Annotated in this window: 44 protein-coding genes (2 of these 44 running past the window's edge); 15 read left to right on the plus strand and 29 right to left on the minus strand. The window is 48.8% G+C overall.

Annotated elements, in window-relative coordinates; genetic code table 11:
- The 4 genes from M0415_RS11640 to M0415_RS11655 form a co-directional block, all read right to left on the minus strand.
- Positions 1-275, minus strand: partial view of an SMI1/KNR4 family protein gene (locus M0415_RS11640; protein ID WP_249553488.1) — the 5' portion only. The gene continues 118 nt to the left of window position 1, outside the view; the window shows 275 of its 393 coding nt (coding positions 1-275); it begins with the start codon at positions 273-275; its stop codon lies beyond the left edge, outside the window.
- 34 nt (positions 276-309) lie between these two features.
- Complete coding sequence (locus M0415_RS11645; RefSeq protein ID WP_249553486.1) at positions 310-1359, minus strand: DUF4238 domain-containing protein; 1050 nt, start codon at positions 1357-1359, stop codon at positions 310-312.
- A gap of 475 nt (positions 1360-1834) precedes the next feature.
- Entirely contained in the window at positions 1835-2461 is a 627-nt protein-coding gene (locus M0415_RS11650; protein WP_109286869.1) for a flavin reductase family protein, read from the minus strand.
- Positions 2462-2610: 149 nt separating this feature from the next.
- Positions 2611-7557, minus strand: a complete 4947-nt coding sequence (locus tag M0415_RS11655; protein ID WP_249553484.1) for a S8 family serine peptidase — start codon at positions 7555-7557, stop codon at positions 2611-2613.
- 260 nt (positions 7558-7817) lie between these two features.
- Between M0415_RS11655 and M0415_RS11660 the strand changes: the two genes are divergently transcribed.
- Positions 7818-10211, plus strand: a complete 2394-nt coding sequence (locus tag M0415_RS11660; protein WP_249553482.1) for a fatty acid cis/trans isomerase — start codon at positions 7818-7820, stop codon at positions 10209-10211.
- A 40-nt stretch (positions 10212-10251) separates the two neighbouring features.
- On the opposite strand, the gene M0415_RS11665 is transcribed toward M0415_RS11660, so the two are convergent.
- The 12 genes from M0415_RS11665 to M0415_RS11720 all read right to left on the minus strand — a co-directional run bounded on the left by M0415_RS11665 (position 10252) and on the right by M0415_RS11720 (position 23922).
- On the minus strand, positions 10252-12384 hold the full coding sequence (locus M0415_RS11665) for a M13 family metallopeptidase (protein WP_249553480.1): 2133 nt from the start codon (positions 12382-12384) through the stop codon (positions 10252-10254).
- A gap of 227 nt (positions 12385-12611) precedes the next feature.
- Positions 12612-13895 (minus strand): winged helix-turn-helix domain-containing protein, encoded by a 1284-nt coding sequence (locus tag M0415_RS11670; RefSeq protein WP_249553478.1) that lies wholly within the window; start codon positions 13893-13895, stop codon positions 12612-12614.
- Between the two features lie 214 nt (positions 13896-14109).
- Complete coding sequence (locus M0415_RS11675) at positions 14110-14997, minus strand: ABC transporter permease (RefSeq protein WP_249553476.1); 888 nt, start codon at positions 14995-14997, stop codon at positions 14110-14112.
- Complete coding sequence (locus M0415_RS11680) at positions 14994-16040, minus strand: ABC transporter ATP-binding protein (RefSeq protein WP_249553474.1); 1047 nt, start codon at positions 16038-16040, stop codon at positions 14994-14996. Before M0415_RS11680 ends, M0415_RS11675 begins: the two co-directional genes overlap by 4 nt.
- Positions 16021-17310 (minus strand): nitrous oxide reductase family maturation protein NosD, encoded by a 1290-nt coding sequence (nosD, locus tag M0415_RS11685; RefSeq protein ID WP_249553472.1) that lies wholly within the window; start codon positions 17308-17310, stop codon positions 16021-16023. Before nosD ends, M0415_RS11680 begins: the two co-directional genes overlap by 20 nt.
- A gap of 9 nt (positions 17311-17319) precedes the next feature.
- Positions 17320-17811: a nitrous oxide reductase accessory protein NosL gene (locus tag M0415_RS11690; RefSeq protein WP_249553470.1), complete on the minus strand. Its 492-nt coding sequence runs from the start codon at positions 17809-17811 to the stop codon at positions 17320-17322.
- Between the two features lie 122 nt (positions 17812-17933).
- Positions 17934-18881: an NrfD/PsrC family molybdoenzyme membrane anchor subunit gene (nrfD, locus tag M0415_RS11695; protein WP_011621295.1), complete on the minus strand. Its 948-nt coding sequence runs from the start codon at positions 18879-18881 to the stop codon at positions 17934-17936.
- 2 nt (positions 18882-18883) lie between these two features.
- Entirely contained in the window at positions 18884-19591 is a 708-nt protein-coding gene (locus M0415_RS11700; RefSeq protein WP_249553468.1) for a 4Fe-4S dicluster domain-containing protein, read from the minus strand.
- Positions 19592-19677: 86 nt separating this feature from the next.
- Positions 19678-20352, minus strand: coding sequence for a tetratricopeptide repeat protein (locus tag M0415_RS11705; RefSeq protein WP_249553466.1), 675 nt, complete (start codon positions 20350-20352; stop codon positions 19678-19680).
- Between the two features lie 64 nt (positions 20353-20416).
- On the minus strand, positions 20417-21196 hold the full coding sequence (locus M0415_RS11710) for an FKBP-type peptidyl-prolyl cis-trans isomerase (protein WP_249553464.1): 780 nt from the start codon (positions 21194-21196) through the stop codon (positions 20417-20419).
- A 94-nt stretch (positions 21197-21290) separates the two neighbouring features.
- Positions 21291-21731 carry a rhodanese-like domain-containing protein gene (locus M0415_RS11715; protein ID WP_249556569.1) on the minus strand — a complete coding sequence of 147 codons (441 nt, stop codon included), beginning with the start codon at positions 21729-21731 and terminating at the stop codon, positions 21291-21293.
- 61 nt (positions 21732-21792) lie between these two features.
- The gene (locus M0415_RS11720) at positions 21793-23922 is read right to left on the minus strand and encodes a multiheme c-type cytochrome (RefSeq protein WP_220054558.1); all 2130 of its coding nucleotides are present in this window, start codon (positions 23920-23922) and stop codon (positions 21793-21795) included.
- Between the two features lie 515 nt (positions 23923-24437).
- Here M0415_RS11720 and M0415_RS11725 point away from each other — a divergent pair.
- The 4 genes from M0415_RS11725 (at position 24438) to M0415_RS11740 (ending at position 28367) form a co-directional block, all read left to right on the plus strand.
- Positions 24438-26477, plus strand: a complete 2040-nt coding sequence (locus M0415_RS11725; protein ID WP_249553463.1) for a heme lyase CcmF/NrfE family subunit — start codon at positions 24438-24440, stop codon at positions 26475-26477.
- Entirely contained in the window at positions 26474-26893 is a 420-nt protein-coding gene (locus M0415_RS11730) for a cytochrome c-type biogenesis protein (RefSeq protein ID WP_249553462.1), read from the plus strand. Before M0415_RS11725 ends, M0415_RS11730 begins: the two co-directional genes overlap by 4 nt.
- Positions 26894-26948: 55 nt before the next feature.
- Positions 26949-27533 (plus strand): TlpA family protein disulfide reductase, encoded by a 585-nt coding sequence (locus M0415_RS11735; RefSeq protein ID WP_249553460.1) that lies wholly within the window; start codon positions 26949-26951, stop codon positions 27531-27533.
- Positions 27534-27788: 255 nt separating this feature from the next.
- A complete protein-coding gene (locus tag M0415_RS11740) occupies positions 27789-28367 on the plus strand; it encodes a nucleoside triphosphate pyrophosphohydrolase family protein (protein ID WP_086902998.1) in 579 nt (192 codons plus the stop codon).
- Positions 28368-28425: 58 nt separating this feature from the next.
- Here M0415_RS11740 and M0415_RS11745 read toward each other — a convergent pair whose 3' ends face one another.
- Positions 28426-28653, minus strand: a complete 228-nt coding sequence (locus M0415_RS11745) for a helix-turn-helix domain-containing protein (protein ID WP_039978987.1) — start codon at positions 28651-28653, stop codon at positions 28426-28428.
- 2 nt (positions 28654-28655) lie between these two features.
- Positions 28656-29174 (minus strand): DUF2975 domain-containing protein, encoded by a 519-nt coding sequence (locus tag M0415_RS11750; protein WP_011715691.1) that lies wholly within the window; start codon positions 29172-29174, stop codon positions 28656-28658.
- A 157-nt stretch (positions 29175-29331) separates the two neighbouring features.
- On the opposite strand from M0415_RS11750, the gene M0415_RS11755 reads away from it, so the two are divergent.
- Complete coding sequence (locus M0415_RS11755; RefSeq protein WP_249553458.1) at positions 29332-31392, plus strand: S9 family peptidase; 2061 nt, start codon at positions 29332-29334, stop codon at positions 31390-31392.
- A gap of 45 nt (positions 31393-31437) precedes the next feature.
- On the opposite strand, the gene M0415_RS11760 is transcribed toward M0415_RS11755, so the two are convergent.
- Both M0415_RS11760 and M0415_RS11765 read right to left on the minus strand, forming a co-directional pair.
- On the minus strand, positions 31438-33009 hold the full coding sequence (locus M0415_RS11760; RefSeq protein ID WP_249553456.1) for a response regulator: 1572 nt from the start codon (positions 33007-33009) through the stop codon (positions 31438-31440).
- On the minus strand, positions 33000-38060 hold the full coding sequence (locus tag M0415_RS11765) for a response regulator (protein WP_249553455.1): 5061 nt from the start codon (positions 38058-38060) through the stop codon (positions 33000-33002). Before M0415_RS11765 ends, M0415_RS11760 begins: the two co-directional genes overlap by 10 nt.
- A 556-nt stretch (positions 38061-38616) precedes the next feature.
- On the opposite strand from M0415_RS11765, the gene M0415_RS11770 reads away from it, so the two are divergent.
- Complete coding sequence (locus M0415_RS11770; protein WP_249553453.1) at positions 38617-39669, plus strand: HD-GYP domain-containing protein; 1053 nt, start codon at positions 38617-38619, stop codon at positions 39667-39669.
- A gap of 66 nt (positions 39670-39735) precedes the next feature.
- Positions 39736-40026 carry a helix-hairpin-helix domain-containing protein gene (locus tag M0415_RS11775; protein ID WP_249553451.1) on the plus strand — a complete coding sequence of 97 codons (291 nt, stop codon included), beginning with the start codon at positions 39736-39738 and terminating at the stop codon, positions 40024-40026.
- Here the strand turns inward: M0415_RS11775 and M0415_RS11780 are convergent.
- From M0415_RS11780 to M0415_RS11795, 4 genes are all read right to left on the minus strand, one after another.
- A complete protein-coding gene (locus M0415_RS11780; protein ID WP_249553449.1) occupies positions 40023-41129 on the minus strand; it encodes an AI-2E family transporter in 1107 nt (368 codons plus the stop codon). The genes M0415_RS11775 and M0415_RS11780 overlap by 4 nt on opposite strands.
- A 214-nt stretch (positions 41130-41343) precedes the next feature.
- Complete coding sequence (locus M0415_RS11785; protein WP_249553447.1) at positions 41344-42264, minus strand: TlpA family protein disulfide reductase; 921 nt, start codon at positions 42262-42264, stop codon at positions 41344-41346.
- Between the two features lie 242 nt (positions 42265-42506).
- Positions 42507-43661: a hypothetical protein gene (locus M0415_RS11790; RefSeq protein ID WP_249553445.1), complete on the minus strand. Its 1155-nt coding sequence runs from the start codon at positions 43659-43661 to the stop codon at positions 42507-42509.
- Positions 43662-43807: 146 nt separating this feature from the next.
- Positions 43808-44869, minus strand: coding sequence for an NAD(P)H-dependent flavin oxidoreductase (locus M0415_RS11795; RefSeq protein WP_249553443.1), 1062 nt, complete (start codon positions 44867-44869; stop codon positions 43808-43810).
- 374 nt (positions 44870-45243) lie between these two features.
- On the opposite strand from M0415_RS11795, the gene M0415_RS11800 reads away from it, so the two are divergent.
- Together M0415_RS11800 and M0415_RS11805 are read left to right on the plus strand one after the other, a co-directional pair.
- Positions 45244-45660: a DUF2541 family protein gene (locus M0415_RS11800; protein WP_249553441.1), complete on the plus strand. Its 417-nt coding sequence runs from the start codon at positions 45244-45246 to the stop codon at positions 45658-45660.
- A 57-nt stretch (positions 45661-45717) separates the two neighbouring features.
- Positions 45718-46158, plus strand: coding sequence for a DUF4156 domain-containing protein (locus M0415_RS11805; RefSeq protein ID WP_249553439.1), 441 nt, complete (start codon positions 45718-45720; stop codon positions 46156-46158).
- Positions 46159-46244: 86 nt separating this feature from the next.
- On the opposite strand, the gene ubiA is transcribed toward M0415_RS11805, so the two are convergent.
- Both ubiA and uvrD read right to left on the minus strand, forming a co-directional pair.
- Positions 46245-47105 carry a 4-hydroxybenzoate octaprenyltransferase gene (gene ubiA, locus M0415_RS11810; protein ID WP_249553437.1) on the minus strand — a complete coding sequence of 287 codons (861 nt, stop codon included), beginning with the start codon at positions 47103-47105 and terminating at the stop codon, positions 46245-46247.
- 125 nt (positions 47106-47230) lie between these two features.
- The gene (gene uvrD / locus M0415_RS11815) at positions 47231-49399 is read right to left on the minus strand and encodes a DNA helicase II (RefSeq protein ID WP_011715677.1); all 2169 of its coding nucleotides are present in this window, start codon (positions 49397-49399) and stop codon (positions 47231-47233) included.
- A 171-nt stretch (positions 49400-49570) separates the two neighbouring features.
- Here uvrD and M0415_RS11820 point away from each other — a divergent pair, with 171 nt between their 5' ends.
- From M0415_RS11820 to M0415_RS11840, 5 genes are all read left to right on the plus strand, one after another.
- Positions 49571-50491, plus strand: a complete 921-nt coding sequence (locus tag M0415_RS11820; RefSeq protein ID WP_249553435.1) for a response regulator — start codon at positions 49571-49573, stop codon at positions 50489-50491.
- 242 nt (positions 50492-50733) lie between these two features.
- On the plus strand, positions 50734-52704 hold the full coding sequence (locus M0415_RS11825) for a hypothetical protein (RefSeq protein ID WP_249553433.1): 1971 nt from the start codon (positions 50734-50736) through the stop codon (positions 52702-52704).
- A 640-nt stretch (positions 52705-53344) separates the two neighbouring features.
- Positions 53345-53680, plus strand: a complete 336-nt coding sequence (locus tag M0415_RS11830) for a hypothetical protein (protein ID WP_249553431.1) — start codon at positions 53345-53347, stop codon at positions 53678-53680.
- A 477-nt stretch (positions 53681-54157) separates the two neighbouring features.
- A complete protein-coding gene (locus M0415_RS11835; protein WP_249553429.1) occupies positions 54158-54745 on the plus strand; it encodes a hypothetical protein in 588 nt (195 codons plus the stop codon).
- A 655-nt stretch (positions 54746-55400) separates the two neighbouring features.
- On the plus strand, positions 55401-55739 hold the full coding sequence (locus M0415_RS11840; RefSeq protein ID WP_249553428.1) for a DUF2314 domain-containing protein: 339 nt from the start codon (positions 55401-55403) through the stop codon (positions 55737-55739).
- 290 nt (positions 55740-56029) lie between these two features.
- Here M0415_RS11840 and M0415_RS11845 read toward each other — a convergent pair whose 3' ends face one another.
- The 3 genes in view from M0415_RS11845 to M0415_RS11855 are tightly spaced (at most 47 nt apart) and all read right to left on the minus strand, a layout consistent with a single transcriptional unit that may run on beyond the window.
- Positions 56030-56437 carry an NUDIX hydrolase gene (locus M0415_RS11845; protein WP_249553426.1) on the minus strand — a complete coding sequence of 136 codons (408 nt, stop codon included), beginning with the start codon at positions 56435-56437 and terminating at the stop codon, positions 56030-56032.
- A gap of 30 nt (positions 56438-56467) precedes the next feature.
- A complete protein-coding gene (gene ypfJ / locus M0415_RS11850; RefSeq protein WP_011715671.1) occupies positions 56468-57346 on the minus strand; it encodes a KPN_02809 family neutral zinc metallopeptidase in 879 nt (292 codons plus the stop codon).
- A gap of 47 nt (positions 57347-57393) precedes the next feature.
- A protein-coding gene (locus M0415_RS11855; protein WP_011621267.1) for an NfeD family protein crosses the window boundary here: on the minus strand, positions 57394-57671 show its 3' portion. The gene runs 148 nt beyond the window's last position; the window shows 278 of its 426 coding nt (coding positions 149-426); its start codon lies beyond the right edge, outside the window; its stop codon occupies positions 57394-57396.

A 57671-nucleotide genomic window follows, 5' to 3' on the forward strand; every position in this document is an offset into this window, starting at 1 on the left:
TCGCCTAACCCATTGCCCGCAATCGCGACGGCATTATCGGGGAAATGGCCAAACCCTTTGCACGACTCAGTTTCATAAAGGATATGATTGCAAGTGCGGGAAACTCGTTTTCTATCGGAAGTATCTTTAATCGGATACAACTCCCAATCATCTTCTACAGTAACGGCTTCGCCACCATTATCTAATTTCATCGCTTCACGGTACTCACGAGGCAGTGTCGCCCCCAATTCTTGTTCTGTTAGCGCTAACTGTTCTTCCGATAAATCAAAAGGCACCAGTCTCTCCTTAGAGCTAAAATTTTCAATTGAATCAAAATAGTGAGACTTCGCTAATTACTTCATCCACAAGCTCTTTAATCTGTTCTTGAGACAAGATATATGCAAGTTCTCCAATACGACTCTGAAGAATACTATTCTCAGTTTTATTCGTCATGCTGATAAAGTATTCTAGTGAACATTGTGCAATTACCGTTGGAAGAAACGATATATCTGGAAATGTATCATTGATACTCCCAACTAAAACACGGTTAGAAGAAAGTGGAAGATAAACAGCTTGTATCTGATCATTCTTATCAGTGAACGGCTTAAACGGTCTATCACCTTCCATTTGAAAAACGAGCATAGTGTCGCCCAATGGAACTTCAATATCTTGAGTATTTACAACTCTATATACTAAACGCTCATAAATATCTATTTTTATTGATGGAGCTATCATCTGTTGTAGTGCCTTGATATGACCAGATTTAGCAGATGATTTTATTACCTCAGAAATAGCCAATCTAAATTCGTCAGTAATAAGCGGAAAAGACCTAAAAACATCAGGTAACAACTTCTCTAGATTATTTTGAATAGTGTTAAAAATATCTTCCTGAGCATAAGCAGAAACATTTCGTTTTTTCAATTCATCAGTAATTGCATTATGAAGAATTTTGGGGTCATGAAATATCTTACTTTGGACATACCTCTCAAAAGCTTGCTTGTCCTCAATAAATCTAAGCAACTCATCAACAAGAAGATTAACAGAATGACAAAAGCTTTGACGTAAATAGCGAGTTCTTACTTCTAAATGTGCAATTAACTCAGCGATTTCTTTATTATTAAGCACTAAAAAACTTGTTGCCTCACGTAGTTCCTTAACTACAGCACTATAATGCTCTTCCGCAAGAGTAATATCATTATCTAATTTTTCGTCTCCGTTTAGAGAATAAAATAGCCCTTCTATACCAATATTTATTGTATTAGAGTTAAAGATTTTCAAATCCTTACGATATACCCACGTAAACGTCTCATTACCGTTTTTATGACTAGCAAACCCAGATTGGAGAAATCTAGGGACAAAGTGATGTCGCTTACCAGACATATATCTCCTGGAAAAATAAGTGAACTATTCCAAAACAATAACATAATCTACTTTAAGCCGATCCTCAATAAACAGTAAAACTAGGATTGATATCACTCTTTCGAGATTAATAGTTAGCTTCGAAATACCAGAAGTTCACCTCCCCTGCGAAGTTGCTGAAGGGCGTTGAAGAAAATCGCGTAACGCAGACAGGAAGTCTGCGTAGCTTTCGGGGGGAAGGGACGCTCCATCGGAAGCGTTAGCGATTTTCGAATAAGCACGAAGCCACTAATCAATGCATGTAACTTCGCTAGGGGCGTCATGGAGCATCCAAGGAGGATAGGACGAGCAGTCCTCCTTGGTCGGGTGTGGGGTGAAGCCCCACGACTTTGACTTTGATTTAAAAGCTAGAAGCTAGAAATTACACCCAAACCTACAATTAACACTCTAAGCTCAAACGCAGTTTGCTTCTCAAGCCTAGCGGCGTTTAAGCGCCCTACACTTGTGGTCTATGTAAATCAAACCTTTGCTCTTCCGAGATCCCATAGTAGGCGGATGGGCCGCCGGCGCGCAGCACGGGTTCGGCGAGGGCGGTTTGATACACTCCTTCACTATTGAGTAAATGCTTGGCGATATGCACGGCAACGACCTCACCTAAGACGAGCCAAGTATCAATCTTGTCCCCATTAGCGGCAGTTAATTGAATACATTGAGAAAGCTTACATTCAAAGTTTACTGGGCTTTCGGCCACCAGCTCGGCTTGGACGATAGTGCCCGCCTTTGGGGTGAGTCCGGCAAAGGCGAACTCGTCCTCCCCGCGGGGCAACATGGCGGAAGTTTGATTCATTTTCTCGGCAAGGCTGCGGGTGGTGAGGTTCCAGACAAATTCACCGGTGTCGACGATATTGGCGACACTGTCCTTCCAGCCCGTGCTGGCAAAGCCGATGATAGGTGGTTTGTAGTTGAAACAATTGAAAAAACTATAGGGCGCGAGATTGCGTTGCCCCTGTGCACTGCGCGAGGAGATCCAGCCTATGGGTCTGGGGGCGACAATCGCATTTAAGGGGTCGTGCGATAATCCATGTCCCTTGCTCGGCTCGTAAAAATAGCGTTCTGTAGTCATCTTCTTCCCTTGTCGATTTGTGCCTAATAAAGCTTAGCATTCACGCATGTCATTCATCTTAACCCGTGAACAGATCGAATAACAGGAAGATATTAACCCAATAAAAAGAGGGACATGCGTCCCTCTTTTTGACTGGAGAATTAAGCTAATTAAGCACGAGTGGCTTTTTTAGCGCGGCGAATGAATGCCATAGAAAGCAAGCTGAGTAAGCTCCATCCTAAGGCACCACCGGAGCTAGATTCTGGCTCTGGGGTTTCAGGAGTCACAGGGGTGACTGGCGTAGGTTCAACACCATCAGACTCTACCGTCAGCATAAAGCTAGTGCTGGCGGCATCAGAGCTGATTTCGTTATCACGCACAGTCACTGTGACTAAGGTGTCACCGTGGAAGTTCGCTTCTGGGATCAGGGTAAACTGACTACCCTTGATCTCGGCACTAATGTGCTCACCCGTGACTTCAACCGTGTTCGGAACCTTGTTCGCATCCACATAGGATACACTCAGTCCTTCGAGACGGGTGTTTTCGGCCACGACTTGGTTAGCGATTGGCGCTAACTTGATATTGCCATTCACAGCAATGCTGTGGACCAACGTGGTTGGCGTTGCACCTTCAAGATCGTAGTTCAGTTCAAGATCCAAGGTTTTTCCTGTTGCTTCTGGTTGAACAGCCACTTTAAAGCTGACTTCCATACGGCTCTGCTCAGGACCCACATAGTCATAACAGACCACCAGATCGTTTTGCAGTTTTTCGTCCAAGTTATCGAAACCTAAGACTTCGTAGAGGTTGCCATTTTTTGGACCGACGGTTTTTGACCATGGAGAGTCAAACCCTTCCACAAATACCGCACCTTTTGCCACATTTGCACCTAAGTTGCTATAGGCGTAAATGATTTCATATTGACCCGGACGATCATCGATACCGCTGCGTAAAATGGTTTCAAAGTCAAACTCTTCACCCGTTTTACTGTCGGTCACATTGTCGAACTCGAGGAACAGTAGATCGCCCAGATCTGGACGATCTTCAGCATACTGAGTCGCAATGGTTAAACCCCATGGCTCAGAAGGATCACGACGATACTTGCTGGTGAAAGTGCCACGCCAGAATGGTGCCAAGGCTTCGTTCAAGAATCCTGGGCCACGGTGTTGCGACATGTACCAGTAACCCGTGTTGAACTGCAACGCCCCCACGGTATGCATACGCATGTAGCCCGCGTTAGGTTGGTTGTAGACTTCAAACTTGGCGTTTTGCTTGTAGAACAGCCAATTGATAGGCACATCGAATGCGTTGTTAAAGTCACCGACAAACCAGTCTGCGTTAGGCTGGATGCGGAACTCGCCCCACAGGTCGATATAACCGCCTTTCGAATATTCATCGATCAGCGGTGTATGACACATCTTATCGGTTAAGCTGGTGCTGACCTTGTACTCACGTCCAACGTTACGTGTCGACAACTGTAAACCACTCAGGGTTAGGTTGTGCTCATCGGCAACGATCGCTTTAGTCACATCATCGTTATTGGTTTTGATCGTTCCCGCTGCGAGACGCATACCTTCCGGTAGCTTCATCTCGAACTTGTAGTTACGATCCTGTGTCTCTAGGTTAGGCGCAATGTTGAGCTTAACATCGATGACATCCATGCTACGGGCTTTGTCTTGGCTCACGGACCAAGTTACCGCATCGTCGGCACGACGAATATCCAGCGCGGTAAAGCCTAATGTACCTTCGGCACCTGGCATATTGCCAAGGTCGAAACCACCGTAGTAAACATCGCCAGCTTTGGTTTCAGGAATGTTCCAGTTAAGGCCAATCTCATAGTTACCATTACCGTCGTGGGATGCCGGGCCGGACATGTTCAAGTAGCCCTTGTCATCGTTTTCCATCACTAGGGCATAACCAGTTTCAACAGCGACATCACCTTGACCCGCGCCATAGGCCATAGCGGTTGCCACCCAGTAAGTACCTGGGGTTGGGCTCTCAAAGCTACAGTAGTTATGTTCAGACTGGCTAGTTGAGATACACATTAACTCATCAATATATTCAGCGCGAATCGCAGAACTCGTTGGGTTATCGCCTTCTGGTACGAAGGTATTGCTGCCGTTCTTATCCAAACCCACCATGATAAAGGGGTGCAACTGGGTATAGCGTGGGTTTAGGTTTTCCAGCGTCGAGACAAGCTCTGCCTTTTGAACTTCCACCACGAAACGTTTAGTACCTTCAGGCACCACCACAGGGCGAATATCCCAACCCTTGTCTATGTTCGCTTTGCTTAAGATCGCGCTCACTGCGGTTAATTTGTTTGAGCTGATCTCTGGCTTCACCGGGCCATAGAAACGTGGGGTCAGTTGGCTGTAGGAGTCAGTGTTCACTACCAAAGACTCTGTACCTTGATCGCGAGTGATTTCAAAACGGTGCGCAACAGGTAACTGATCGGCCACGCTCGCCACCACCACTGGCATGTGTACATCTGGTGAGCTGCCATTGATTTCTTTTAGCAACACTTGGCCATTGAAGAAAGCATTTTTATTGAGTACTTCGCTCCAAGGCGCCGAAGGATCTGCTGGCTCCACCTTATGTTCGATAAGACTTGGCGTTTTCGCAGTGATAATAATGCTTTGCGATTCACCCGCCTTCAGGCTGAAGGACGCTGGCGATACAGATACCTCAAAACCTTCTTCCTTGCCGACACCTTCAACTGTCCAAGTGCCATCACGGGTCGCCTTAACGGTACGCATCCAGCTACAGGTTTTCTCGCATTCCATTTCCACCATAGAAGGCAAGTTCAACCAGTTCACCACACCGCCATTGGTCGGATCGGCATTACGGTAGTTGTCGATGGTTTCATCCATCACCAAGCCAGTATCCGCGGCACGCGCCACATTGATTGCGCCCGCACCCGCCATAAAGTTGTAGTAAGGTTCAACCAGCTCATAACCAGTATTCAATACCACGGGACCTGCAGTCAGCATGAGTGCCGATTGGATTTCGGCAGGCGTCCAGTCAGGGTGTAACTGAGTCAACAGCGTCATCGCACCAGTAACGTGCGGCGCGGCCATTGAGGTACCGCTCATAAAGGTCCAGTCGGACGCCGTTGGATTATTGGTGAAAGGCTGATCGTCGGCGTTCGCTGCATAGATATCCACACCTGGCGCCGTTAAATCAGGCACTAAGGTGTTATTAGTCCGACTTGGGCCTAGTGAGCTAAAGGTCGCTAGGTTATTACCCGCTGCAGCATCAAAGCTGTAATCGTTGGTAAAGTCGGTAATAGTCGCCCGTGCTGTACCCGGATTTTTCAGTACCCAGTTACGGATCTTAAGGCGATCGGCATACTTCACTTGGATACCCGGGATCACGTACATATCCGCTTCGAGGTTATCCACCGAAGAGCTCATATTTTGCAGGATCACGCCACCAGCGCCGCCCGCTGCCACGTTTTTCGCTTTTTCGATACGGGCAATATCACCACGCTCACAGACAACGATTTGATCCGATGTAAAGGTGCCCGCAGGGAAAGGCACGTTACAACTTGCCGCGGTATAGCTGTCTTTGGTGTTTGGATCGGCATATTTCTCTGCCAGCACCACTTCACCGGTAATCGCGCCAGAGAAGCTGGTGCCTTGAATCGCCGTAGTCGGTTTACCCGTGCCTTCAAAAGCGGTAATGCTCTTAATACCCGCCTTGAGTTTACGGTCATGGGTGGTTGCGCCGACTGTAGTTACCCAAGGTGATGAATGGTCAGCCGTCCAATAGGCACCGCTGTTACCCGCAGCAGCGGCAACGGAAATCCCCGCTTCACGGGCTGATAGGAAGGCCAGCTCCATTGGGTCACCCCAAGGCATGTTTTCAGCGCCACCGATAGAGAAGTTAATCGCATCCACACCGTCGGCAATCGCATCTTCAAATGCCGATAAAATGGCCGACTCAGGGCAACCTGCATAGGGGTCGCCACTGCTACCCGGCCAACAAACTTGGTAAGCAATGATATGTGCACGGGGGGCGACGCCACTGGTTTGTGGGAAGGTAAAAGGTACATCCACACCATCGCTGACCTTATCGCCAGTAAAACCTTGCAGAGGCGTATCTTTTAGGGTGTTACCCGCAACGGTACTGGCCGTGTGGGAACCATGGCCCGCATAGTCTTCCGCGTTCGCAGGACGAATACGTTTTGTCGCACCACTTGAAGTTTGGAATTCAGGCGCCGCATACACATCGGTGATTTCAGGGTAAGAATGCAGACCCACTAACTTGTTGTTACACAGTTCAGGGAAAGCGCCACAATCGCCAATCGCCTGACCTTTGTATGGGTTTAAGCGTGCATATTCTTCATCGTCGGCAAAGGCGACATGGTCGGTGTTGATACCCGTATCGATAATACCGACGACCATGCCCTCACCCTTCACCGGCAAACCGCCTTGCGTCGCGGTACCTTGCCACATTTGGTCGGCACCAATGAACTCAGGGCCACGGTCGGTGCGCAGTTCAAAAATACGGTTAGGGGAAATACGCTTCACGCCAGATTGGTGCGACATACGAATCGCATCTTCCTGCGTCATCTCAACGACTAAGGCGTTGCTGGCGATAGTGAATTGTTTGTTGATTTTCAGGTTCAGGCCCGCTTGACGCACATGCGAGACAAACTTGTCTTGCTTGCCTAACAAGTAACTCTTGTAGGACTGTGCCGTCGCCGTGTTCACGCTGACGCGACCCTTAGCAATCACGGAACGGTTAACTGGTGCCTTAGTGGCTGCAAAGCCAGGGATGTCGCCTTCATAGGTTGCTAAAGGCTCAGCCTCTAACTGAACGATATAAGTTTGTATCCCTTGCGAATTAGCTTCGGGCTGAAAAATCTCTTCGGGAGTACGGGCCTTCTTAACACGGTTGACTTGTCCCGGAGTACCGACATAAATATCACCACTGAGCTCAGCCTTGCGCTCATTAGTGACTTTTAGTACATCTTCGGCGGTGAAAGTAGGAGTATAAAAACTGCTACCTGCGACCTTCTCCATCCCTGGGTCGGCCAATGCAAACGTACAAGCACCACTCACATAGAGCGCAGTCAGGCTCGCGATAGCGGTACGTTTGAACTGCTGATTGTTCATAGCATTTCCTTCAGAATTATATAGTTATATTTTTATGCACTGGCGTGCACCACTAGATATAACAAAATCCCATCAAAAAATGCGTACCATTATGTAACACTACAAAAACACAAATTAAACATTTGAATGCGTGTTAGCTACAGCGATAAATTTCGAAAAATCATAAAAATACGCCGTAAATTCAACTTGTTCAGACTATTCTGCTAGAGTGTTGCAGATTAGGCATGGATAAAGCTCATCAGTCGGGCAAAGGAGTGGATATGAATCCGATAAATGCAGTCTGGAAACGTTGGCTATTGGCCCTAGTGTTAGCGGTCACGGGTTGTGCCAGCGTCGCCCAAGTGGATTTTGATAGTCTTTACGGTAAAAGCTCGCCGCAGACGCGGGCCGATTATCAGCCAATCCAGAGTGAACTCACAGCACAAACAAAGACTTATCATTCGGCTGTTGAACCTATCATCAACGGTCGCTGCGTGGTTTGCCATGCCTGTTACGATGCGCCCTGCCAACTTAAAATGACTTCCAGTGAGGGGATTGAACGGGGCGCGAACAAGGAAAAAGTCTATCAGGGCACCCGCTTGATGGCGGCAACACCAAATCGGTTATTTGTCGATGCCCACACGCCTGAAGCTTGGCGCGAACGCGGTTTTTATCCCGTGCTCAATGAGCGCGCCCAGACCCCACAGGCCAATACTCAGGCCTCAGTGCTGGCGCGGATGCTAACGCTAAAACAGGCCCATCCCCTACCGGACACTAAACTGCTCGATAAAAGTTTCGACTTTAGCCTCGATCGGGTTCAGCAATGCGCCAGCATTGAGGAAATGGACAAATACGAGCAATACCAACCGCTTGCGGGCATGCCCTACGGCTTGCCTGCGCTCAATCAGCAGGAACATAAGGTATTGATGCAATGGCTCGAACAGGGTGCAGTGTTGCCGACGCCACCAGCCCTCAGCGCCGAGTTTAATCAAGAAATCGCCCGCTGGGAGCAGTTCTTAAATGCCGACAACCTCAAGGCGCAACTGAGCGCCCGTTATATTTACGAGCACTTATTTGCCTTTCACCTGTATTTTGAGTCGTTAACCGCGGCCGATGCTCCCGCGGCTTACTTCGAGTTAGTGCGCTCACGCACGCCGCCGGGCAAACCGATTGATCTGATTGCCAGTCGTCGCCCCTTCGACGATCCGCAAGTGTCGCGGGTGTATTACCGCTTTAAACCCTATCACGCCACGATCGTCGATAAGACCCATATTCCCTACGCCTTGAATAACACTGTGCTGCAAAACTGGCAGCAGTGGTTTATCGATGCTAAATACCAAGTCAGCTCGCTGCCCAGCTATAAACCGAGCGTCGCGGCCAATCCCTTCGAGGCCTTTATTCAGCTGCCCGCAGGCTCGCGCTATCGCTTTATGCTTACCCGCGCTCAAGACACCATTATGGGCTTTATCAAGGGACCAGTTTGCCGTGGTCAGGTCGCCCTCAATGTGATCAACGATCGGTTTTGGGTCTACTTTGTCACCCCAGAATATATGGACGATAGCGACTTTACCGATTTCTATCAGGGTCAAATCGAGAACCTACGCATGCCCGCCGAGGAAGAAAGCACCGCACTTGCCGTGACCTGGGTGAAATACGCCGCCAAACAGGGCGAGTATATGCGGGCGCGAAATCAGTTTTTAAATCATAAGTTTAAAAATGGTCGCCACCTCACTATCGACGGTTTATGGGACGGAGAAGGCAACAATGATAATGCCAGCCTGACGGTATTTAGGCATTTCGATAATGCCACTGTGGTCAAAGGGTTAGTGGGAGAATCTCCTAAGACGGCTTGGGTGATCGACTATGCCCTGCTGGAGCGCATTCACTATCTCTTGGTTGCGGGTTTCGATGTGTATGGTAACTATGGGCACCAGCTACTCACCCGCCTGTATATGGATTTTTTACGCATGGAGGGCGAGTCTAACTTCTTGACCTTGTTGCCCCAAGAGGAGCGCCGTAAGCAGTTTAAGGATTGGTATCAGGATGCAGGCACCCAGCTGACCGCCTTTATCGCGGGGGATATTAATACCTTTAATCAACCCACGGGGGTGCTCTACTACACGGGCGATCTTAAGGCCGAACTCTACCAAAAGTTGGCCGCTAAGGTCGGCGAGGTTCAGCCCCAACGCTATCAAATCGCACTTAGTCAGTTGCAACCCAATAGCAAGGCCTTGTTGCAGGCACTAGGCAGAATCAAAGGTACGCAAGCGACTCTTTTGCCCGAGCTGACGATGATTATGATTGAGCCGCAAGCCCCAGGCAAAGCGGAAATCTTTACCTTAGTGCGTAACAGTGCCCATCGGAATATTTCGAGCCTATTCAATGAGGAAAGCAATCGCGAGCCCGCCAAGGATGATGTCACGCTAGTACGCGGGCTTTTGGGCAGTTATCCCGAAGCCTTCTGGCATATCAAGGAGCAGGACTTAGCCAAAGTCGTGGCTAAGGTCGAAGGCATGCAAACCGAGAAAGACTACGAGGCGTTATTGGATTTGGCGGCGGTGCGCCGTACCGATCCGCGTTTCTGGGCCTTTAGTGACAAACTCAACCAAGCCTTTTTCGACAGTCATCCGATTGAAAGCGGTTGGCTAGACTACAATCGACTGCAAAATCGCTAACAAAAAAGGAACCCTAGGGTTCCCTTTTTATCGACTTAACTTACCAGATCTTCACGCGATCCTCTGGGGATAAGTACAGCTTGTCGCCGGGCTTCACATCGAAGGCAGTGTACCAAGCGTCTAAGTTACGCACGGTCAGCGCGCGGTACATGCCAGGAGCATGGCCATCGGTCGCCACGCGGGCACGTAGAGCTTCATCACGCATCTTGGTCGCCCAAGTTTGGGCGAAGCCGATAAAGAAGCGTTGGTCGCCACTTAAGCCATCGATAACCGGTGCAGGTTTACCGTTAAGCGAGGCATGGTAGGCATCGAGCGCGGCCGCTAAGCCCGCCACGTCGGCAATGTTTTCACCTAAGGTCAGCTTGCCGTTTACATGCAGATCCGGGAATGGCGCGTAGGTATCAAACTGTTTCGCCAATGCCTCACCCTGCTTAGCAAACTGAGCAAAGTCCGCTGGCGTCCACCAGTTACGCATAGCGCCAGTCGAGTCGAACGCCGCACCATTGTTATCGAAGCTATGGCTGATCTCATGACCAATCACAGCGCCAATCGCGCCATAGTTATAGGCAGCATCGGCCTTAGCATCGAAGAATGGTGGCTGCAAAATCCCCGCAGGGAAGTTAAGCGCGTTTTGCACTGGCAGGTTAACCGCGTTAACCACTTGCGGCGTCATCCACCACTCGCCCTTATCCATAGGTTTACCGATTTTGGCGAGTTGATGGGCGTATTCCACCCTTTCACCATTGATAGCATTGGCATAGGCATTGGTTGGTGATACGGCATAGGCATCGTAATTACGCCATTTATCGGGATAACCCACGCCAACGGCAATGGTCGCAACCTTAGCTAGGGCTTCCTGCTTGGTTGAAGGGTCCATCCACTCGAGTTTTTCGACACGCTTACCAAAGGCACTGACGATGTTATCCACCATAGTGCTAACTTCGGCCTTGGCCGAGGCCGGGAAATAATGCTCGGCGTAGGCGCGGCCTACGGCATCACCTAGGTATTCATCCAAGGCACTCAAGGCACGTTTATCACGGCTACGCTGCTCAGGGGTGCCCGACAGCTTAGTGCCGTTAAAGGCGAAAGAAGCGTTATCGATAGCCGATGGCAATACATCGGCGTGGCTGTTGATATGGTGGAACACCAACCAGTCTTTCCACGCATCCAACGGCTCAGAGGCCACCAGCGCCGAGAGGTTAGTAATGGCACTGGCGTGGTAGGCGGCAAATCTGTCTTGCTTGCCAAGCTGGGCGGCATCTAAAAAGGCAGTCCAGTCGATACCAGGGGCTTTAGCGTCGAAGTCGGCACGGCTCCACACACCCGATGCCTTAGTGAAATCTTCACTGTCTTCACGGCTGGCGTGGGCGCTAGCGATTTTATGTTCGAGGGCGAAAATGCGATCGGCACGGGCCGCAGCATCGCTGATGCCCGCATCGGTCAGCAGGGTCTCGATATAGGCACGGTAAGCGGTGCGGATCTCGACCATTTTAGGGTCGTCCGACAGATAATATTCGCGCTCGGGTAAACCTAAGCCGCCTTGCAGAATATAAGGCAGCACTTCACCCGGCGTCGCCAGACCTTGAGTCACGAAAATGCCGAAGAGGTTTTCGGTGAAAAAGTCGGTGGCATTGAGAGGGTCCACATCGGCACGTAGGTTAGCACCGAGCGCCGCCGATAGGGCGTGTTTGTCCGCAATGGCTTGATAACTGGCCAAATCGGCTTCCATTGGCTTCATGCCCGCCGCATCGATTGCCGCAGTGTTAGTGTAAGCCTTGTAGAAATCGGCAATGCGCGCATCATCGCTACCAGCGATGTGTTCGGCCTTGACTAAGTCGGCGATTAAGCTGGTTTTATGCTTTTCAGTCTCTTGGAAAGCCACTAAAAAAGCGCCTGTGCTTGAACGATCGGCGGGGATCTCTGTGGTTTTCATCCACTCGCCATTGGCGTAGGTATAAAAGTCATCGCCGGGTTTAACCTTAGGCGACATTGCAGCGAGGTTAATGCCGATTGGCGTGGCGGGTTGGCTGGCAGCAGGTGCTGCGCTGGTTTGTACTTTTGCTGCATTGTCGCTGGCGACAGCGGCGGTTTCCTTGGTGTTATCACCACAGGCAGTTAACCCTGTCAGAACTGTCGTCGACAGTAATATGACGGGGATCAGGCGGTCCGACATATGAGACTCCTTCCGTTGTTATTCTTGTATTTTTGGTATTTTGGCTATTTGAATGCTTTCCAGCATGGCGAGGCAGTGTAACTGGCGATATGGTGGGATGTAAAAGAAACTCACGCTTTATGATAGAAAGTTAATGCAAAGTCTTTAATACACTCTATCCCTTGGCAAACAGATGCTTCTAGCAAAAAGCCAAACAGCCGATGACTATCGTGTTTGAATAACACAGGTTAGAGTTTGACTTGAGTGTACTGAGTCCAGGCCAGCAGTTGCCCCATCTGTGGGACTATCCACACCGCCGTGCCCTGATTTTGATAAACCCGATAGTAAAACAGATCTTCATCGCGAATATCGTGCTTACGAATAGCGCGGTAAAACTGCATCGCCGAATGGCTCACTTCATCGGGTTTGGTCAGCTCCTTTTGTGATACTTTGACATGGAAAACATCCACATTCAGATCATCAATTTGCGTCTGGTACTGCTCGAATTCGCCACGGATAGTGTACTTAATCGGAGTGGTTAAACAGTCCTGATCGGTAATGCAGGAGGTGGAGTAAAACTTGCCTCGATTTTCCCCTTCGTACACCAGCGACATGCTCAGATCCGTGCGCACCAGCAGCTCACCCGCTACTGGGAAATAGATATCCGCGTGGTAGTTATGCTCCAGCAGCTCCCCCGCGCCCTTATCATCAATCGGCAGCACGATGCGGTTGTAGCGAATACGCTCCTCCATTTTTTTACTGAGCGGAATAAACTCAGCCATATCAAGGCCCGCCGGAGTGGCATGTATGGAGGTGATATTGATGATGCCCTTGCCGTTACAATCCTTGGCATCGAGCGAGGGGCAGATGGCCATCGAATAGTTTTTACCATCAGTTGCCGCAAAGGCGCTGAAATAAGGTAAGCCACTGATATGGTTACCCTCTGGTGCTAAATGTTTTTGCCACCATGAGGGATGTAAATGTTCCTCATCGTCGATATACAGCACCTGCGCCGTCCCTAAGGTACCACCAATATTGAGGCTGATATATTTATCAGCATTCCATTTAGCGACCCGTTTCACCACGGCATGATGATCGCTCCAGTACCACACAGAGATAAGGATTAACCCCAACATGACGATGCCCGCCACCTTAGTCCAGGCAGAGACGCCAACAATCGCATCGCGGATCGCATCGGCATCGTTAATCGCCAACATCTTCACATGGGACTGTTCGGACACATGCAACTGATAACCGCGGCGCGCCACTGTTTTAAGCTGCACTTCGGTATAGGGTTCTAATTTTTTACGTAATGTACTGATGCACTGAGTTAATGAAGTGGGCGCGACCACACGTTCTGGCCAGCCGACGTGCAGCAATTCTTCCTTGGTAAAAATCGCGTTCGGGGAAGATAACAGCAATAGGAGTACGGCGGTTTCTGAAAAAGTCAGGCCGATATGGGTTCCATGAACAAGGTCAACAAGCTCCTTGGCCTGCTCATCTAACGTTAGATATGAAGTGATTTTATGCATGTTAAGCGCCCAACACTAAGCCAACACAATAGACTATGATTGCGCTAACAACGGGCAAACACAGTGAAACTCAGCTTCACCCGAGAGCAACCGTGATTCCTGGCTACCAAATCAAGATGGTTTATTTTACTTATTAACAACATAAAATACTGTGACTCTATACTCAGTTTACCCATTGTTTATAAAGCATAAATTTAAACTAATGCAGAAAAACCTAAACCTCTTGCCGTGTAAAAATCCAGCTAGCCAGCAACCCTAACAGTCCTATCCAAGTTGCCAGCATGGCGTACATCAGCACAGGCCCCATTCCGGTTTGGGCAATCAACGCGAGACTGCTCTTCGCCGACAAGGTATCTGCGGGATTGGCTAGCAGATTTAAAGCGCGGAAAAGATCGGTAGGATTGATTAAAATCAATAGGTTAAATAGCTGACGATTGAACACTTCCGCCAGACTTACCAGCGCCGTGAGCAGCACTAAGTCATAAACCAAGACCAGCACAAACCACAGCAGCAGTAATACGCCTAGGGCTTTGGCCTTTTCCCGCACACATAAACTCACGCAATAGCCCAAAAGTACAAACACCAACGACAGCAAAATGCCACTGCTAATCAAATGGATAAACCCTATGGCTAAGGCGTGTCTGGCGTGTTCTTCAACAAAGGCCAGCAGTAACAGCGCCGTCGTCCCAAACCCCATTAAACAGGCGGAAATCATCACATAGGCATGGCCGAGTAACTTGCCGCACACCAAGTGCCAACGGGCCAAGGGATAAGTGAGTAGTAGCAATAGCGTGCCCGACTCGCGCTCGCCGACAAAGCTGTCGTAGCTGAGTAAAATCGCGCCCAAAGGCAAGATAAACACCGCCAGCGTCACTAAGCCCGAGAAGATTTGTGCATTATCGAGCAGTACCACAGTGCCCGACACCGCGCTGCCCATAAAACTCACGCACAGGGATAAAATTAACAAGATCCCCGCCATCAAGCCCAACCAACGGTTGCGTAAATTGTCCTTAAACTCTTTCACGGCAATGGCTTGAATCAGTGTCAGCGCCCGTGGAGGACAATATTGGGCACAGCCTTGCTTGATGCTTATCTGACTCATGCCACTAACTCCCTTTGGTCTTGCTCTTCTCCAACAGCCGAGCGCACGGATGACGTATTAGGGCGATTCAGCCCTGCCATAAAGTGATGGAAAATATCCTGCAAACTCGCTGGCACAATGGAAAACTCATGGATTTTAAGAATATGTAATTGTTCGATAACCTTGGCCTTAAGCGCATCTGGCACACTAAAGCACACTCTGTTTGCGCTTGAGTGATTCCGCATTGAGGCAAATAGCGGCAGAGCCATTAGCTGCTGATATTGCAGCGGCGAAACGCGATGTAACTCAAGCAGACTTGGCAGCGAACTCACTATTCTAAGGCGAGTTAAATCGCCCGAGGCGAGCAGCCGACCTTGACCTAAGACCAGCGCACTATCCATTTGATCTTGCACTAATCCTAACTCATGGGTACTGATGATGATGGCGCAGCCCTGCGCCTTCAGTTGCGCCATTTTCTGATATAAAAATGCCGATGCGAGGGGGTCTAACCCCACTGTCGGTTCATCCAGCAACAGCACTTTTGGGTCGGCCAATACCGCCTGAGCTAATCCCAAACGTTGGCGCATGCCCTTAGAAAAGGTGCTTAGGCGTTTATCCTTGGCCGCCATCAGGCCGAATTCTTCCAGCAGAATGGATATTCGCTTGGGATCAACACCCTTGAGTTTGGCAAAATAGCTTAAGATCTCCTGCGCCGTCATATTGTCATAAAAGCTCACATTTTCAGGCAAATAGCCTAATGACAGATTGACATTGGGTCGCTTGGTATGCAGAGGTTGCCCCTGGACAAATAGCTCGCCATGGCTTGGAGAGATAAGCCCTAAGATCATTTTAATCAGGGTCGATTTACCCGCGCCATTGTGGCCGAGTAGCGCTAAAGTTTGTCCAGCATGTAATTCAAAATGAAGATCCGTGAGTGCTTCGAACTTCGCATAACGCTTGCAAAGCCCGATGGCCTTTACCGCCACTTGCCCTTGGGATGAACCCTCGTTTGTCATCAAGGTTAGCGCCTGTTTATGCCTTGCATCATTGCTGAAATGGCTCATTGCCCATCTCCTCGGTTTTCCATTCCATTAAGGGAAAGCTGTCACTCACACCGCTTACGCCAGTTGGCTGAAACTGCCGCTCTACCCAACGCAGCAGCAAGACCACAGGGCTTTCCATCAGCAGTTTCGCTTCGGGATAGAGCCAAAAGAGTTTGTCTAAGCTGTCGTTGGGCCGATGGGCGATATCCCCGACGCCATCGGCATTAGTGTCCCAGCCCTGATATTCGGACCAAAAATTACCCTGCCCCTGATAACTCCACTCGAGTTGCGCCTCGCCAACGTATTTGACTTGGGTTTGATTGGCTAAAATACGATTGTGCCAAAGGCGGTTTGCTTCGCCGCCCATGGCCATGCTGATCCCGGTATCGCTATGGCTAAACTCGTTCGCCTCGATGCGATTATTCTGCGCGGCGTAGATAAAAATGCCCTTGCCCTCGTTGCCCAGCTCCAGCGAACCTTGGGGGTTGACCACCTCTGTCGCGACATTTGCCTGAATATGGGCATCGTTAGTAATATTGAGCAGAATGCCAAAGTCCCGCGCTTGGCTGACCTTGTTGTGGTGTAGAAAGATGTGCTGCGAGTTCATCAAGGCATAACCGCCATCGACGCTAATTGCTTGATTGTTTGAGGCTTCATCGCCTCGGGTGTACATATAATGGATGCCGTATTGCAGCTTAGCGAATTGATTATGGTGGATTTGGCTGTCCGTCACCGACTCGAGATACACGCCATCGCGGACAAAAATAAAATGGTTAGCTTGCACTTGGGGCGCGCTCACATGTTTGAGGAATACACCATCGCCCCGATCCAACACATAAATGGCGCCATTACCGCTGATGCTGTTTTCCATAATGCGGGGCGCACTCAGCTGCTCGCCATAGATACCAAAGCCATCCCCCACCAGTCGATTGCCCTTAATAAGCACTTCGTCAGCACCCGGTTGCAGCAGAATACCGGCATCGTGGTAATAGAGATCCCGCCCCCAGTGACGGATATTCAGCCCTTCAACAATCACCTTGGGCGCCGCAATGGTTAAGGCACTGCCTTGACGCAGGGCATCTAAGGTTGCGCCCGCTTCGCCCTTAAGATGAATTGCGCGGCTGACCGTAAAATTGCCTTCGTAAACGGCGGTGGCGAGCACTACAGTGTCGCCATCCTGCACCCGCGTGAGGGCTTGGGTCAAAGCAGCAGTATCTGTGACCCTAAACTCCTGCGCTAACCCAACAAGGGATAAACTACAGAGCCAACCGAGCAGCAAGCAGCGCCACATACCAATCGCCTACTTATCGCCAGCCAATAATTCGAGGGTGATCTCTTCGAAGCGGAGCACGCGGCCACCGTATTCTTGAGCAAAGGCCTCGGCGGCGGCTTTAGTGCTAAAAGGTGCTACAGCAGGCCCCATCACGGCTTTTTTACTGGTGCCATAGACATAAAACGCGCTGGCGGCATCAATAAAGGCGCCATCGTCTGGTTGTTCCCAGTCGGTCGATGCGGCGTCATGCACCATCATGTAATCAATTTGTCTTTTGTTTTCAGGCTGTAGAGCAAAGTTAAACATATCGCGACTGGAGCAAAACTTAGGCACCATCTTCTCGGCCTTCAAATGCACTTGCCCCTTAGGCCCAGGGTATTTAGTGATCACCATGCCGCAGAGGTGGCAACGGTCATGCTCGTGGATCATCTCAGCTTTATGTTGATGATCAGTGGCTTCGCTCTTGTTGCAACCCAATAACAAAGGAGCGAGTAGTAGCAAACTTAAATACTTTTTCATCCTGTTATTCCTTCTAAAAAATATCAACACCTCGCCAAGGCACCTTGCAGGGACAGACCTCTTGCGACGAGGGTTGATACGAAAATGGTTTATCGCTTCAGGCCTTTGGCCTTAGCTTTGGGTTAAATCGCGTAGTTTTGCCCCGCCAACAGGATGAAGAGTCGCAGGCACATCATGCCCACGACTGCACACATGCCCGACATATAAAACGCTTTGGCCGAATGGCTAAAATGCTTACCCGTGGCGAAGTTAAGGAGCAGCGGTGCACCAAAACCGATACCGACCACACCAATCCAGAATACGCTTGCCCAGATCCCTTCTTGGAAGGCGGCAAAGGCAAACTGACCTCCGGCATTGCCAGTTAACAGCGCGGTAGCGATCATAAAAATAAACAGGGCTTCGGCGAACATAATCGGCCACTCGGCGCCGTGTAGGATCTTCATCTCGCCGCTGTGCAAAGGTTCTTTAAACAACCACACCGCCAGCATTTTGGCCGAGGCCCCGCCCGCTGAAAGCCCTGAGGCAATAAACAGCGCAGGCAATACCGAGGTGTTGATCAGTGGGAAGCGGATCAAGGCGGAGATTAAGAAGCCGGTGTAAGCGCAAACGGATAACGCCAGTAATAACACCAGTGCTTCCATCGGGCGTCTAAAGCCCTTCAACTTAGTGATGATGGGGCCGAGGAACTGCAATTGGGGAATAGCCATCAGCTCTTTTTCGAGGGCGAATAGCGCGACCACTGCCACTAACGGGATATACACCGACAGGGCAATCACACCAATCGACATCACAGAATTTAAGTTATAGAACACCAAAATTCGCCAGAAGAATAAGGGGTTAGTCAAGTCGAGCACCAGGCACAACATCCCTAAACTGATAGTGACAAACGACAGCAGAGTCGCCGCTTTTAAAAAGGCGGTATTTTCAACCTGACCTAAGTAAAACCGCAGCGCCAGCGCAATGGTTAACGCCCCGCCGGAGATGCCGGCGAAGAACAAATACACCGCAATCGGCCAAGGCCAAGCGACGCCTTGGGAGAGGCCTAGGGTAAATTCCATACTGGTATCCATATTTACACTCCCAGTTTGACGATTGGTATGTAACGTAAGCTCGGCTCAGTGCCAAACTGCGGCTTAATGCGCACTGAGTCTTTTACCGCTAAGAGTTTGCTTACGTAGGATTGAGGATCGTTGGCATCACCGAAGACCAGCGCATCGTATTTACAGCTCTGCACACAGGCGGGTAATTCGCCCTTGGCTAACTTGCTGTTCAAACAGAAATCGCAGTTATCGGCCACATCCGTATCGCTGTTGATGTAGCGAGCGTTGTAAGGACAAGCCCCAATGCAGTATTTACAGCCGGCGCATTTGCTCGCATCCATAGTCACAATGCCCGTTTTCGCGTCGCGGTGCGCCGCACCCGTAGGGCAAACAGTGACACAGGGGGCGTTCTTGCATTGCTGGCAGGAAACCCGCACAAACTTACGTTCACAGTCACAGCTCATCTTGCCGCAATGTGGACAAGGCTGACCTTCGACACGGCCACTCTGCTGCTCGAGCAATACCCGTGACTTGCCTTCAGGTAAATGGTTGGCTTGATTACAGGCGGTTTTACAGTCGCCACAGCCGACACACTTGTTTTGGTCAAAGACCATGACGTAATGGGGCTTATGGGCGCCGTCGGACTCTTCTTTGACCGAACACCCGGCTAAAGGCGTTAACATCAAAGAGCACATGCCAGCGCTTTTAAGGAACCTCCGTCTCTCTATATTTTCACTCACAACATCCTCCATCTATCGGTTTTATACCGACGTTTTTAGTTATATCGTTATCGTTCCAACATGCCTGAAAATGGCTAGCGACTTGATTAATATCCACTTTCATTCAATTTGCTTTCAGCCTTGCCGATGGCGTTTAACAGGGCCTCACGATTAATCTCTGCCCTTGGCTGCGCCAGTAATGCTTGCCAATGGTCTATCGCCTCTTGGTAGCGCCCATGGAGATAGGCGTCGTTGGCCTGTAGCATCCGCGTCTGCGGCTCAAAGGGCGCAAGCGCCAAGATCTGTGCCATCAGTGCTTGGGTCTCTGCGGTCATTTGCCGACCATCGCGGTAATAGAGGGCATTGGCCTTAGCGCCGAGCACCTCTGCATCCTCCCCCACTAACGCAAGCTGTTTGTCTAGGGTCTGCACCGCATCGGCATACAAGCCTCCCGCGCTGTAAGCCTCGGCAAGCGCCTGTAATGCCAACGGGTTTTGCGGTTGTTCATCCACGAGGCGCAGAGCTTTGGTGATGTCGGCAGCCACTAAATAGTCAATGTTTTCATTGAGCTTGCCTGTATCCCAATCCTGATAACGCCCCGTTTGGCTATAGATGGCGAGCGTGAGCAATAACAGAAGCGCACTGCACAGCATAGGCACGCCATGGGAGACTTGAGACTCTCCCGCCAGCGTTTGCCGTTGGTTTAAACGTGCGTGTTGCCAGAAAATCCAAGCCACAAACCCGCTTAATAGCAGTGCTATGCTGAATCCTAAACTTGCCATGCCTTACCTCGACGCTCGCCTATCCAAGTTCATCACTAAACGAACCTAAGCCAATGTTTAGCCCTTAGTGGGCTGGCATCATGCCCATCATGCGGGCTTCTTTTTTCTCGCTGGGCTTTTCGATATTTTTCAACTCGATTTCAAAAATTAAGGTTGATTGCGGTGGAATTTCACCCACAAATTCATTGCCATAGGCTAAGTTTGCTGGAATAACAAAACGGTATTTCGAGCCCATAGGCATGAGTTTTAAGCCCTCTTCCCAACCAGGGATCACGCTCATCAGGGCAAAACGTGTGGGTTCTTTACGGCCAATGGTGTTTTCAAACTCAGTGCCATCGATAAGCTTGCCGACATACTCGACGGTGACCACATCTTCAGGGTTGGGTTTATTGCCCGAGCCTTGGGTTAATACTTCATATTGCAGGCCTGATTCGGTGACGGTTACGCCTGATTTCTTCTTATTTTCAGCAAGATATGCTTCGCCAGCCTTAGTGTTTTCTGCGGCGAGCTTCTCGGCGTTCGCCTTTCTCACTTGATTTAGCTCTTCGGCGCGTTGGTTTAGATAGGTCAGCACTTCTTCATCGGTTAATTGCTGCTGCTTTTTCAGCGCATCGACAAAGCCCTGCACCACTAAGTCCACATTCACCTCTGCGCCGAGTTCCACTTGGTTATAAATCTGGCCAGAAATGTAGTTACCCACAGAGGCGCCAATGCTGTAAGACGCTTTATCCGCATCGTTTTTAAGACTTGGAGCAGCAAAACTCGCCATAGAGACAAACAATGCAGCGCAGGTCGCCACTGTGAGGGTTTTTGGGATAAAAGAAGTTGGCATAGATATTTTCATTTTATGTTCTCTACAATTTAGCCCTTGGGCTTTAGTGCTTTAGCCGAAAACGTATGGGATAACCCATAACCGATTAATAATATTCATTTGATTACTATGGTTTTTCTGTTGTTCTACCCGACATGCGCCAGCCGAAGATGCCATCGGCCATATGTCGCACACCTGTGTAACCTAGCTTCATGGTTTCCCGTGCGGCCATGTTGCTGGCGGTGCAAAGACGGTTAGCGCAATAGAACACCATCACAGCATCTTTATTCTTTGGCAGTAGCTCTCGCCAATTTTGCACATTGAAAAAAACCGCTCCGGGGATAAAACCTTCCGCCCAAATTTCCAGCGTGTTTACATCGAAAAAATACACCCCTGGTTGACCGACTAAGGTTTCGGCTTCCCGCATGGAAATCGGATTCAACTGAATTTCGTTATAGGGCGCCTCGGAGATCTCTGAGCCCCCACCAGCCGCGACGGGTAAACTCATGCCACCTAAGCCCAGAGCCAGTAAGCCGCCTATCAGGCTGTGTCGAATCACTTTATTCATCATTTGGCCTCGTATAGCCCCCGACACTCGCGTGCCGGGGACAAGTTAGACTCGAGTCGAACTACATTTTCTGTGCGCTCAGGCCGTTGCCATCGATAATGGCTTGGGCTTGAGTGACATAGGTCAAGGCAGCGTCGAGACGTTTCAGTGAGTAACGTGGACCATGGACGCCCCATGAACCGTCAGCCTTGATTAGGCGAACAACGTCTTGGGCTTTGTCGGTCAACATCAGCACTTGAGTCTTGTCTTCTACCGACAGCTTGGTGACTTCTAACAGCTTGTCGATACGGGCAAGGGCTTGTTCTACTTGAGCAAAAGTATCCTTAACGGGTTTTTGCCACTTTTGAACTTCGCCGTAGATTTCCATCTGATCTTCGAAGTGCAGACCAACTTCTAACTCGGATTGGAACTGGCTATGACAACCTTTGTTATCCACCACATCGTGGTCTGAGGCCGATGTACGGGCACAGGTCCACATCAGGTCGAGGTAGTTGTAGCCGTTCTCGTCTTTCGCCACAGTCCAGCCCTTAGTGGTTGCATCACGAGACTTGCCTTCAGGTGGGTTGAGGGTCTTACGCAGTGGATCGACATCAATCTTCCACATGTGTGACTTACGCACGTTGTCGAAGCCCGCCATATCTGGGAATTGGATCGCAGTGAAGTTTTCACAACTTCCCATGTTTGGCATATGACAGCTTTGACAGGTTTGGTTGCTGTGGGTGTTAGTGTTCTTGGCGATCTCGGCTTGAGCCGTGTGACAGTCAGTACACTGTTTGATGATTTTTGGCTTAGTGATACCTGAGGTCCAATCGCCATCGGTCACTTCATGCGGATCGTGACAGGTTGAACAACGCATACCTTTGTCATAGTGCGCAGAGGCAAACATTTGCGAACCTTCAGTACCACAGGATGGGCAAGAAGACTTCATCTTCACGTTGAAGGCATATTCCAGCTTCTCTTTACCCTGTGGCGTGTCGGCTAACTCTTCAACAAAGTTAAAGCGTTGGTGACAACGTTCACAGTTAGATGGCATGCCACCACCGATACCACCGTCTAAGTGACCGCCGGCGCCGTGACACTCTTCACAGGTAATCCCTTTGGCGATAGTGTGCTTTTGCAGCTCTTTCGGGTTACCTAAAGCCGCGAAGAATTCATCCTTGGTTTGGAAATCAAACTTAAAGGTGTGGCACATTTCACAATAGGAGCTAGCCGGTTGGAACAGGAATTCCTTCTCGTACTTAGCGCCGTATGAACTCATGCCCCATTGGTGTGAACCGCTGGTTCCGAAGTCTTCCATTTTGACGGGGAAGCTTGGGATAGCTTTGTTGATTTTGGCTGCCATTTCAGGGGTTAACCACTCAGCCCAACCACGGGAGAACTGGTTACCACCGGCGACCATAGTCCCTGTGCCGTCCTTCAACAGACCGTCTTTAACGTGGTAAGTACCACGCACTAAGTAAGCGTCGATAAAGCCATACTTGGTACGTGGTGTACCGACAGTCGCGTAGATAGCATCTGGCGTAATACCCGATGGCAGAATCGAGGTATCCTTAGTGCCATACATGGTTTTTTTCAGGTCGTTATCGACCTCAGGATGCTCGCCAGGAAAGCGAATGGTTTTAGAGTGGCGTGAACGTCTCCACTTCTCGTATTGCGGGCCATGACACTCACCGCATTTTTCTGGGCCGACAAACTTGTTAGGGAAATCGAGGATAGATTTGGCCCCTAAACGGTATTGCAGCGCCTTTGGACGTTGACCATCGTTGTAGGAACTGTAACGCACCGCTGTGCCATCCGTCGGGTTCACTTCTTTACTGTGTTTGCTGTAAGCAACACTGTCACCACCGTGTAAATATTCTTCACCACGGTCACTGACTTTATAAGTGCCCTTTAATCGACCTTCAGCGTCATATTTAAAAACTGGGTGATTTTCAAATAGAAAATCAAACAATTCTTGCTCTTGAACAATATAATCCTGCAAAGTTTTCACACCGCGGGATTTTTCCATTAAATTTTCATTTAAATTGGGGTTAGCCAAAATATCTTGAGTATAGTGGGATTGCTGCTTATTCCCCACGCCAGGCACCACTTTACCCTCCGACTTAGCATCGGAGGCGACTGTGGTAACGCTTACGGCAGAACCTAAACAAAATAGCACGCTTAATGCTACTTTGGATTTCCATCGCTTCATCATTCACTCCTAATTTATCATTAGTTTTATATTTTCCACTGAACCTAACTGTTCACTGAACGACATAAACAATTGACCAGTGGCGGCATGATGAAGCAGCTAAACGCCTAAAAACCTGCGCTAGTGCACATTAAATTTTGATTCAAAAATCAATAGAAATAAAAAGACACAAATAAAATAAAACCAATAATTTAGATAAAAATAAGTGAAAATATTTTAGAAATAAACCGTGGCTTTTTAGATCTAAAAAGAGCTAAAAAATGGTTTTATTTTTCAAAAATAGCCAAAGGGAAAAGTGACGATTTTAATGCCGAGACAGATCACATTCCTGCCCGAAAAACTCCGCTACCCTGCCAGTCAATCCTAGGTAGGTGAAATGCGCGATTTGTTCAAAGACACTCAAAAAACAATACAAATGCAGACGAGACAATCTAAATAGGCTTTAAGTGAATTAAAAATAATCTCACACCAATACACGCCATAAATAAATTAACCATGCAACACAGGAATGAGTAATGATAAATATGACTCCAGAAATAGGACATATATTGCTAATCATCAGCACTGTGTTGGCATTACTCTCCGCCATTATTCATTTTGTTAGCATTCATCAGTCACAACTTTATTTAATCGAGTTCGGCAATAAATTATTTAACGCCATGTTTATAAGCTTATTGAGCGCACTCTTATGCCTTATTTACAGCTTTATTAGCGATGACTTTTCGGTTGCCTATGTGGCGAACCATTCCAATAGCCAACTCGCCCTCGGCTATAAAATTGCCGCAGTGTGGGGCAGCCATGAAGGCTCGATGCTGTTTTGGGTTTTCGCCATCGCGTTATGGGGTGCCATTATCAATTGCCGCCAAGCAGGTAAACTCATCGGCTTAGATAGCGCCGATATGCAGACAGATAAAACCTATTTTGCGCGGCTATTGGCGATTCTCGCGCTCGTTATCCTCGGCTTTAATCTGTTTTTACTCTTTACCTCCAATCCCTTTGCCCGATTACTGCCCAATATTCCGATTGAGGGACGTGACCTCAATCCGATATTGCAAGACATTGGCTTAATACTGCACCCGCCCATGCTGTTTTTAGGTTATGTCGGGCTAACGGTTTGCTTTGCCGCGGCGCTAGCATCCCTGCTGGGAGGCGCATTAGTGCATCGTCACCTCGAATACTTGCGGCCTTGGGTATTGCTGGCGTGGATTTTCCTCACCGGGGGTAATGCCTTTGGCTCCTGGTGGGCCTATAACGAACTGGGCTGGGGCGGTTGGTGGTTTTGGGATCCCGTTGAAAACGCTTCTTTTATTCCTTGGTTAGTCGCCACTGCACTGGTGCATTCCTTAGTGCTAACGAGAAAGACCCAAGGCTTTGCCCTGACCACGCTATTTTTGTGCATCTTGGCATTTTCGCTAAGCTTATTAGGCAGCTTTTTGGTGCGCTCCGGCATAGTGCAATCGGTACATGCCTTCGCGGCAGATCCCACCAGAGGCATGTCAATCCTCTGTTTATTGGTGCTTTTTGTCGGTGCTGCACTATTAATCTTTGCAATCAAAGCGCCAGCGTTGAAACGAGAAGTCAGCCATCACCTATTGAGCAAAGAGACACTGTTACTCCTTGGAGCCATTGTATTAGTAGTTGCAGCCTTTTCCGTTCTGCTGGGCACCTTTTATCCCCTGATCTACGAGCTGCTAGGCTTAGGCACGTTGTCGGTCGGCGCCCCCTATTTCAATACTATGTTTGTTCCATTGACCTTTATCGCAGTGATCTTGATGGGCATCGCGCCGTTAATCGCTTGGAAGGCGTCAACTCGCAAGCCACTCAAGGTATTAACCTTACCCTCTGTCGCCATTGTGATTATCGCGGCGCTGATGAGTGTTCGAACCCAAACCGATGGTGCCTTATTCCTATTCCTTGGCTGCGCCAGTGCACTATTTTTGCTCTGCTGCCTCGGGATGAGTGTATGTATGAAATCCCAAGCATTGACGCCTCCCAAGCCAGCTATGTCGACAACATCAAAGCGCGCCAGATTGGCCATGCTAGTCGGTCATTTGGGCGTGGCAGTCAGCATTATCGGCGCGACAGCAGTATCGTTTTTTGAGCAGGAAGCCCTGCTGCGTATGGGGCCTGGGCAAGGTAAACCGCTTGCCGATTATGTGCTGGTGTACGAAAGCACAGAACCAGTAGAAACCCCAAGTTTTACAGCAATCCAAGCCAATATCAGTATCCGCGATGCCAAGCAGGATGATGTCGTGCTGGGTTACCTCCATCCGCAGCGGCAAACCTTTAATAGTAATGGCATGGAAGTATCCCATGCGGGCATAGACCACGGTTTTTGGCGGGATATCTATGTCTCTATGGGGCTACAACTGAGCGACACCGAATATCTGATCCGCATTAGTTATAAGCCCTTAGCGACTTGGATCTGGTTGGGTGCCTTATTGATGATGCTTGCGGGCGCTATTGCCGCTTGGCCAATCAAACAAGGCCATAGAGTTGCACAAACAAAGGCGCTGAATGTAAGTAGCTCACCAAGGGAGACTATGACGTTATGAACCCACTGTTTCGCTCGCCCTATTTGAGCCTATTGTTTTGGTTGCTGTCGTTAAGTCTATGCTTTGGTAGCGCAACTTTTCTCGCCACGGCGCAGGAGGCCCCCAACCTTGGCGCCTCCTACCAACAGCAAGCCATAGAGATCAGCAAAGTGCTGCGCTGCCCTATGGCAACCAATCAGACCTTATTTGAGTCGCAAGCACCGATTGCCCATGAACTTAAAGGGCAAATCTTTTCACTGTTGGAACAAGGCTATAAGCGGGACGAGATCCTCGATTTTATGGTACAGCGCTACGGCGAGAAAATCCGTTATCAGCCCGAATTTAAGCCCGCCACACTGGCACTCTGGCTCGGCCCGATCGTGCTGTTAGGCGCTGGATTTGGCTTAGGGCTGACGCTAATAAAACGCAGGCCATAGCCATAGCGTTTAGACCATAGTCCCGATTACTCAGTTTGAATAGAAGGATAACCCCATGAAATCTCACACCGCCAAGCTCACTCTCCTTTGTGCCGCATGGCTGCTGAGCTGCACAGTTCAGGCCCATTCACTGCAAAACAAACTCTATGAAACAGGTGAGCCCATTCCTAAACCCAGAGTCATGACTGGCTTTATCGAGATGCAGCATGCCCGCGGCGTGCCTGAAGTCCCGTTTGTCGATGAAGCCGGGCAAACACACACCCTAAAGCAATACCAAGGTAAATTGACCTTAGTAAACCTTTGGGCAACCTGGTGCACGCCCTGCTTACGGGAAATCCCCGAGCTGCAAAAACTTCAGCAGCAATATGCCGATAAGAATATCGCCATAGTGCCCATCTCGATTGATGAAGAAGTAACAGAGGTGCGACCTTTTCTTAATCAGCATGGCTTTAGCAACTACCGCACTTGGCTCGATCCTGATAAAAACATTGAACAGATCATCCCTGCTAACGTCGTCCCTGCTACTTATGCTTTTGATGCAAAAGGTAATCTGGTCGGTTTTGTCCGTGGCTATCTCGATTGGACAGACAAAGATGTCGCGCCCTATTTAGATAAACTTATTGCCAAATATGCCCAGTAATTGCACTTGGCACTCATTACGAAAGGGCTAAGTTGGTTTTGACTTAGCCAATGCTTGAATCAAATCTCCGTTCGGTACCCCACCCTAAATCTTTGCCGAAGCCCGCTGCTCCCCGATTTGGCAGCGGGTATTTTTAGCTTATCGCCAGCGCGCTTTGTATTCTGCGCCACCTTTCTTTAGAATTGCCGCTGTTATCCATGAATCGATTTTGCAAATCCATTCGTAAAACCCATTGATAAAATCTAAGGCTTCCCGATGAAACTCACTTGTTTAACTCAACCTATTTATGACCACTTGTACCGTGATATCAGTGAGTTTCGCAGCACCTTCGACCTAGCCGTCAACGATGCTAGCTCCTTGGATGAAAAGGCCGACACGCTACATACTTCACTGATTATTGAAGAATTAACCGAACTTGCCGAAGCCGATAGCCGTATCGAGCAGGCCGATGCCATTGTCGATTCAGTGTATGTATTGATGGGGCGCTTAGTGCATTTAGGCGCAGCCCAAATGAGTGACCGCCTAGAGATCAGCTACCTAATCGACTTGCTGCTGTGTGTGGCTAAAAACCGTGAAATCGACTTTATCGCCTGCTGGGATGAAGTGCATTCGAGCAACATGAGCAAAGTTTGCCGCAATGAGCAGGAACTGACAGAGACTATCGCCTTCTATGCAGAGCAAGGCGTTGAAATCGTTGGCAGCAAAAAGGGTGAGTTTATCATCGCCAAATGCGCTAAGGATGTGGAAATGGCGGGTAAAGTCGTGCGCCAAGGCAAGGTATTAAAGTCAGTTTACTACCGCCCGGCGGATTTGACTCAGTTAGTAAAAGCGTAACACCGCAAGCCTAGGCTGCACAGCATGTAGAAACAGCATGCAGCCTAGGCATCTTGCCTTAGTCCGACGTGTCTTGCTCGGCATCCTTGCGGTATTCCAAAATATCCCCCGGCTGACAGGCTAAGTATTCACAGATACTCGCCAAGGTATCAAAACGCACCCCTTTGACTTTGCCCCGCTTAAGCAAGGACAAGTTAGCCTCGGTAATGCCCACCGCTTTGGCAAGCTCCTTAGAACTCACCTTTCGCATCGCCATCATGACGTCTAAATTAACGATAATATTCAAAATCAAACAAACTCTTGGTTTTCCGCCTCGTAATCGCGGGCGGCTTTAAGCAAATACACGATCAGCAACATCAATAAAATCGTGGTGATATTGCCAAAATCGAGCACTAATTCGATGCGACCATCCTCAAAAAATGACTGATGATAGTAGCCTACGCCTAAGTTTTGTAACATCTCAAACACTAAGGCGGCCGCTTTCAGCCAAACGAGCCACAAGTAACATTTCATGCTCTCATCACTGAAAAACAGCCCCCGCTGATAGCAGGATAACAGCCGTTGCAGCCAATACACACCGACTAAAAATGAGATAAATAAAGGGGTTAGCATAGCGAGTAACAGGTTTCGGCTAGCGTTCGGCAAGTTCCACAGTTCGAGGAACTGGGAATTACTGGTATTGAAGCGGATCTCATCATAGGCCCAATAGCTATAAAGCAGATGGGCGATAATCGCCACCGCAGATAACAGTACCAGCCAGCGACAAAAACCACTGATTTTAATTAATTTTTCAAAATTTTGATTCATCCACTCACCCAAACATCATCCCAAGCCGTTCATAGCGAACGAGCACCAGTATAATCCTTCGACAAAAAATATTACAAAGAAATATAATTTTATTGTTTTACGATAATTAATTTTCGTATTAGCATAATGTCAATTTTCCTAGACTAAGGTTACGACAATGCAAAAATTTCCATTTACGAGTCAGTTATGCAGTGCTGCCATTGCCGCCGCACTGCTACTGACGGGTTGCACTACGGCGGATGTTCGCAACGAACAGCCTCAAGTTGCCGCGACGCAGCAAACCGAGGCGCCGCTCATTCCCATCGAAAAATTCTTTAACGAGCAAAGCATTCGCCATTTAAAAATGTCCGATGATGGCAAATGGCTCGCCTTTGTAAAGGAATACCAAGGAGCCAGCAATATCTATCTGATGGCAGATAAAAGCGACCTCGCGAGTGCCACGCCACTGACCACATCGGTAGAACCCATTCGCGCCTTCGAATGGTCCACCAAGGGCAATGACTTATTCTTTATGAAGGACAAAGGCGGTAATGAGAACACTCAGATTTACAAGCTGAGCTTTGAAGAACACGCGGGCAAGATCACCGCCAAAGAGCAGCGCTTAACCCATAAGGACGACGTGCAATACAGCGTGCTCGAGCAGGTAAAAGACAATCCTGATTTGCTGGTTGTTCAAGCCAACCACGACGATTCTAGCCGCATGGATATTTATCTGCTCAATATCAACGATGGCAAACTAACCCCAATCCTGAAGAACGAGCTGAGCTTTACTCAGGTGAAGTTTAATAAGCAGGGGCAACCTGTGATTGCCAGCAGCAGTAATCTCGATAACACCAATGCCTTGTATGTGCTGATCGACGGCAACTGGCGCAAGATCATTCAAAGTGCCAAGGGCGAAAGCATCGATATTCTTAAAGTGAACGATGATAAGAAGCTCGCCTATATCAGCGCCAATATCGGCGATCGCGATAAGCAGGAATTGCTGAAAGTCGATCTGATGACGGGTAAATATGAAACCATTCACAGGGATCCCGACAACGAGGCCGACGTATTTGCGGTACAGTTTAGCGATGCGGGTGAGCCCTTAGCAGTTGGTTACTACGGTGGACGTTTACGGGTTTATCCCTTAGATGCCGAGTTTGCTCGCCATTGGGATGTGATAAATCGTCATTTTAATCAAGATGTTGAAATTACAATTGGCGAGATGAACGAGAAAACCAATCTGTGGCAAATTCATGTCGCCAGCGACAGAGCCGCAGGCGCGGACTATCAATACAATGCCACCACAGGGGATATCCATCTGTTAGTGGACATTCCGGCGAGCATTCCGGCGGATCAACTCTCGCCACGCCAATCGATTGTGTATACCGCACGAGACGGGGTGAAAATCCAAGCCTATTTAACGCTACCGAAAGGAAAACAGACTCAGTTACCGACCATTATCCTGCCCCATGGCGGCCCTTGGGCACGGGATTTTTGGACGCTCGACTCGGGCTATTTCCACGCGATTGCCCAGTTCTATGCCAACCGTGGTTATGCGGTGTTGCAACCTAACTTCCGCGCCTCGACGGGTTTCGGTAAGAAGTTCTTAAACCTAGGTAACAATAACTGGGGGATTGGCAGCATGCAGCACGATCTCACCGACGGGGCCAATTACTTAGTCGAACAAGGCATTGCCGATAAACAGCGTTTAGGGATCTTCGGCGCCTCCTACGGTGGTTATGCGGCGCTGTCAGGTGCGACCTTCACACCCGACTTGTACCAAGCGGTGATCGCCTATGTAGGGCCATCGAGCCTAGTGACACTGATGAATTCCTTCCCCGACTACTGGCGCCCCTACTTAGGCCAATGGTTTGAGTCGGTGGGCGATCCGCAAATTGCCGAGCAGAAGCAAGATATGGAAAAGCGCTCGCCAATTAACTATGTCGATAATATCAAGGCGCCATTGATGCTGATCCAAGGGGCGAACGATCCGCGCGTCACCCAAATTGAGTCGGATAATATCGCCAAGAAGATGTATCAAAAGTCTTTGCCGGTTAAGTACGTACTGGCCAAAGATGAAGGACATGGCTTCAGTAAACGCGCCAACAAGCTGGCATCGATTGTCGCCACCGAACAGTTTTTTGCAGAGCATTTAGGCGGGCGTGTCGATACGAATGTGAACCCCGAAATTCTAAAACACTTAGACAGCCTGAACGTCGATATCAGTAAACTCTAACGCGCTAAGGGCAAGCTAAAGCTTGCCCTTTTTGTTGTGTCTTTATCACTCTGCGACCACGGCATCGATCGCCGCAGGTAAGCGGATCTCAATTCGAGTCAGTAACTTAGCATCATCCACCACGAGATTGGTCTCGCCCTGTTGCGCCCGAGCAAATAAGCGCGCCGCATAGGTGCCAATGCCTACCCCTTCAGCCTTGCCTTGCGTGACATATTTTTCCCAAAACTGCTCACGGATATCGGCGGGCACGGCGCCCGTGTTTTCGATAGCGATCAGAACATCACCTTCGTGGCGCGATAGCGAAATTGCCACCTTAGTCTTGGCTCTTGCTGCCTCGAAGGCATTTTTAATCAGGTTGAATAACATAGGGTGACACAATTTAGGATCGCCCATCACATCGAAGCTACTGCAAGGATCTTCATCTGGAGACAAGTAAGCCACTAGTTGTTTGCTGTGAAAGTTGACCTGCGCCGCCTGTAGCAACTGCTTTAACATCTCATGCACCGAAAACCACTCGGCATCCAAGGCATATTGCCCCGCCTCGATACGCAGAATATCCGAGGTTAAATTCACGGTATTAATCGACTGTAGTGCCAGCTCATCGACTAAATTGATCTTGGGCAGCCACTCCTTAGGGAAGCTTTTATCCTGCGCGAGTTTTTGCGCCAAGGCGCTTATCGTCGCCAGCGGATTTTTAAGATCGTGGCTTATGATGCTATCTGCATTGTCTTTAAGTTGTGCCAGACGCAACAGCTCGTCGCACTCTTGCTGTAACGCCCGTTGACGCTGCACTTGCGCCAGCACATTCGCCAGCTTGAGCTTTAAGATCTCCGGCTGCACGGGCTTAGTGAGATAGTCGATTGCGCCGCCTCTTAGCCCCTGCAGATGATGCTCAACTTCACCGAGGGCACTGACAAAGATCACAGGGATCTCGGCCGATCGCGGCTCAGCTCTTAAGGCTTGCAATACTTGATGCCCGTCCATTTCGGGCATCATTACATCTAACAACACCACATCGGGCGGCGTCGCCGACTGGCAAATTTTTAGCGCTGCCTTACCGTCCTTGGCAAACAGCACCTTATAGTCGTCGTTTAACAGCCCCGCCATAAAGGCCAGATTATCCGGCATATCGTCGACCACCAGCACCACATTCAAGGCGGGCGCGGTTTCCGTTGCCGCCGTCGCGTCTATTTTGGCCGCCATCGCTGAAGATGGCGCGACTTGAGTGCGCTTATGGCGACGCGTAAGTGCCTGTAACACTCTGGCCTGCAAGGTCTTGGAGTTAAAGGGCTTGGCGATAATATCCGACACCCCATACTTCATCGCCACTTCCACTAAACCGCGATGGGCGTTGGCGGTCACTAGAATAATGGGCAAATCTTGCCATTTATCCTGTTGGCGCAGGCTCTCGAGTAACTCTTGCCCATGGCCATCCGGCATACTCCAATCCAGTAATAGGAGATCGATATGCATTCGCTGCAACATATCCAAGGCTTGGCGACCACAATCGGCTTGCACCACTTGACCAAAGCCGAGTTGGCGCAGCTGCTCGGCCATAATTTTACGCAGGGCATCCATATCCTCGACTATCAAGCACTGCATTTGAGTTAACTGCATGTCGTCACCCTCGCCTGTTGCGCCTGTTTAAGGGTTTGTAGTCGCACTAATGCCTGTTCAAAATCAAACAGTTCAACGTCCATTTTCAACTGTTTGAGCAGGCCAGAATCCCCCTGTAACTGCGGCGCATGGGTAAGCTTATTCACCCATTCCAAGGCATTGGTGTTGTATTCCAGCAGGCTTTGCTCTAACTGTGCCCACATGGCCGCGAGCGCCTCATCGCTTAACGAGGCTTCCGGCTTGATGCTATTGTTCTGCTGATGCCAGCTCTCTAAGCCACTGACTAAGCACTGTAACTCGGTTTGTAACGCCAATAACTGCTCATGCAGCTCCACCGTAAAACTCCGCTTCGCAGTCAGGCATTGCAGCTCGAGTTCACCAGCCTGGCGGCTGATCTCCATCGCCCCAACATTAGCGGCAACCCCCTTTAAGGTGTGCAAACTTAAGCGCAGCTCATCGGCGTTTTCCTCCTGCCAGGCGCGCTGTTGTTGCCCCAACAAGGTCTTACTGGTGTTGATAAATAAGCCCAACAAATGGCTATAGAGTGATTCGTTGTGATCACAGTGCGACAAACCATTTTGAATACTTAATCCCTCGAGCTGCGGTAAATCCTGCGCATGGTTCGAGCGTTTCAATACTAAGGGCACTGATTTTCGCTGCTTAGGCGTGATCCAGCGCGCCATCACAGTGTAGAGATCCTTCACATGCACAGGCTTAGTGATCTGATCATTCATCCCCACCGCCAGTGCCTTTTCAATATCGCCGGACATGGCATTGGCCGTCATCGCCAAAATAGGTAAGTTGGCAAATTGGGGCAATTCGCGGATGCGACGCGTCGCCTCGTAACCATCGAGCACGGGCATCTGGCAATCCATTAATACGCAATCGAAGTACTGCTGCTCAACTCTATCAATGGCCTCAAGCCCATGATTTGCCACTGTGACATTGATGCCCGCCTGGCGTAATAGCTCCACCGCCAACTCTTGATTGAGCTGGTTATCCTCGACTAACAACACCTCTGCGCCCGCCAGTTGGGTCTTAAGGGCATGCAGCGAATGATCCTGCTGCACTTGCCTGCCATCCTCACTCTGATGTCCCAGCAGGGATAACAGCGCATTACCTATGGCAATCGGCGTAAGCGGTTTAGTCTGCGATATGACTCTGTCATTATTTTCAATGAGTTGTCTAAGAGAGTCCTGATCGCTTAGCTGGCCAATCAGTAACATTCGCGATGCTTGATTAACCGCCAACGCTTCCAACAACTCAGGCACAAATGCACTGTAATCGCAGATCAGCAATTGCCTTGTGGGCGACTGTTTAAGTTGGGCGATCACTGTACCCACATCGGCACTCTCGACCTGCATGTTTGCCGAAACACCATGTATGGTCAAAAGCTTATCTAACCTAGGATGTAAACCGATCAGCTTAGCGGTTTCTCCCGCTAAGGGATCAAACAAAGCATTAGGATCATAGGTATCGGCACAATCGAGAGTGAGTCTGACATAAAAACGACTGCCGACGCCTAATTCGCTCTCACACCAGACCTCACCGCCCATCAGATGAGCGAGGCGCTTACAGATAGCTAAACCTAAGCCTGTGCCGCCATATTCCCGGGAAGTAGAGGCATCCACCTGCTCGAAGGAGCCAAAAAGAACCCCTTGTTTCTGCTCAGGAATACCAATGCCAAAATCTTCCACACAGAAGGTCAGCTCAACCTGCTCACCATGCACTTTACTCTCGCAGCTCAATACCACATTACTGTCGTTATGGGAGAATTTAACCGCATTATTGCAGTAGTTGATCAGGATCTGCCCCAAGCGCAGGCCATCCCCATGGTAGTAGCGGGGCAATTCGGGCGGCAGATCGAAGATAAACGCCATGTTCTTCTCTTCGACCTTATAACTCACCACATTGGCCAAGTTAGACAGCACATCATCGAGATCGAACACAGTGCATTCGATATCCATCTTCTCGGCCTCGATTTTGGAAAAATCCAAAATATCGTTGAGAATACCCAGCAGCGAGCCCGCCGCCTGATGCACTTTGCCCACATAATCCCGCTGTTTACTGCTTAACTCTGTCTGCAACACCAAATACGACATACCGAGGATCGCATTCATCGGCGTGCGGATCTCATGGGACATATTCGCTAAAAAGTCAGACTTAGCACGGTTTGCCGCTTCGGCGGCGTCCTTAGCGATGGCCAGCTCATCCTGAATTGACTTAGTATCGGTAATATCCAAGGCCCAGCAGAGGTTAGCATTCTGGCCATCCTGCACTGTGTGGTACGCCGTTAACAACACATCACGGCGTTGCCCTTTGCAATCAAATAGTTGAGTTTCAAAGACGGTACTGTCTTGGCTTAAATCCAATTCACTTATATGGCAACGGTAGTCATCGGGCTGCGCAAAAATCGGGTAAACGGATTGGCCCACTTGTAACCCTGTCATCTCGGTAATTTGCTCGTTCACATAGCGGCAGACGCCTTCGATGCAGATCCAAACGCCAATCGGGCTTCTACCTAACACGTGTTTGAGCAGATCCCGCTCACGTTCGAGCAAGGCATTCATCAGCATTCGTTCCGACAGATCGTGATAAGTGCCCAATACAAACAGCGAGCCATTGAGCTCGATACGCTTAAGCGTGACCTCAACATTGACGATTTCCGCCATTGAGGTCACAAAATCGGCTTCGAATCGCAACTGCCCCTGCTCCAACACAGTCTGTAGACGTTGTTCGAACAGGGTCTCGCTGTCGGTTTCGCCCAAGTGCGGTGGATAATAAACTAAAGTGCGACGACCAATAAGTTGATGTTTATGCTGATATTTAAGTAGTGATAACAGGGCTGAGTTACATTCAATAATCACCCCTTGCCTATCGGTAATCACACAGGCGTCGACCGCCGAGTCGAATAAGGCTTGGAACTTATTCATACTCAGGCTGAGCTGCTCTTCGGTGTGGATCCGCTGTGCGATATCTTTATTTAACCTTCTGTTTCGCAAGCTAAACATCAGCAGAACAAGCACAACGGCCACGGCAATTCGCACCGCCCAGTCAAATACTTGCTGCTTCTTGAGCCCCAGCTCATATTGCACGTTTACCCAGCGGTGCTGAATTTCACGTACTTTATCCTGAGGGATTTGAGCCAGAGCCTTATTTAAAATGCTCTGTAGCTCAGGCCAATCCTTACGCACCCCCATAGAGATACCAAAGCGGTAATCACTGGCAGACACAATTTGCAGTCGATTAAACTGTGGCGATTGCAATAAGTAAGCTGTGCTCGGGAAATTCACAAAGGCAGCATCGACTTGGTGTTGCTTCACCGCCGTTAACGCTTGCTCAAGATTTTCAAAGGGGATAAGGACGATTTCAGGATAATCTTCAAGCAGTTGTGTTTGTGTCACATCGCCCGAAACCACACTGACTGACTTGCCCTTTAGCTGCTCTAAACTGCTGGGATGTTCTCCATCGACATGGGTGACTATCACAGGCGGATATTGATTGATGGCATCGGTAAATAACATCCATTGTTCACGGCCAGCATTGGCCGAGGCCAGCGATAACATATCCACATCGTGCCGCTTAAATTCATCGATAGCTTGCTGCCAAGAACCTTCGTTATAGGTTTGGAAGATCAGCGGTACGACGCGGCTGATCTCGGCGAGATAATCCGCCATCATGCCACGGTGAATGCCGTTTTCATCAATAAAATCAATAGGTGCAGAATGAGGATCTATCCCAACCTTGACGATTGGGTTGTTGTTGATAAAGGCCCTTTCTTCCACGCTTAGCAGAGTCATAAAGCGGTGAACATCCATATTCGGGATCAAGCTGCCTAAGCGAAAGTCCACCAAAAACAGATTCGAATTTAGCGCAAGAGACACCCGAGAAAAGTCAGGTTGCAGTGAGTCAAAATCGAGTAACTCATAGTAATCGTTATAGTTATTGGGGCTTATGATCAAAGGCAAAACCTGAAACTCGAAGCCCTTAGCGCGAGTATCCACCCCGTTTAAATAATCAAATAGCAGCACAAGGCCAAAGGCGCCTTGAAACTCCACCCCGCCGACACCCGCAGCGACAGTGCCCTTTTGGATCCCTTGTGCCAATTGATGATTCCAACTTAGCGAACCAATATGGGGCATAGGGCGCGAAGTATCGGCTTCGGCCTCATGGGTCACCGCCATGGCCATAGTGGTGTTCATTGCAATCACTGTATTAATATTAGGATCTTGCTGTATCGCCTTAAGATAAGCAGCACGCGCCGCCGAAGCGCTCCAATCGGTATTAACGATCTTGAATTTGGCATTGGCAAATTGCTTGCTCACGGCATTTTTGAGTTCAGCGGTACGCTTTTGCACATCGAGATTGTCTTTACTTCCCGCGAGTAGCAACAGGTTCATCTGCTCGGAGATGGCTTCCTCCTCAAACATTTTTTCGAGCAGATTTTGCCCCAGATTGCTGCTATTCATAGTCACCTTACCAACCCAGTTAGGATTTTGGGTTCTTAAGGCCAATGAGCTTTGGGCAAATTCGGAGTTAATGGTCACGACGGGGATATTGTTGCGTTTGGCCTCCACTAAGAGGTCTTGCCCTATACCTAAGATAGGGACAAAAATAATCCCAGCAACGGCGTTATCTATCGCCTCATGCCCCAGAGCGAGTAAGGTTTCCGGCGTGCCATCGCCGTAGACGATGTCGAGCTGGATATTAAGATCCATGGCCGCAATCTTGGCAAACTTAGCGACTTGATTCCAAAAGGGTCTATCCGCCTCCAAAATCATACTCACCCTATGGCTATGGGCGAGTTTTTGCGCCGGCGTCAGTTGGGATAAAGCCTGACGATGCTCTTGCAGTGACATCTCATTGGCCGCAACCGTATTCGGCCACAAGCACAGTAAAGACGCCGACAGGCTCAAGAGACAGGCAAAATACCCCAGCGAGGAGATAACGCGCACGCTAGGTTTTACCCTTTGACGCTGGTCGCCAATGGCCGTAAAGATGTGTCGAATGGCCTTATCTAAACGACCCGAAAGAATGCCAAAAACGGCCATAACTTTTCCTCTTAGGTTAAGTTTCTTACCGTCCCGCTGGTATGAATGGTGTACTTAAGAATGAGAACAGACGAAATGCGAACAGCTAAAACACTGTGGATTCAATTGAACCCGAGGTAATGGATGGAACAGGCTTGGCCATTTGATCCATGAGGCCAATGGCACCTTAGCTCATAAAACAGGCAGTAATTGTAGAAAAAACCACTCACACTAAAAAGCATTAATCCCTAAAAGTGTGAACAAAACAAACCAAAAGATACAACATGATACATTTTTTTGGGTTATTATCTGGCCAGAGCAAGATTTAACCAGCTGTTAAATCCGTTATCTTATTTTCCGTCAAGCTTATAGCTACCGCCATCATATAACCTGAACGATGAAAACATAATCATCATAATTTTATAATGATTTTCATATTGTTATAAAACACTTTCATGGAATTAAGCAGCACTACCCGCCTAGTTTGGCACTGGCATTAACGGGGACGAATTGGGGTTTTCTCAGTCTCGCCACCGGATTAATACGGGAAACAAACCGACTCAGTAGAGGCGAAACCATGACTTCACTTGTCACTAAACCCATATTATTAGTGGTGGACGATACACCCGATAATATCCAGATTATTCACGGGATCTTGTCAGATCAGTACACGATCCGCGCCGCAACCTCAGGTGAAAAGGCGCTTAAACTGGCCAGCACCCATCCCCTCCCAGAGCTTATCTTACTCGATGTGATGATGCCTGAGATGGATGGCTTCGAGACCTGTCGTAGGCTTAAGCGTGACCCCATCACCAGCAAGATCCCAGTGATCTTTGTGACCGCCAAAACCGATACCATAGACGAGCAAACCGGCTTTGAACTCGGCGCAGTGGACTATATTTCCAAACCCATTAGCCCTGCGGTACTCAAGGTACGCACTCAAACCCATTTAGCCTTGAGTAATCAGGCGCGGCAACTCGAAGCCCTAGTGCAGCAACGGACGCAAGAGTTGGAATCGACTCGCCATAAAATTATCCAAAAACTGGGGCTGGCGGCGGAGTATCGCGATAACGAAACGGGCCTACATATTACTAGGATGAGCCACTACGGCCGCATTTTGGCCCAATATGTGTGTGATTCCCAAGCTTGGTGTGAGATGTATTTTACCGCGCTTCCGATGCACGATATTGGCAAAATCGGCATCCCAGATTCGATTCTGTCTAAGCCGGGAAAATTAACCGATGATGAGCGACGCCAAATGCAGCAACACGCTTCCTTTGGCGCGCAGATCCTCGGTGATGACGATGACCCGCTGTTATCCCTCGCCAAGGAGATCGCACTCTATCATCACGAACGTTGGGACGGAACAGGTTATCCCCACAGGCTGGCGGCTGAGCAAATTCCATTAAGTGCCCGCATTGCCGCCATCGCCGATGTCTTCGATGCACTCACCTCAGACCGCCCTTATAAAGTGGCGTGGAGTACACAAAAGGCATTTGATTATATTGAAGAAAATGCTGGCACTCAGTTTGATCCTAAACTCACTCGCGCCTTTATCGAGTGCAAAGCGCAGGTACTAGAAGTACAGCAACGCTTTGCAGAACCCAAAACAACCAGTGTTGTCGCTTAAACGCCTGACTAAAGTGAGAGCAAGAGGTAGACTCATAGTCATAGTGGCTAGAGATGGGGCTAACAGATGAATCCAGCAAAGGTAGTGCGCAACGAAGTAAAGCGATTAACGGATTTACCCAATATTGGTAAAGCCTGCGCAGCAGATTTACGATTACTCGGCATCGAGAGCCCAGAACAACTGTTAGGGCAAGATCCCTACGAAATGTACTCACGTATCAATAGATTAACTGGGCAAATCCACGATCCCTGCATGCTGGATGTGTTTATATCTGTCACCCGCTTTATGGCGGGTGACGATCCTAAACCTTGGTGGTTTTATACCGAAGAGCGTAAACAAGCGCTCACTCAGCTCTAGCTTGACTGCTCTTGCTCCCTTGGGGATTCAAGGGATTCGGTCACCAGCGTATGATCAGGCTCATCCCTTAACCACTCGCGCCAGATAGCAATCAGCAACGCCATCAATACCGGGCCGACAAACAGGCCAACGAACCCCATGGTTTTCACCCCGCCAATCAGTCCGAAGAAGGTCGGCAGGAAGGGCAATTTGATTGGCCCGCCCACCAGATTAGGCCTTAGGGTTTTGTCGACAATAAACAGCTCGATACTGCCCCATAGGAATAAGCCCACTCCCGCCGTCATATCGCCGGTGCCGACTAAATACAGTGAGATCAGGGTGAACATGGTTGGCGCGCCGCCGGGCACTAAGGCCATAAACGCGGTCAACACCCCAAAGGCCACGGCCGAAGGCACGCCGGCAATCCAGTAAGCAATCCCCAACACTATGCCCTCGCCGATGGCGATAAGCGTCATGCCGATAACGGTTGAACTCACAGTCGCAGGCACCACACGGGAGAACCGATGCCAGCGTGCAGGAAGAATGCGCTCGCCGACAATATCCAGCTGTTTGGCGACAGACTCGCCATCTTTATATAAGAAAAATAAGGTGATCAGCATAAACAGCAAGGTCAGCAACAGACCTAAGGTATTCCAACCCAATTGCAGTACCCAGCGGGAAATACCACTCAGATTCTGACCGCTAATGGCACTGACTATCTTGCCCAGTTCATGGGGTTCACCGATAAACTGCTGCCATTGCAGGGTAAGCCACTCGCCAATCCAAGGTAAATCCTTAATCCACAGCGGCACGGGAGCGCCATGCTGGTTGGCATACACCAGCCATTCCACCCAGGCTTTAATCTCTTGTAATGCATAGGAAAATACAAAAATCAGCGGCGTGATAAGCCCAACAATAATCAAGACCAACGCGACCGTGGCAGACAGCGCCGAGCGACCACCGCATTTAGCCATTAATTTTTGGTACAACGGCCAACTGGAGAAGCAGACGATCAGGGCGGCCAAGGCGGGAACTAAAAAATCGATAAAAAAGAAAACACCAGCACACAGCAATAAAATCAATAGGGTACGACCCACCGCAGCATTACTGATAATCTGTGCCATCCACATACTCCCACAATAGAATCCAACAACAAGGTGGAAAACTCGGCAGAGTGCCAAGCAACAACCAGCCTTTGGGCGTTCCCCATTCTGTGAGCCTGTTTATTGCGCAGTGCTTTCCATGGGCAACGACATTTAGCTAAAGCGTGAGTAGTGTATCAGTGGTGCTGGCATCCCCAAAGGCCTTCGAATGTCTCGAAGGCCAAATGGCTGAATCCTATGGCGCGGCCTTGAGCCTAGCGACAATTTTATCTGGCTGGCTAAAATCGGTAATACGCTCAATGACTTTACCGTCTTTGACCCAAAGCAATGTCGGGATATTGCGGATACTAAAGTGATTAAACAGCACACCTAACTCATCGATACTGAAATCGACGCGTGAAGGATAGAGCTGTTTAAAATCGGCAAGGGCTTTATCGTCGGTCCACAGATGATTCACCACCCCATGCCAGGCTTTATTCGGAAGCTGTTGCGCTAGCTTGTCTAAATCTTTCTGGGCGGCAACACAGGCCTTAGACATTTCAGGACGGCTCTCTGCCAAATACCAATCACACCAAGTGGCGGTAAAAAACAGTAAATGCTCACCTTGCTCCCAAGGTTTCAGCAACTTAGCAGCTTGTTCAGGGCTTGGCGCATCAGTGGTTTGTGCACTGAGCTCTTGGCCATTGGCCAACATATCGATAAATTTATCGAGGTTCGCATCCGACTCATGGCTAGTGTAAACCACCTCGCCTGCGCGATTGATTAACACGCTATAGGGCGTCCCGACCAAGCCTAGGGCCACACCCAATTCGCCCTCGTTATCCAGCCAGACTGGCATAGTCAGACCGAAACGAGAGATGACTTCGGCTATCTTAGGTTGTTCTTCGTTGATATTGATATTCAGGGCGAGGATATTGACCTTGTCCTGATACTTTTTCTGCAATTCCTCAAAATGCGGCATCTGCTCCATGCAGGGCTGACACCAGGTTGCCCAAAACTTAAGGTAAATCGGTTTATCGCCCGCGATGTTTTTGAAGGAGGTTTGCTGTTGATCTGGATAGGTTTTTAGCACTATATCTTGATAGCTTTTATCGGCAGCAAAGGTGGAAAAACTGATAAGGGCGAGGCAGGTAACTATGATTCGACGTAACAACATTAGCGTTATCCTTTCAGGTAGAGATCGCTCGCAACCACAAGGGTTGGTCGTGATATTCAGCCAGTGACATAAGCAATTACTGAGAACAAATACCAAATGAAACAGAGCGGCACGGAAAGACTGAGCCGCCCGGCCGTCAGTATAAATGAATAGGCCTATATTTTAGCCATGTAAAATATAAGCCTATTTGAGCAGAATCGACTCACTGATTGTACTGAGATAGCGAACTTATATTCTTCTTGCTACGACGCCTTATCTAACACAACACTTGAGGTTAAGGTATCGGCTAACGCTTGAGGATCCTCGACGACTAAGTTCACTACAGTCAATGACTCAGGTAATTGCCCCATAGCGCCGTAATAAACTTGAGGCTGCTTAAATATCAGCTGCGCATTCGCCTCACCACGGCCTAAGGTCAATATTTCAGGCGCGTCACTAGGCGTAACATCATCCTGTGAAGCCTGCGACACAGGAGTGCTAAAGTGTCCTAATTTCAGTTCACTAATCTGCGTGAAATCAACGGCCATAAAGCCCCACATACCGTTATTAATGATGAGCTTATCTGCCCTTTGGTAGAGCGAGTAATAACGACTGATCCGATAATTCGCCGCCATTAATAGGATGGAATACAAAAGCAAACCTGAAACAAATAGAGCCGCTATATGGCTTATCCCATCGAGTAAACTGTAGCTCACCGCAGAAGCAGCCATTAACCCCACGATGACAACTAATGCATGCCAAGGCTTAGCGCTGAACAAGTTGAGTGAGCCAATAGCCTCTGGGTGGCGACGGGAAAAGTAAGGAATGGCGTAATACCAACTGGCGGGCTCAGTGGCGAGGATTAAACCCAATGTCAGCCTCTTCTCATCGGGAATGGGCGGCAAGTCCGACTCTGACGGCTTGTAGGGATTAATTGACTCTCTTTTTACCGTTTCAGCACTCGGCTCAGGCTGCGCCATTGCGGCATACTGCTCAACGATAGCTAATCTTGGATCCCCCGATGCCTTTCTCGCCAGCCATAACCCCTTAATAATGCTCACCATCAAGTACAGCTCGATAAGGAGTAATACCGCAATAATGGGGTAACGTAGCCAAGCGATAAACTCGAAATACTCAGCCACTTCATGCGGATAGCTAAGCCTCGCCATCAGGCTACTCAAACTTAACACAACCAACATCTTCCAGGGCTTTTGCGCATCTATTTTGATAATCCAATACCAATAAAGCACTGGCAACAACACAAAATAGAGTGCAGTCACTATGGCTAAGGATAACTCTTCACGCGTGTTTGTAAGCTGCTCTGGCAGCAATTGAAAGCCTAGGACATATACCGCAATCGTCAGTAACAGAAAGGCAATGCGGTATTTAACTTGGCGTCTAGGTCGGATTTTTAGCATTTAACATCCCTATCAACGAGCATATTCAACTTAGGGATGTGACTCGATAACCCTCATCCCCATGATAATGAACACCAAACTCCTCAATTGGCTTAGTGGTTATATGGGGAGTGCCTAGCATGGAGACAAGGTTGAATTAAAAATAATCAGCCAGATAATGCTCCCATCAAGCCTAAAGCTAACTGCCGCGTCAGCTCAGCGGCGGGAATGTTTTGGCAACCACTGGCATTTTGTCCACACCATAGTGGGCTAAAATCTCCAAATCCCTGTCGCTCCGCCGCCGCTCTTAAGCCTGCAACCGCCGAGGATGCCAAGGGAAAATCTGGCACAGCCTCATTTATCGGCCCCATCTCGCCCATAAAGCGGTTCACTATGCCGCGGGCGGGTCGACCAGAAAATAAGTTCGTCAGCGCCGTATGCTGCGCAGCGTCGCTTTGTAGCGCCTCACGATGAATGCTGCTGGTGTTGCACTCTGGGCAGAGTAAATAGGCAGTCCCCACCTGCACCGCCGAAGCGCCCATTGCCATGGCGGTGCGCACTGTGGTGGCATCGACAATGCCACCTGCGGCAATCACCGGAATATCCACCGCCGCAATCACCTGCGGTAATAGACTAAAGGTCCCCAACTGCTCGGTTAAATCCTCGGATAAAAAGTGTCCTCTATGCCCTCCCGCCTCAAGGCCCTGGGCAATAATCGCATCGGCGCCGCGAGCCTCGAGCCAGAGCGCCTCTTCGACTGTGGTCGCCGTGGAGATAACTTTTGAGCCCCAGGATTTGATTTCCAGCAGCAATTCTTCGTCGGGCAGCCCAAAATGAAAACTCACCACCTCGGGCTTAAATTTGGCTAACACCTCAGCCTGCGCCTTGCTGTAGGGAGTGCGCTGGGCGCCAGCAGGCTGCGCATTTGGGTCGAGATTAAATTCAGTGAAATAGGGCATCAGCCGTTCGAGCCAAGCCGCTTGCTTGGCCGTCTGCGGTAAAGGCTCGCTATGGCAAAAGAAGTTCACATTGATAGGTTTAGTGGTATTGCTGCGGATTTCGGTTAACTCAGCCTCGAGTGCCTCGAGGGATAACATGGCACAGGGCAAGGAGCCCAATCCGCCCGCCTGCGATACTTCAATCGCCAGTGCACTGCCCTGCACGCCCGCCATCGGCGCTTGAATAATCGGAAACTGGATCCCAAACAATTGTGTTAGTCGGCACGGCATACTTCACCTCCATTGAATAAATCCTGTAGCGACTCGTGCTTGTTTTGCTTACAGCTAATGCGGCGATAAGCGACCGAGCCGAGTGCGAGTTGTTACAATCTACCAGAAAAATGCATCCCAATTACAGCATTTAGCCAAGCAGCAAAACTTGGCAGTGTTAAGCAGATGATAAAATGTCATCATTTAATGGATATTTCAGCCTAATTAAAAACAAAAATAATATCGTCAAAATTGAAATTACATTTGTATCAAGATAAAAAACACTTACCGACTATTTATAAAAAATCCCGTGATATTCGCCGCATTAGCTAATTAAAAAACTATTTCAGCATATTTAAATCACTTATGATCCGGCCCCATTTTTTGGAGGCTATATGCTATTAAAAAACCGTCTATTTTCGACAAAAATAATCAACCAACTTATTATCTGTTTACTACTGATGTTTACCACGTCAGTTGCCTATGCAAAAAATGATGATAAGGACGATGAGATCACCTTAGGCCGCACCCTATTACTCGGAATTGGCGACCACCCAGCAATCATCCCGCTTATCATTTGCCGCCAAGCCAAACACATTAGAATCAAAGCAGAAAGAGACGTGAGTATCGATCGCGTCGTCGTCACCTATGGGGATGATAAAACTCGTACCGTCCGCTTTGATACTGAGCTAGGAAAGGATGAGCACAGCGAATGGAAATCCCTCGGTGCCCGTCGCTGCGTGAAAAAAATTGAAGTGTATGGTAATTCCGACCGCAGTAAAGCGGGCATTAAAGTATTAGGTCGTAAGTAAGACTTATCTATTTAATTATTCCATCTTTATTCAATATTGGAATTGAGCAATATATCAATGAATTTTCGTGCAATATTATTGTTATTACTCGGTATTAATTTGACCGCATGTGTGACTTTTCCAACCGAGGAATCGGCACAGGTTAAAATATTATGGGAAAACTCTGTCGCCATCGAAAACTGTACCTATAAAGGCACAGTCATTGGCTCGCAGGGGCATTTTTATGATTATTGGCTGCACAGTGATAGGGATATGGTGTGGGGCACACTCAACGAGCTACGCATCAAAGGCCATGCGCTCGGTGCCGATACGGTTTACCTCTATCAACCGCTTAAGTTTTTAGGCTCAGTGACCATGATGGGCAATGCTTATCAATGTGCTGAGACTCATGCTTCTGAGGCCAAAGCTTCTGGGACCAAAGCTTCTGAGGATAAAGCCTCTGAAGCTCTAGAGTCGACGAGTCCGCCGTCGCAGACAAAGACCGCATCGAGTCAATGAGTTGAATGTTGAGCAGGTTTTTTATGAGTTTTGAGCGGCTATCAGGCGACACGCCTGATAGCACTCATACAAACGGAGAGGGAAACTTAAAACAGGTAATCGGCGCCTAAACCAACAAACAGTGCTAATCCCGCCCAGTTATTGTTGAGGAAGGCTTTAAAGCAAGGAGCTCTTTCGCGGCCAAAAATTAACATCTGTTGGTAAGTGCTAAAACCAACAAAGGTAAGCAGTCCTAGACCATAGAGCTGGCCACGGTCGGCGCTCCAACCCGCGGCGATAAAACACAGCAGTGCAGCAAGTTGGAATAATCCAATGATTTGGCGGTCGTACTTGCCAAAAAGAATGGCGGTCGATTTGATACCGACCTTTAAATCATCATCCCTATCGACCATGGCATACATGGTGTCGTAGGCCACAGTCCAGAACCAATTGGCGGCAAATAACCACCAAGCTTCGATGGGCACTTCACCGGTTTGCGCCGCATAGGCCATGGGAATCGACCAGCTCCACACCACACCTAAAAACATCTGCGGCATGTTCGTTACCCGCTTTGTAAAGGGGTAGATAATGGTGAGGATAATGCCGACAACAGAGAGCTTAACCACTAAGCCATTGAGCAGTAAGACCAAACCAAAAGCCGCTAAGCCTAAGATCACAAACAGCAATAGCGCTTCTTTAGTGCTGATTTCGCCACTGGCGAGGGGACGGGATTTAGTGCGTTCAACGTGGGAGTCGAGGTCGCGGTCGGCATAGTCGTTAATAATGCAGCCGCAGGCGCGCATGATCACCACACCGATAATAAAGATAATCAACACTTTAATATCGGGCATTCCACCCGCTGCTAGCACCAGCGCCATTAAACAGGGCCAGAGTAATAACAAAGTGCCGATAGGACGGTCGAGTCGAGTCAGGCGGGAATACACGTCCCACTTCTGCTTTAGATTCATTAACTAGCTACTCCCAAACCTAATTTTTTATCTCGGTTGCTAGGGTAAGCATCATATACCCTAGCCACCTTTTAAGCGAATTTGCGCAGGCTGAAGCTGTCACAAAATCATGACATTGATGCCAATCAACGCGCCTCTAAACGCGCGTAGGCCACCACCAACCACTTACTGCCAAAATCACTAAAATTCACCTGCACTCGCGCCTGCGCGCCACTGCCTTCAAAGTTTGTCACTTTACCGTCACCAAACTTGGGATGATGCACTCTTTGGCCGACGCTAAAGCCGGTATCGTTGGCGACCGCGGACTTTTGCGCACTGAAGCGATTATTCGCCATCGGGGTCGACACCTGCGCCTTTAAGCGAATTTCGTCCACATATTGCGGCGGAATTTCCTTAATAAAGCGCGATGGACGGGCATAATCTTCGCGGCCATAAATACGGCGCGATTCGGCATAGGTGATATAGAGTTTTTCCATCGCGCGGGTCATGCCCACGTAACAGAGGCGGCGTTCCTCATCGAGTCTATCGCCCTCTTCGAGCGCCATTTTGCTCGGGAAAATGCCCTCCTCGACGCCCGCCATAAACACCATAGTAAACTCCAGCCCCTTGGCCGAGTGCAGTGTCATTAACTGCACCGCATCGGTAAAGGCGTCGGCCTGACCTTCGCCCGCCTCTAATGCCGCGTGGGATAAGAAGGCGTTAAGCTCGCCCATATCCTCAAGCTCCTCTGGCATTTCGAAGGTGCGCGCCGCGGTGACGAGTTCCTCTAAGTTTTCGATACGGGCGTGGGCCTTCTCACCTTTTTCCGCCTCATACATGGCCTTAAGGCCAGAGGCTTGGATCACTGTGTCCGTCATCCGGTACAGCGCCATATCCTGGGTTTCTTCCTGCAGGGTGACGATAAGATCCATAAAGCCACGCACCGCAGAGGCGGCGCGGCCGGCCAGCACTTTTTCATCCAGCAGACGTAAACAGGCCTGCCATAGGGTGAGTTCCTGCTGACGGGCGGTCGAACGCAGAATATCTAAGGTTCTGTCGCCAATGCCGCGGGGCGGTGTATTAACCACGCGCTCGAAGGCGGCATCGTCATTTTTATTGCTGATAAGACGCATATAACCCATAGCGTCTTTAATCTCTTGGCGTTCGAAGAAGCGCAGGCCACCGTAAATACGATAGGCTAAACCTTTGTGTAATAAGGCTTCTTCGAGCACCCGTGATTGGGCGTTTGAGCGATATAAAATCGCGCAGTCACTTAAATTGCCGCCTTTTTCGTACCAATCATTGATACGGCCGACAATAAAGCGAGCCTCGTCCATTTCGTTAAAGGCACAGTAGAGGGAAATCGGCTCACCATCGGCTTCGTCGGTCCACAACTCTTTGCCTAAACGCTCGGGGTTGTTGGCGATAAGGGCGTTAGACGCCTTCAAAATATTGCCCTTGGAGCGGTAGTTTTGTTCGAGGCGAATCGTAGTCGCCGTCGGGAAATCCCGCAGGAAGCGGTGCAGGTTTTCAACCTGAGCGCCGCGCCAACCGTAAATGGATTGGTCGTCGTCACCCACTATCATCACGTTAGCCGTTTGGCCGGCCAGCACTCTAATCCACGCATATTGAATGGCGTTAGTATCCTGGAACTCGTCCACCAGAATATGCTTAAAACGCTCTTGATAGTGTGCCAGCAGATGCGGTTTATTGAGCCAAAGCTCGTGGGCACGCAGCAGGATTTCGGCAAAGTCGACTAAACCTGCGCGGTCGCAAGACTCTTGATAAACCTGATAAATCTTCAGCAGGTTTTGCTCAATCGGGAAACCACCCGCATCGATATGCTTAGGACGAAGACCTTGGTCTTTCTTGCCATTGATATAGGCCTGCGCCTGACGGGGAGGATATTGTTTTTCATCCAGATTCAAACTTTTCAGGATGCGTTTCAGCAAGCGCACCTGATCGTCCGAATCGAGAATTTGGAAGCTCTGCGGTAATCCCGCATCTTGGAAGTGAGTGCGTAACAGACGATGCGCTAACCCGTGGAAGGTACCAATCCACATCCGCCCCATATTAGTGCCCGCGACCTTCTCCACCCGCTCACGCATCTCGGCCGCGGCTTTATTGGTAAACGTCACGGCTAAAATTGAGTAAGGGCTCTGCTGTTCGACCTGCATTAACCACGCGATACGGTGGGTTAATACTCGCGTTTTGCCACTGCCTGCGCCCGCAAGCACTAACATGCTGGATTGCGGTGCCGCGACAGCCTCGCGCTGTTTATCATTCAGGCCGTCTAGTAAAGAAGATACGTCCATTCTCGCCTCCAAAAAATCGAGGGGGCAGTATAACAGAAGAAGCGCCCAAGGCATGCCACGAGTTTGAGCTCAATCACAGACAATTCATTTGACTCAAAGGCCAAGTTTGGCTTGAATTGATTGATACAACTCATTAACAACTAAAGTATGACTCGATGCCAAGGGACCTGAATGCATTATTGCTTTAACGCTTTTGTGTTGGATACCCAGAACCGAACCTTGTTCTGCAACCACCAAAGGCTCCACTGCGACGAGCGCGTTATCCTGTTACTCGCACAGTTGATCGACGCCTATCCCGCCCATTGCGACCAAGCCTGCTTGCTCGAACATATTTGGCCCAATACCGTGGTGAGCAGTTGGTCGGTCGCAAGATTAATCTCGGATACCCGCAAACTCTTCGAGTCAGCAGGCCTTAAGGTGCCCATTATTCAAACCTTGCATGGCCGAGGGTATAGACTCTCCCCCGATATCGCCGCCATTATTCGCTCCGATGCCGTTGCCAATAGTTTTACCGCTCAAGACCACTCACTCGCAATAACAGATAACGCCACCAGCGCAGCCAACTCGAATACACTTCAACCCGCGCAAAAAAAGCCCTATTTCACCCTGCCAGGATTAGTCTTGATTGCTATCTTGTCGAGCGCAGTGCTTGCCCTACTCTTTTATAACCAAATCGAACGCAGCGGCCCATTAGTGTTGGCCGAGCCGCATAACGTAAAGGCACGCATATTGTGGGTCGATGATCACCCAGAAAATAATCAGGCCGAGCGCCAATTTTTAGAGCAAAAAAAGATTGGGGTTTACACCACCAAAACCAGCAGCGATGCACTCACACTGCTCAGTTTATATAGCTACGATGCCATTATTACCGATATGGGCAGAGGCTCGGATCCCCTCGCAGGCCTTAAACTCATGCAGGCTATCCGCGATCGCGGCATCAACACGCCCATTTACCTCTACACCATCATGCCCTCCGAGGCGCTAAGACAAAAAGCCCAGGAACATGGCGCGCAGGATATTGCCGTCGAAGCCGAAGACTTATATCAACACTTGATGCCGCTTATCCGTTATGCCGATGAAGGCGTGGAGTAAAGCCGCGATCGACTCTAGCAAGTTTCACTTCAATCTATTGATAGTATTCACTTTCAAAAACATTCAATAAGTTTCAAAGACAAAATCCCTCCCGAGGATTTATATCTTGTTCAGGGTTCAGCCACTGATCCCTTCTGCATATTGCTTGCGCTCATGCCCCAAACGATAACTGACGACCATCCCGCCATGGGATAGCGAATCGTTGCTGATATTTACTCAGTAGCCTAAAAGGAATTTACATAATGAAGCCAATCTATCGACTCACTGTTCCCATTCTCTTAGGTCTCACGCTCGGCGCCTGTGGCGGGAGTGATGATGACGATGAGGACCCTAGCCCCATTGAACCCCAGCAGTTTGCCATTAAGGGAACCGTAAAAGGGCTGACCAACACCCTAAAACTCACCCTACAAACCAATGGCCAGACAGTGGAAACCCTTTCGGTTCAAAGTGATGGCACAGATAAGGCCTTTGCATTTTCAAATATGCAGAATGAAGGCGTTAGCTTTGCCATTACCGTTAATACGCAGCCAACGGCACAAACCTGTACCGTCGCCAATGGCAGCGGCACCTTAAGCCAGAGCAATGCCGAAACCGCCCTCGTCACCTGCGAAACCAATGCCAATGCCGAATTAACCGGGATCTTTAGGGACAGCCCAGTCGCCGGGATCCATTATCAAACCGACAGCCAAACCGATGGCACCACCAGCGATATTGGTGAGTTTCAATACTTACAGGGGGAACAAGTCACCTTTTCGGTCGGCGCGATTCAATTTCCCAGTACAGTTGCCGCGCCACTCGTCACACCCACCGAAATTGCAGCGGGCAATGAGGTCACAAAGGTAAATATCCTGCAATTGCTGCAAACCTTAGATCAGGACTGTGATGTCGAGAATGGCATTCAAATCAAGACCTCACACCATGATCTGCTCGCCAATACTGTGTTAGATATCAGCAGTGCCGATTTTGATACCCAACTCAACACCGCCTTTGCCAACCTCGGTTCTGGTTTGAGTCTGATCAGCGAAGCCCAAGCCCTTAACCATTTCGATACTTCCAACCGTAATCTGCTGCTAGGTAGCTGGCTGCTGTCGGAAGGAGAAGGTCAAAGCAACATACTGACCTTTATCGACCATAGCCGTTATATATTGATCCACGAGCATGCGGGTGATGGCGATCAGGGCGCAGCCTCGGTCGAATACGGAAATTACACTTGGGACAGTGTGACGGGTAGTTTCAGTGTGAGTCTCATAGCTCAATCCGATGGTTCCGGCGGTCTCTACGATGAAAGCAGTGTCGTTAACAAGGCGATGGTAAGCCTCAACACCCTCACACTCAGCCTCACCGACAATGGTTCGTCAAGCATCACACTTACGCGTATTGAAGATGCTAGCGATGCGTTAATCGGCACTTGGCATGTGTACGATCCCGAAACCGATAACGACAGCTTTGTGACTTTCCTGCCCAATCAAGCCTATGCCATTGTGCATACAGCCAATTCCGACAGCTATGAGGGACAATCACCCCAAGCGCAATCGGGGGAGTTTGGTCATTACGTTAAAGATGCCAGTGGCTATAAGTTTACCGCCAGTGTCGAGTCCGACGGCCCTAATGGCCTCTATGATGCCCAGTCAGCCGACGCCCATCAGTTTTCGTCCATCAGCACCAGCCAATGGGGCGAGATGATGGCGACTGAAAATGGCCCAGACGGCGGCACTTTTACCTTAGATAAGGTCGGCAGTTTTGTGACAGAGTTAGTCGATAAGCCTTCTTCCGCCGCAGGTACCAGCCTTGGACGCATCACCTCGGTACGGGATATCGAAGGCTTTAGTTACGACGCCACAGTCAATCGCCTGCTGCAATTTGACTTAACCTTTGCCACGGACACGCAAAACCGCTGCACCACTGAGTTCGCCAATGGCCAATGCGGCGCGCGTTATAACATGTTGGTGCAGAATGTATCCGAGAATGATATGGGGGATGTGATTGGCGAAATCAGCCTGAACGAAGTCACCAGCAATGCCCAAGTGAACAGCGATTTTTATATGACGACCGCTGGCACACTGCACTTTGCCTTTAGTGGCAGTCAGACGATGACCATCAGCCCCTTGTTAGGCAAATCTTGCCAAGGCAATCAACGCGCCTTAGTGAGTTTAACCGATACCAGCAATAACCAATCGCTTTGGTTAGTCGAGCTAACCCCAGCCGCCCTATAGCTAACGCTATCTTCCCTTTGCCGGGCTATGTTCTTCCGTAGTCCGGCATTTTTTTATTCTAAAAACTATGAAGTCTAGCGAAAACCGCAATTACCTATCGAACAACGCGAAATCGAACAACTGAAAACGAGCCATATATGGCTGATTTAATTTATTAAGTACCAGAATACTGATTTATTTCGAAACAAGGTTCTTCATTATCTTCAATAAGGATTAAGCACTTTCATTTCAGTGACACGCAGCAAGCACGTCCCTGTGTGCTCGACCGTGACATCCATGTCACGGACGGTCACTTTCATGACAGTGCTTAATCTCGCCAAACCCGACAGTAATCTGAACCCTTTCTTACAAGCTTAGACTCTGAAAATTTAACAATTGGTGGCTCGTTAACTCCTTTCATTTCAAATAAAAAACATTAAAATTAGTCACTTATATAATCCATTAGGTAGATAATAGGTTTGGGAAACGCGCATGCGCGCTTTTCCAGATGGCGTATTTGATAGAAAGCTGATAAGTTCTTTACATACAGATAGTTAGCCGTGCTCGTTTTCACTAATCTAGCGAGGTAAACGCGCATGCCCACGAATAAAATGTTATGTCATCAATGTAGTGAACATTTTTATCCTAAAAGGGACTTTTAATGAAATTTTACCCATACTCAAGATTGAAATCGGAGAATTTGAAACCCTTGCTTTTCGCTACCAGATTGTTGGGAATATTTAGTTACCTGTTGTTTTTAACAACATTTATTCTAATTATAGCTATTCCATTTCTCGGTTCAGAAGCAATAACGAAAGATTTAGGCGGAGGGATGACAATGTCTTTTAGCACTCCAGATACTAGTGGCGCAGCCATAATTGGGAGTATTTGGAGTCTGGTTAGTGCTATTTCTTTGCTTGCTTTTAGCGGTTTGTGCGGCGCTGTTGTTTCATGTGAATACAAGTATACGAAGCAAATTGACATAACCAAAGATTGAAGACGGACAAAAAAGTGGTTTTTGTCGCTTAATCAAGCGTTAAATGTTCACAAGTCTACGAGCTCGAAATCGAAACTGTAGAAAATGATGCTCTCACCGTGGCAGTTCAGAGGTGTAACGGTGAGTTCGTCCTTTGGCAAAGGAGGCTTACCGCAGAGGTAGGTCCAGACGATGACGTTTATTTTGAGTGTGACGACCAAATCAATGATGGCAACAACAACGTTAAAGAATGACTTGTCACCACAGAGAGAATCCAGATTGTTCAGACAGATGGACGATCGGCTCATTTTTATTTTCCCAAGGACTTCAATAAGTACGGTGAGCTTAGATCGGGGTTAAAAGATGTCTATCAAGGTCGGAACCATGTGCTTACGCTCAACATTTAACAAGGCCATCAAATTCGTTACAGCCACAAAAAGCGTGGCTTCCCTCGGACTGCCTACCCGTTGCTTCGGCAGCCGCAAATGCAAGCGTTAAATGGATATCATAAAAATGCGTAAGCTTATATTTTCTATAGTAATCCTATTATCTTCCTGCGTGAAGGCAGATATTACTCCATGTGATGTTGATAGTTACCCAATAAAAGGCAAAAAAATATTGCATCATGCGAACTCATTTTCGCGACCAGCCATTTATTACAAGCAAGGAAACACTCGAGTCATTATTTCTAAGGAAATGGCTATTGCCTTTGTAAAGAAAAATATGTCTGACAGTAAAGACTATTTAGCTAAAGCCAAAAGTCACATTATTCACTCATTAATGGAAATAAGTGGCGCCGAAATAATTGACCAGTCAAATTTACAAATTCCATTGAAGGCATTGGTCTCCGAAGAGTTAAATGTAGCAATCCATGTCATGGCTGGTTACCAAGAGCTTTTCGAAGGTGTGCTGTTTAATAATGAGGCCGCTGTAGAAGTAGATGGAAAGTTAATTCCTGAAACAACAGCAACTTATATGGTTGGAGAAGATCCCCACCCAATTGATGAGTTTAAAGTGGTTCACAAGCTTAATGTTGTTTATAAAAATAGTTCTGTATTCAACAAGTGTTGGCTTGATGTAAAGTAGCCATTTTACAAGCCAAGTCAATGGGAAAATTTGAGGGTGAAACAAGACATCCACAATCCCTCAATGCATTAATTGACCAACAGACAACTCAACAATCAAAGGAATACGCCATCCCCTCGGAGTTGCCGCAGGGTGAATAGACAAATTGCGTGAGTCTCGCCATGGATGGCGAGCTAGCTTTCGCAGGTGCAGGGACGCATCCTTCGGAAGCGATAGCAAATTTGGCTATGAGCACAAGGGGCTTTCAACTCCGTTGGGGCGTCATGGAGCATCCAAGGAGGATAGGACGAGCAGTCCTCCTTGGTCGGGGGTGGGGTGAAGCCCCACGACTTTAATTTTGATTTAGGTTTTATTTTTATTAAAGAAATCAAACAGGATTAGGGCTGTCCCCCTCCAACAAGCAGAAACTGGAGATCCGCAACTCTTCAATGCTTTAAGTCCCCCAAAACAACCCAACAGTCAGTGGAATACACCATCCCTCGGAATTGCAGCATGGATAATTGAGTAATTGTGTAAGTCTTCCCATATATGGCAAGCTAGCTTTCGGCTATAAAACTCAAACAATTTAGGGAACAGTGACATATTTAGACTGGCATAAGAACCCTTACAAACTCGCACCGTGCGTTTGCTTTAAACGTTAGATTACTGAGGCACTATGGAAGACAAATTTGCCCGCATAGAAATTGATGGATGGGAACTCAATGATGGGGAGGCGATTCATCATCAGCATTCAGACACTTTCTGGATTCCTTCCTTTGAGGCTAGGAACAACCTTAAAACAGGACAATTGGTAAAGCTCATCTTCCAGATAGTTACTGAGAATGACGCTGGCATGGAAGAGGTAAATGTAGAGCGTATGTGGGTTATCGTTAAAGGCCGCATCGATAACATTTATAGAGGGCAACTTGATAATGACCCATACTGCACGGAAGAAATACGATCTGGTATGGAAGTATGGTTTCAGCCAAAGCACGTAATAGATATTTACGAATAACAGTAATCTAACAATGCCCCCTAGCCGCTAAATTGCTCATTTTTATCAAAAATTATTAAGATTGCTTTTGTTAAGTTCGGAGATATGGGAGTTTATCAAGACAGCCGTTGTTAAATTTTACAGGGTAAGCGCGAATTAAACCATTTGATTTTATTAATAAAAAACAAGAGATAGAGGCCTCCTAATTGAATGGTTTTACAAGGATAAAAATCTAGGCTCCAAAGGCACATTGGTTAAAAGCCCAATCGCGCAAACCTAAACCGATTAACTCCAAGTTGACTGGCAAAGCCTTAAAACTTGGCACTCACGACAACACCGTTGAAATTAAGACAATCTCTAACTCTTTGCTGCTGAACCGCGCTAAGGGTGTCGATATCATGGAAGGCAAACTCAGAGTGTTCATGGCTTAAGCGAATCACCGCATCGGCAGATGCAAACTCACAACGAAAGATAAAGGCTTGGGATTGATAGGCGCTGTGATAATACACACCGCTCAGGTAGTGGACGTTCACCGCCAGCCCCAACTCCTCTTGGCATTCACGCAGCAGCGCTTCGTGAATAGTCTCGCCGGGCTCTAAGGCGCCGCCGGGTAAGCCCCAGGCGCAATTGCCGTAATTAGCCTTAAGGAGTAACACTTGGCCCGCATCGTTAATGATTACTGCATGGCTACTGAGCCGAAACCTATCTTCAAATGCCATGTCTCAATCCCACGCTAAGGCTGTGTACCACTAGTTGCGATTAAAGGTATTACAACTGGCAAGCTTGCCAGAGGCAAAACCCGTCTTAAACCATTTTACCCTGTCCGCCGAACTGCCATGGGTAAAGGCTTCGGGTTGCACGGCTCGGCCAGCCATTTTTTGCAAGCGATCGTCCCCCACGGCACTCGCGGCGGCAATGCCTTCTTCTACATCTCCAGCTTCGAGCAGATTGAGCTGCCTGTCGACATAATGCCCCCACACGCCAGCATAACAGTCGGCTTGCAATTCAAGAGCGACACTCAATTGATTGGCCTGCGCTTTGCCAGCGGCTTGCTGTGCCTGACGCACTTTAGTGCTGGTGCCGAGTAAGTTCTGCACATGGTGGCCCACCTCGTGGGCAATCACATAGGCAAAGGCGAAATCCCCCGGCGCCCCGAGTTTTTTCAGCTCCTCGAGAAAACTCAAGTCGATATAAACTTTGCTATCAGCGGGGCAATAGAAAGGCCCCGATTGCGCCTGTCCCATACCGCATCCCGTTGAGGTCATATTGCGATAAAGCACCAGTTTAGGTTCAACATATCGCCCCTGCAGCAATTGATTCCAAACAGTTTCGGTTGTGCCGAGGATCGCCGCCACAAACTGGGCATTTTCATCTTGAGCCGCGGTATTGCTGGCCGATTGTGACTGGCTAAACCCTGCTTGATTGCTCGGGTCTAGGGATAATCCGCCGGTAAAATACTGAAACGCAAAATACAGTCCGCCCAACAGCAGTATCACTCGGCCGATTTTGGTGCGAAGTAGAAAAGGCAGCAAGCGCAGCAGGAGCGCGCTGGGCACGCCCGCGGAGGCCATCTGTTGGTCACGTCTGTCTTCGATATTGGAGCTGCGGTCACTGTCACGCCAACGCATTGGATTTCCTAGGCTATGGGTATGGGAGCTAGATTTCAGTGTAGCCGTTATTTGGGATCATTCTGCTCGGTGGGCGCCGCTTTTAACGAGCGCAAAAACAGCCCGAGCCCACCAAAGGCTAACACTAAAATCACGATCAAATCGAAGGCCGACATGGCCCTAAAGTGAAACTGAATCGAGCTTATTACGCCGACAATTAAGGCGACTAAGGAGCCTAAGGTGAGCAGCCAACCGAGCTTGGTCTTGGCATCAAAAAACACCATCACTATCCCGAGGATAAACGGCAGCATCACCATACCAGTGGTGATAGAAAATCCCTGCCCAA

This window comes from Shewanella sp. 10B (genome assembly GCF_023475885.1).
Lineage (GTDB): Bacteria > Pseudomonadota > Gammaproteobacteria > Enterobacterales > Shewanellaceae > Shewanella > Shewanella mangrovisoli.

Excerpts from the sequence above, each read along its gene's own strand:
- M0415_RS11645 (WP_249553486.1), bottom strand. The coding sequence starts at position 1,359 with ATGTCTGGTAAGCGACATCACTTTGTCCCTAGATTTCTCCAATCTGGG.
- M0415_RS11650 (WP_109286869.1), bottom strand. The coding sequence starts at position 2,461 with ATGACTACAGAACGCTATTTTTACGAGCCGAGCAAGGGACATGGATTA.
- M0415_RS11655 (WP_249553484.1), bottom strand. The coding sequence starts at position 7,557 with ATGAACAATCAGCAGTTCAAACGTACCGCTATCGCGAGCCTGACTGCG.
- M0415_RS11660 (WP_249553482.1), top strand. The coding sequence starts at position 7,818 with ATGAATCCGATAAATGCAGTCTGGAAACGTTGGCTATTGGCCCTAGTG.
- M0415_RS11665 (WP_249553480.1), bottom strand. The coding sequence starts at position 12,384 with ATGTCGGACCGCCTGATCCCCGTCATATTACTGTCGACGACAGTTCTG.
- M0415_RS11670 (WP_249553478.1), bottom strand. The coding sequence starts at position 13,895 with ATGCATAAAATCACTTCATATCTAACGTTAGATGAGCAGGCCAAGGAG.
- M0415_RS11675 (WP_249553476.1), bottom strand. The coding sequence starts at position 14,997 with ATGAGTCAGATAAGCATCAAGCAAGGCTGTGCCCAATATTGTCCTCCA.
- M0415_RS11680 (WP_249553474.1), bottom strand. The coding sequence starts at position 16,040 with ATGAGCCATTTCAGCAATGATGCAAGGCATAAACAGGCGCTAACCTTG.
- nosD (WP_249553472.1), bottom strand. The coding sequence starts at position 17,310 with ATGTGGCGCTGCTTGCTGCTCGGTTGGCTCTGTAGTTTATCCCTTGTT.
- M0415_RS11690 (WP_249553470.1), bottom strand. The coding sequence starts at position 17,811 with ATGAAAAAGTATTTAAGTTTGCTACTACTCGCTCCTTTGTTATTGGGT.
- nrfD (WP_011621295.1), bottom strand. The coding sequence starts at position 18,881 with ATGGATACCAGTATGGAATTTACCCTAGGCCTCTCCCAAGGCGTCGCT.
- M0415_RS11705 (WP_249553466.1), bottom strand. The coding sequence starts at position 20,352 with ATGGCAAGTTTAGGATTCAGCATAGCACTGCTATTAAGCGGGTTTGTG.
- M0415_RS11710 (WP_249553464.1), bottom strand. The coding sequence starts at position 21,196 with ATGAAAATATCTATGCCAACTTCTTTTATCCCAAAAACCCTCACAGTG.
- M0415_RS11715 (WP_249556569.1), bottom strand. The coding sequence starts at position 21,731 with ATGAATAAAGTGATTCGACACAGCCTGATAGGCGGCTTACTGGCTCTG.
- M0415_RS11720 (WP_220054558.1), bottom strand. The coding sequence starts at position 23,922 with ATGAAGCGATGGAAATCCAAAGTAGCATTAAGCGTGCTATTTTGTTTA.
- M0415_RS11725 (WP_249553463.1), top strand. The coding sequence starts at position 24,438 with ATGATAAATATGACTCCAGAAATAGGACATATATTGCTAATCATCAGC.
- M0415_RS11730 (WP_249553462.1), top strand. The coding sequence starts at position 26,474 with ATGAACCCACTGTTTCGCTCGCCCTATTTGAGCCTATTGTTTTGGTTG.
- M0415_RS11735 (WP_249553460.1), top strand. The coding sequence starts at position 26,949 with ATGAAATCTCACACCGCCAAGCTCACTCTCCTTTGTGCCGCATGGCTG.
- M0415_RS11740 (WP_086902998.1), top strand. The coding sequence starts at position 27,789 with ATGAAACTCACTTGTTTAACTCAACCTATTTATGACCACTTGTACCGT.
- M0415_RS11750 (WP_011715691.1), bottom strand. The coding sequence starts at position 29,174 with ATGAATCAAAATTTTGAAAAATTAATTAAAATCAGTGGTTTTTGTCGC.
- M0415_RS11755 (WP_249553458.1), top strand. The coding sequence starts at position 29,332 with ATGCAAAAATTTCCATTTACGAGTCAGTTATGCAGTGCTGCCATTGCC.
- M0415_RS11760 (WP_249553456.1), bottom strand. The coding sequence starts at position 33,009 with ATGCAGTTAACTCAAATGCAGTGCTTGATAGTCGAGGATATGGATGCC.
- M0415_RS11765 (WP_249553455.1), bottom strand. The coding sequence starts at position 38,060 with ATGGCCGTTTTTGGCATTCTTTCGGGTCGTTTAGATAAGGCCATTCGA.
- M0415_RS11770 (WP_249553453.1), top strand. The coding sequence starts at position 38,617 with ATGACTTCACTTGTCACTAAACCCATATTATTAGTGGTGGACGATACA.
- M0415_RS11775 (WP_249553451.1), top strand. The coding sequence starts at position 39,736 with ATGAATCCAGCAAAGGTAGTGCGCAACGAAGTAAAGCGATTAACGGAT.
- M0415_RS11780 (WP_249553449.1), bottom strand. The coding sequence starts at position 41,129 with ATGGCACAGATTATCAGTAATGCTGCGGTGGGTCGTACCCTATTGATT.
- M0415_RS11785 (WP_249553447.1), bottom strand. The coding sequence starts at position 42,264 with ATGTTGTTACGTCGAATCATAGTTACCTGCCTCGCCCTTATCAGTTTT.
- M0415_RS11790 (WP_249553445.1), bottom strand. The coding sequence starts at position 43,661 with ATGCTAAAAATCCGACCTAGACGCCAAGTTAAATACCGCATTGCCTTT.
- M0415_RS11795 (WP_249553443.1), bottom strand. The coding sequence starts at position 44,869 with ATGCCGTGCCGACTAACACAATTGTTTGGGATCCAGTTTCCGATTATT.
- M0415_RS11800 (WP_249553441.1), top strand. The coding sequence starts at position 45,244 with ATGCTATTAAAAAACCGTCTATTTTCGACAAAAATAATCAACCAACTT.
- M0415_RS11805 (WP_249553439.1), top strand. The coding sequence starts at position 45,718 with ATGAATTTTCGTGCAATATTATTGTTATTACTCGGTATTAATTTGACC.
- ubiA (WP_249553437.1), bottom strand. The coding sequence starts at position 47,105 with ATGAATCTAAAGCAGAAGTGGGACGTGTATTCCCGCCTGACTCGACTC.
- uvrD (WP_011715677.1), bottom strand. The coding sequence starts at position 49,399 with ATGGACGTATCTTCTTTACTAGACGGCCTGAATGATAAACAGCGCGAG.
- M0415_RS11820 (WP_249553435.1), top strand. The coding sequence starts at position 49,571 with ATGCATTATTGCTTTAACGCTTTTGTGTTGGATACCCAGAACCGAACC.
- M0415_RS11825 (WP_249553433.1), top strand. The coding sequence starts at position 50,734 with ATGAAGCCAATCTATCGACTCACTGTTCCCATTCTCTTAGGTCTCACG.
- M0415_RS11830 (WP_249553431.1), top strand. The coding sequence starts at position 53,345 with ATGAAATTTTACCCATACTCAAGATTGAAATCGGAGAATTTGAAACCC.
- M0415_RS11835 (WP_249553429.1), top strand. The coding sequence starts at position 54,158 with ATGGATATCATAAAAATGCGTAAGCTTATATTTTCTATAGTAATCCTA.
- M0415_RS11840 (WP_249553428.1), top strand. The coding sequence starts at position 55,401 with ATGGAAGACAAATTTGCCCGCATAGAAATTGATGGATGGGAACTCAAT.
- M0415_RS11845 (WP_249553426.1), bottom strand. The coding sequence starts at position 56,437 with ATGGCATTTGAAGATAGGTTTCGGCTCAGTAGCCATGCAGTAATCATT.
- ypfJ (WP_011715671.1), bottom strand. The coding sequence starts at position 57,346 with ATGCGTTGGCGTGACAGTGACCGCAGCTCCAATATCGAAGACAGACGT.